The sequence below is a fragment of the Salmonella sp. SAL04196 genome, assembly GCF_046550835.1.
Lineage (GTDB): Bacteria > Pseudomonadota > Gammaproteobacteria > Enterobacterales > Enterobacteriaceae > Salmonella > Salmonella enterica.
Genome location: NZ_JBGDXE010000005.1, coordinates 115343 through 173013, shown reverse-complemented (window position 1 = coordinate 173013; position 57671 = coordinate 115343). Strand labels below are relative to the sequence as shown.

General features: G+C 55.3%; 55 protein-coding genes (2 of these 55 running past the window's edge). 14 read left to right on the top strand and 41 right to left on the bottom strand.

Annotated elements, in window-relative coordinates:
- The 7 genes from cysT to ACLJPE_RS17640 all read right to left on the bottom strand — a co-directional run.
- On the bottom strand, positions 1-486 hold the 5' portion of the coding sequence (gene cysT, locus ACLJPE_RS17670) for a sulfate/thiosulfate ABC transporter permease CysT (protein WP_000881745.1). Its footprint begins 348 nt before the window's first position; 486 of the gene's 834 nt are visible here — the first part of the coding sequence; its start codon is at positions 484-486; its stop codon lies off the left edge, out of view.
- Entirely contained in the window at positions 486-1502 is a 1017-nt protein-coding gene (gene cysP, locus ACLJPE_RS17665) for a thiosulfate/sulfate ABC transporter substrate-binding protein CysP (RefSeq protein WP_031602311.1), read from the bottom strand. The genes cysT and cysP overlap by 1 nt, the downstream gene beginning before the upstream one ends.
- Positions 1503-1659: 157 nt before the next feature.
- Positions 1660-2451: an SDR family oxidoreductase UcpA gene (ucpA, locus tag ACLJPE_RS17660; RefSeq protein ID WP_039514306.1), complete on the bottom strand. Its 792-nt coding sequence runs from the start codon at positions 2449-2451 to the stop codon at positions 1660-1662.
- Positions 2452-2688: 237 nt separating this feature from the next.
- On the bottom strand, positions 2689-3588 hold the full coding sequence (yfeX, locus tag ACLJPE_RS17655; protein WP_000084583.1) for a porphyrinogen peroxidase: 900 nt from the start codon (positions 3586-3588) through the stop codon (positions 2689-2691).
- A 94-nt stretch (positions 3589-3682) separates the two neighbouring features.
- Positions 3683-4258 (bottom strand): RpoE-regulated lipoprotein, encoded by a 576-nt coding sequence (locus ACLJPE_RS17650; RefSeq protein WP_000838971.1) that lies wholly within the window; start codon positions 4256-4258, stop codon positions 3683-3685.
- Between the two features lie 61 nt (positions 4259-4319).
- Positions 4320-4769, bottom strand: coding sequence for a DUF2919 domain-containing protein (locus tag ACLJPE_RS17645; RefSeq protein ID WP_000842940.1), 450 nt, complete (start codon positions 4767-4769; stop codon positions 4320-4322).
- Entirely contained in the window at positions 4756-5181 is a 426-nt protein-coding gene (locus tag ACLJPE_RS17640) for a GNAT family acetyltransferase (RefSeq protein ID WP_000406007.1), read from the bottom strand. The genes ACLJPE_RS17645 and ACLJPE_RS17640 overlap by 14 nt, the downstream gene beginning before the upstream one ends.
- Before the next feature lie 212 nt (positions 5182-5393).
- Between ACLJPE_RS17640 and amiA the strand changes: the two genes are divergently transcribed.
- Complete coding sequence (amiA, locus tag ACLJPE_RS17635) at positions 5394-6263, top strand: N-acetylmuramoyl-L-alanine amidase AmiA (protein WP_000102880.1); 870 nt, start codon at positions 5394-5396, stop codon at positions 6261-6263.
- A gap of 2 nt (positions 6264-6265) precedes the next feature.
- Positions 6266-7165 (top strand): oxygen-dependent coproporphyrinogen oxidase, encoded by a 900-nt coding sequence (gene hemF / locus ACLJPE_RS17630; protein WP_000801324.1) that lies wholly within the window; start codon positions 6266-6268, stop codon positions 7163-7165.
- Between the two features lie 99 nt (positions 7166-7264).
- Here the strand turns inward: hemF and eutR are convergent, their stop codons facing one another.
- The 18 genes from eutR to maeB form a co-directional block, all read right to left on the bottom strand.
- Positions 7265-8317: an HTH-type transcriptional regulator EutR gene (eutR, locus tag ACLJPE_RS17625; protein ID WP_000753665.1), complete on the bottom strand. Its 1053-nt coding sequence runs from the start codon at positions 8315-8317 to the stop codon at positions 7265-7267.
- A gap of 47 nt (positions 8318-8364) precedes the next feature.
- Positions 8365-8859 (bottom strand): ethanolamine utilization microcompartment protein EutK, encoded by a 495-nt coding sequence (gene eutK, locus ACLJPE_RS17620; RefSeq protein ID WP_000606266.1) that lies wholly within the window; start codon positions 8857-8859, stop codon positions 8365-8367.
- Positions 8860-8871: 12 nt separating this feature from the next.
- Complete coding sequence (eutL, locus tag ACLJPE_RS17615; protein ID WP_001111053.1) at positions 8872-9531, bottom strand: ethanolamine utilization microcompartment protein EutL; 660 nt, start codon at positions 9529-9531, stop codon at positions 8872-8874.
- A gap of 9 nt (positions 9532-9540) precedes the next feature.
- Positions 9541-10437, bottom strand: coding sequence for an ethanolamine ammonia-lyase subunit EutC (gene eutC / locus ACLJPE_RS17610; protein ID WP_000372336.1), 897 nt, complete (start codon positions 10435-10437; stop codon positions 9541-9543).
- A gap of 18 nt (positions 10438-10455) precedes the next feature.
- Entirely contained in the window at positions 10456-11817 is a 1362-nt protein-coding gene (eutB, locus tag ACLJPE_RS17605) for an ethanolamine ammonia-lyase subunit alpha (protein WP_039514308.1), read from the bottom strand.
- Positions 11818-11828: 11 nt separating this feature from the next.
- Entirely contained in the window at positions 11829-13232 is a 1404-nt protein-coding gene (gene eutA, locus ACLJPE_RS17600; RefSeq protein ID WP_023214288.1) for an ethanolamine ammonia-lyase reactivating factor EutA, read from the bottom strand.
- Positions 13229-14455: an ethanolamine utilization protein EutH gene (gene eutH, locus ACLJPE_RS17595; RefSeq protein ID WP_000512360.1), complete on the bottom strand. Its 1227-nt coding sequence runs from the start codon at positions 14453-14455 to the stop codon at positions 13229-13231. The genes eutA and eutH overlap by 4 nt, the downstream gene beginning before the upstream one ends.
- 119 nt (positions 14456-14574) lie before the next feature.
- Entirely contained in the window at positions 14575-15762 is a 1188-nt protein-coding gene (gene eutG, locus ACLJPE_RS17590) for an ethanolamine utilization ethanol dehydrogenase EutG (protein WP_001147505.1), read from the bottom strand.
- Complete coding sequence (gene eutJ / locus ACLJPE_RS17585) at positions 15752-16591, bottom strand: ethanolamine utilization protein EutJ (RefSeq protein ID WP_000929675.1); 840 nt, start codon at positions 16589-16591, stop codon at positions 15752-15754. Before eutJ ends, eutG begins: the two co-directional genes overlap by 11 nt.
- A 10-nt stretch (positions 16592-16601) precedes the next feature.
- Positions 16602-18005: an aldehyde dehydrogenase family protein gene (locus ACLJPE_RS17580; protein WP_001075640.1), complete on the bottom strand. Its 1404-nt coding sequence runs from the start codon at positions 18003-18005 to the stop codon at positions 16602-16604.
- Between the two features lie 11 nt (positions 18006-18016).
- Positions 18017-18304 (bottom strand): ethanolamine utilization microcompartment protein EutN, encoded by a 288-nt coding sequence (gene eutN, locus ACLJPE_RS17575; RefSeq protein ID WP_001522340.1) that lies wholly within the window; start codon positions 18302-18304, stop codon positions 18017-18019.
- A gap of 112 nt (positions 18305-18416) precedes the next feature.
- On the bottom strand, positions 18417-18707 hold the full coding sequence (eutM, locus tag ACLJPE_RS17570; RefSeq protein ID WP_000387716.1) for an ethanolamine utilization microcompartment protein EutM: 291 nt from the start codon (positions 18705-18707) through the stop codon (positions 18417-18419).
- A gap of 40 nt (positions 18708-18747) precedes the next feature.
- Positions 18748-19764: a phosphate acetyltransferase gene (pta, locus tag ACLJPE_RS17565; RefSeq protein WP_023203689.1), complete on the bottom strand. Its 1017-nt coding sequence runs from the start codon at positions 19762-19764 to the stop codon at positions 18748-18750.
- On the bottom strand, positions 19761-20564 hold the full coding sequence (gene eutT, locus ACLJPE_RS17560; RefSeq protein ID WP_000997661.1) for an ethanolamine utilization cob(I)yrinic acid a,c-diamide adenosyltransferase EutT: 804 nt from the start codon (positions 20562-20564) through the stop codon (positions 19761-19763). The genes pta and eutT overlap by 4 nt, the downstream gene beginning before the upstream one ends.
- Complete coding sequence (gene eutQ, locus ACLJPE_RS17555) at positions 20561-21250, bottom strand: ethanolamine utilization acetate kinase EutQ (RefSeq protein WP_000733867.1); 690 nt, start codon at positions 21248-21250, stop codon at positions 20561-20563. Before eutQ ends, eutT begins: the two co-directional genes overlap by 4 nt.
- Positions 21228-21707, bottom strand: coding sequence for an ethanolamine utilization acetate kinase EutP (gene eutP, locus ACLJPE_RS17550; protein WP_000820751.1), 480 nt, complete (start codon positions 21705-21707; stop codon positions 21228-21230). Before eutP ends, eutQ begins: the two co-directional genes overlap by 23 nt.
- 12 nt (positions 21708-21719) lie before the next feature.
- Positions 21720-22055, bottom strand: coding sequence for an ethanolamine utilization microcompartment protein EutS (gene eutS / locus ACLJPE_RS17545; RefSeq protein ID WP_001031445.1), 336 nt, complete (start codon positions 22053-22055; stop codon positions 21720-21722).
- A 416-nt stretch (positions 22056-22471) separates the two neighbouring features.
- Positions 22472-24751, bottom strand: coding sequence for an NADP-dependent oxaloacetate-decarboxylating malate dehydrogenase (gene maeB, locus ACLJPE_RS17540; RefSeq protein ID WP_000344300.1), 2280 nt, complete (start codon positions 24749-24751; stop codon positions 22472-22474).
- 271 nt (positions 24752-25022) lie between these two features.
- Here maeB and tal point away from each other — a divergent pair, with 271 nt between their 5' ends.
- Positions 25023-25973, top strand: a complete 951-nt coding sequence (gene tal, locus ACLJPE_RS17535) for a transaldolase (protein WP_001072443.1) — start codon at positions 25023-25025, stop codon at positions 25971-25973.
- Between the two features lie 19 nt (positions 25974-25992).
- Entirely contained in the window at positions 25993-27993 is a 2001-nt protein-coding gene (gene tkt, locus ACLJPE_RS17530) for a transketolase (protein WP_023203690.1), read from the top strand.
- Positions 27994-28055: 62 nt separating this feature from the next.
- Here tkt and ACLJPE_RS17525 read toward each other — a convergent pair whose 3' ends face one another.
- The 3 genes from ACLJPE_RS17525 to nudK all read right to left on the bottom strand — a co-directional run bounded on the left by ACLJPE_RS17525 (position 28056) and on the right by nudK (position 30158).
- Complete coding sequence (locus tag ACLJPE_RS17525) at positions 28056-28286, bottom strand: hypothetical protein (protein ID WP_000700635.1); 231 nt, start codon at positions 28284-28286, stop codon at positions 28056-28058.
- Positions 28287-28414: 128 nt separating this feature from the next.
- Positions 28415-29458 (bottom strand): DUF1176 domain-containing protein, encoded by a 1044-nt coding sequence (locus tag ACLJPE_RS17520; RefSeq protein ID WP_001270669.1) that lies wholly within the window; start codon positions 29456-29458, stop codon positions 28415-28417.
- 124 nt (positions 29459-29582) lie between these two features.
- Positions 29583-30158 carry a GDP-mannose pyrophosphatase NudK gene (nudK, locus tag ACLJPE_RS17515; protein ID WP_000084037.1) on the bottom strand — a complete coding sequence of 192 codons (576 nt, stop codon included), beginning with the start codon at positions 30156-30158 and terminating at the stop codon, positions 29583-29585.
- Between the two features lie 203 nt (positions 30159-30361).
- Between nudK and pbp4b the strand changes: the two genes are divergently transcribed.
- Positions 30362-31660, top strand: a complete 1299-nt coding sequence (gene pbp4b / locus ACLJPE_RS17510; RefSeq protein ID WP_000673298.1) for a penicillin binding protein PBP4B — start codon at positions 30362-30364, stop codon at positions 31658-31660.
- A gap of 448 nt (positions 31661-32108) precedes the next feature.
- Here the strand turns inward: pbp4b and aegA are convergent, their stop codons facing one another.
- On the bottom strand, positions 32109-34070 hold the full coding sequence (gene aegA, locus ACLJPE_RS17505; RefSeq protein WP_039514312.1) for a formate-dependent uric acid utilization protein AegA: 1962 nt from the start codon (positions 34068-34070) through the stop codon (positions 32109-32111).
- A gap of 185 nt (positions 34071-34255) precedes the next feature.
- Here aegA and narQ point away from each other — a divergent pair, with 185 nt between their 5' ends.
- A complete protein-coding gene (gene narQ, locus ACLJPE_RS17500) occupies positions 34256-35956 on the top strand; it encodes a nitrate/nitrite two-component system sensor histidine kinase NarQ (protein WP_000216809.1) in 1701 nt (566 codons plus the stop codon).
- A gap of 184 nt (positions 35957-36140) precedes the next feature.
- Positions 36141-39254 carry a multidrug efflux RND transporter permease AcrD gene (acrD, locus tag ACLJPE_RS17495; protein WP_001263076.1) on the top strand — a complete coding sequence of 1038 codons (3114 nt, stop codon included), beginning with the start codon at positions 36141-36143 and terminating at the stop codon, positions 39252-39254.
- Positions 39255-39355: 101 nt separating this feature from the next.
- Here the strand turns inward: acrD and ypfM are convergent, their stop codons facing one another.
- Positions 39356-39415, bottom strand: coding sequence for a protein YpfM (ypfM, locus tag ACLJPE_RS17490; protein ID WP_001386977.1), 60 nt, complete (start codon positions 39413-39415; stop codon positions 39356-39358).
- Positions 39416-39827: 412 nt separating this feature from the next.
- On the opposite strand from ypfM, the gene ACLJPE_RS17485 reads away from it, so the two are divergent.
- Genes ACLJPE_RS17485 through ACLJPE_RS17475 form a run of 3 tightly spaced genes read left to right on the top strand, consistent with a single transcriptional unit; the run spans position 39828 to position 41543 of the window.
- Positions 39828-40184: an ArsC family reductase gene (locus ACLJPE_RS17485; RefSeq protein ID WP_000631927.1), complete on the top strand. Its 357-nt coding sequence runs from the start codon at positions 39828-39830 to the stop codon at positions 40182-40184.
- 3 nt (positions 40185-40187) lie between these two features.
- Positions 40188-41315 (top strand): succinyl-diaminopimelate desuccinylase, encoded by a 1128-nt coding sequence (dapE, locus tag ACLJPE_RS17480; RefSeq protein ID WP_001277825.1) that lies wholly within the window; start codon positions 40188-40190, stop codon positions 41313-41315.
- A 27-nt stretch (positions 41316-41342) separates the two neighbouring features.
- Complete coding sequence (locus ACLJPE_RS17475) at positions 41343-41543, top strand: YpfN family protein (RefSeq protein WP_000383842.1); 201 nt, start codon at positions 41343-41345, stop codon at positions 41541-41543.
- Positions 41544-41569: 26 nt separating this feature from the next.
- On the opposite strand, the gene tmcA is transcribed toward ACLJPE_RS17475, so the two are convergent.
- The 5 genes from tmcA to dapA form a co-directional block, all read right to left on the bottom strand.
- Positions 41570-43588 carry a tRNA cytosine(34) acetyltransferase TmcA gene (gene tmcA, locus ACLJPE_RS17470; RefSeq protein ID WP_001279825.1) on the bottom strand — a complete coding sequence of 673 codons (2019 nt, stop codon included), beginning with the start codon at positions 43586-43588 and terminating at the stop codon, positions 41570-41572.
- 15 nt (positions 43589-43603) lie between these two features.
- Positions 43604-44467: a neutral zinc metallopeptidase gene (locus ACLJPE_RS17465; RefSeq protein ID WP_001267519.1), complete on the bottom strand. Its 864-nt coding sequence runs from the start codon at positions 44465-44467 to the stop codon at positions 43604-43606.
- Between the two features lie 130 nt (positions 44468-44597).
- Entirely contained in the window at positions 44598-45311 is a 714-nt protein-coding gene (gene purC, locus ACLJPE_RS17460; protein WP_001171630.1) for a phosphoribosylaminoimidazolesuccinocarboxamide synthase, read from the bottom strand.
- 174 nt (positions 45312-45485) lie between these two features.
- Entirely contained in the window at positions 45486-46520 is a 1035-nt protein-coding gene (bamC, locus tag ACLJPE_RS17455) for an outer membrane protein assembly factor BamC (protein ID WP_000331877.1), read from the bottom strand.
- A 16-nt stretch (positions 46521-46536) separates the two neighbouring features.
- Entirely contained in the window at positions 46537-47415 is an 879-nt protein-coding gene (gene dapA / locus ACLJPE_RS17450; RefSeq protein ID WP_000494015.1) for a 4-hydroxy-tetrahydrodipicolinate synthase, read from the bottom strand.
- A 145-nt stretch (positions 47416-47560) separates the two neighbouring features.
- Between dapA and ACLJPE_RS17445 the strand changes: the two genes are divergently transcribed.
- Together ACLJPE_RS17445 and bcp are read left to right on the top strand one after the other, a co-directional pair.
- Entirely contained in the window at positions 47561-48133 is a 573-nt protein-coding gene (locus ACLJPE_RS17445; protein ID WP_031602052.1) for a glycine cleavage system transcriptional repressor, read from the top strand.
- The gene (gene bcp, locus ACLJPE_RS17440; RefSeq protein ID WP_001068686.1) at positions 48133-48603 is read left to right on the top strand and encodes a thioredoxin-dependent thiol peroxidase; all 471 of its coding nucleotides are present in this window, start codon (positions 48133-48135) and stop codon (positions 48601-48603) included. Before ACLJPE_RS17445 ends, bcp begins: the two co-directional genes overlap by 1 nt.
- Positions 48604-48649: 46 nt before the next feature.
- Here the strand turns inward: bcp and ACLJPE_RS17435 are convergent, their stop codons facing one another.
- The 4 genes from ACLJPE_RS17435 to ACLJPE_RS17420 form a co-directional block, all read right to left on the bottom strand.
- Entirely contained in the window at positions 48650-49789 is a 1140-nt protein-coding gene (locus ACLJPE_RS17435) for a glycerate kinase (RefSeq protein WP_031602051.1), read from the bottom strand.
- Positions 49790-49794: 5 nt separating this feature from the next.
- Positions 49795-51063 (bottom strand): GntP family permease, encoded by a 1269-nt coding sequence (locus ACLJPE_RS17430; protein ID WP_000200859.1) that lies wholly within the window; start codon positions 51061-51063, stop codon positions 49795-49797.
- Positions 51064-51130: 67 nt separating this feature from the next.
- Positions 51131-52318 (bottom strand): sugar diacid recognition domain-containing protein, encoded by a 1188-nt coding sequence (locus ACLJPE_RS17425; RefSeq protein WP_031602049.1) that lies wholly within the window; start codon positions 52316-52318, stop codon positions 51131-51133.
- A 275-nt stretch (positions 52319-52593) separates the two neighbouring features.
- The gene (locus tag ACLJPE_RS17420; protein ID WP_000892056.1) at positions 52594-53661 is read right to left on the bottom strand and encodes an AI-2E family transporter; all 1068 of its coding nucleotides are present in this window, start codon (positions 53659-53661) and stop codon (positions 52594-52596) included.
- Between the two features lie 207 nt (positions 53662-53868).
- On the opposite strand from ACLJPE_RS17420, the gene bepA reads away from it, so the two are divergent.
- Positions 53869-55332, top strand: coding sequence for a beta-barrel assembly-enhancing protease (gene bepA, locus ACLJPE_RS17415; RefSeq protein WP_000489631.1), 1464 nt, complete (start codon positions 53869-53871; stop codon positions 55330-55332).
- A gap of 39 nt (positions 55333-55371) precedes the next feature.
- Complete coding sequence (gene arsC, locus ACLJPE_RS17410) at positions 55372-55731, top strand: arsenate reductase (glutaredoxin) (RefSeq protein WP_000132650.1); 360 nt, start codon at positions 55372-55374, stop codon at positions 55729-55731.
- A gap of 26 nt (positions 55732-55757) precedes the next feature.
- On the opposite strand, the gene ACLJPE_RS17405 is transcribed toward arsC, so the two are convergent.
- Complete coding sequence (locus ACLJPE_RS17405; RefSeq protein WP_061835882.1) at positions 55758-56459, bottom strand: DnaA inactivator Hda; 702 nt, start codon at positions 56457-56459, stop codon at positions 55758-55760.
- 94 nt (positions 56460-56553) lie between these two features.
- Positions 56554-57671 carry the 3' portion of a uracil permease gene (gene uraA, locus ACLJPE_RS17400; RefSeq protein ID WP_000198344.1) on the bottom strand. 172 nt of this gene lie beyond the right edge of the window, so 1118 of the gene's 1290 nt are visible here — the last part of the coding sequence; its start codon lies off the right edge, out of view; its stop codon occupies positions 56554-56556.

The window sequence follows — 57671 nt, the reverse complement described above, 5'->3', positions numbered from 1 at the left end:
TACCGGCTGGACGGTGCGTACCACAAATGGAATGCTGGTAAAGGCCATCGCCACCGCAATACCGAGCCAGGTATAGGTCACTTTGATATCAAACTGCGCTAGAAACTGACCGTAGAAACCGTTCACTGAGAACAGCGAGGCCAGCGTTAACCCCGCCACCGCTGTCGGCAGCGCAAACGGCAGATCCATCAGCGCATCCAGCAACGTGCGCCCTGGAAAACGGTAGCGGGTTAAAATCCACGCCATCAACAGGCCAAACACGCCGTTAAAAATCGACGCTACAAATGCCGCCAGTAGCGTCACTTTATAGGCAGCCACCACCTGAGGGTTGGTCACGACATCCCAGTATTGCGCCCAGCTCATCTGTGAGAGCTGCATCACCAGCGCGCTCAACGGCAACAGCAGGATCAGGCAGACAAACAGCAAACTGGTGCCGAGGCTTAACGTAAAGCCGGGCAGCACGCGTCGGGAAGAAACGGCAAGCATTACTTACGCCCCGCCGCCAACAGTTTGTCCAGCTCGCCGCCGCTGGCAAAGTGCGTTTTCATCACTTCCGGCCAGGAACCAAACTTGTCTTCCACACGGAACAGTTCGGTCTGCGGGAATTTATCTGCTTGCTTGCCCATGATTTCCGGGTTATTCACGCGGTAGTAGTAATGGGTGATGATGGTCTGCGCCTGCGGGCTATACAGCCAGTTCAGGTAAGCTTTGGCGGCTTTTTCTGTGCCGTTGGCCTGCACGTTTTTATCCACCCAGGCGACCGGGAATTCAGCAAGAATGTTCGTTTTCGGGATCACCACTTCAAATCCCTGGGCTTCATATTGTTTGCGGATGTTGTTCACTTCCGATTCAAAACTAATCAGCACATCGCCCAGGCCACGCTCGGCAAAGGTAGTCGTAGCGCCGCGACCGCCGGTATCAAACACTTCGACATTTTTCAGGAACTGGGTCATAAACTGTTCGGTTTTGGCTTTATCGCCGCCGTCCGCGTTATCCGCCGCGCCCCATGCCGCCAGATACGTGTAACGGGCGTTGCCGGAGGTTTTCGGGTTAGGGAAAATCAGCTTCACGTCGGAACGTACAAGATCGCTCCAGTCGTGAATATTTTTCGGGTTCCCCTTGCGCACCAGGAAGCCCATCGTGGAATAGAATGGCGAACTGTTGTTCGGCAGACGGCTTTGCCAGTCGGCAGGGATCAGTTTGCCTTTATCATGGAGAATCTGTACGTCGGTCACCTGATTATAGGTCACGACGTCTGCCTTCAGTCCCTGCAAAATCGCCAGCGCCTGTTTTGATGACCCGGCATGAGACTGCTTAATCGTCAGCTTATCGCCGCCGTTCTCCTTCGCCCATTGTTGCTCAAACGGCGGGTTAAGGGCGGCAAACAGCTCGCGGGAGACATCGTATGAGCTGTTCAGCAGCTCCGTTGCCTGCGCCTGCCCTGCCAGTAACAGCATTGCTGCCAGCGTCAGGGGTCTCTTTTTCAGTAAGTTAACGGCCATTGCGCACCCTTATAAATTTAATGACTTTCTTATAGTCATCATATTTATAACCAGCGCTAAAGGAGTAACGGTTTTATATACCGTTTGATGATTTGAAAGTTGAAAAGGGAATAAGAGAATCCCTCCCCACGCGGCGCGGGGAGGAGACCGGCATCAATCAGACACCTACGCTTACGCTTTCAGGCAGGGTACTGCCGCCATCAATGACGTTTTGCGTTCCGGTAAGATAGCTGGACTCATCGGAAGCCAGAAATGCCGCCAGTTCCCCTACTTCCAGCGGATCGGCAAGACGGCGTAGCGGAATAGCTTTTGCCATTTCCGTTAATACCGATTCCGGATCGTCAGGGTTAGACTGACGGGCAATGCTTTCCGCCATCGGCGTTCTTACATAACCGGGGCAAATGGCATTCACACGAATACCGGACTGCGCATACTCTACCGCCAGCGATTTGGTTAAACCGACAATGGCGGCTTTTGACAGCGCATAGGCCGTTTCACCCGGGTCCGCCACCATATCTCCCGTGACGGAAGACATCATCACAATGCGGCCATCTTTACGTTTAATCATCTCCGGCAGGACGGCTTTGGTGACGTTCCAGACACCTTTAATATTAATATCAATGTGGAAATCGCGATCTTCTTCACTCATATCGAGGAAGTTGCCCAGACGGCACACGCCAGCGTTATTCACCAAAATATCAATTCTACCTTCAGTCTCTTTGGCGCGCGAAACCGCCGCCTGCACCGAAGCAAAATCTCTGACGTCAGCCTTAACGGCAGTACAGCGATGTCCGCGCCCGCCCAGCTCATCCGCCAGTTTTTCAATCTCATCGGAGATATCCAGCAAGATTAAGTTCGCGCCGTGGCGTGCGAATACGCGAGCGATCCCTTCGCCAATGCCCTGCGATGCGCCCGTAATCAATGCTGTCTTGCCCGTGAGTTTACCCATTTTCAATGTCTCCTTTTGAATATGGAGTCTTACACTCCATTAACACTGAAAATACAGTAATAACAAATAAGTGCTGAGGAATAGCTCACTAATTCAGGTAAATATTAGGTAAAAAAATCCCCGCGGAGGCGGGGATGGGCATTTTTATGCTGTTCTGCCTGATGGCGCTGCGCTTATCAGGCCTACCAATCGTAGGTCGAATAAAGCGTTTGCGCTGCCATCCGACAGGGTTTTACCTTATAGCGCTAACAGGCGATCCAGCGACGGCGCAAAATAGTAGCCGCCAGTTACCGGCTTGGTGAAGCGCAGCATCGCGTCGCGTTTACCGTCGGTATCGCCGAACATACTCAGAAGCTGCTGTTCGATATTGTGCAGGCGTGCGCAGTAAGCGCAGAAATAGAGACCATGAGTACCGCTGGCGGTGCCGTATGGCAGGCTCTGGCGCACAATCTTCAGCCCTTTGCCATCTTCTTTGAGATCGACGCGGCTCAGGTGAGACGTTGCCGGACGCGCATCGCCGTCAATCTCTTCATTGGCTTCTTTGGTACGCCCGATCATCATCTCCTGATCGTGAATACTCATCCGGTTAAGTTGCTTGAGATTGTGTTCCCAACGCTGCACGAACACATAACTGCCGCCGGCATCCACGCCATCTTTGATCACCGCCACTTCACGACGCGTCTCTTCGCCCGCCGGGTTCTCTGTCCCGTCGACAAAGCCGCTCAGATCGCGTTCTTCCACCCAACGGAAGCCGTGAACTTCTTCTTTCACGTCGATACAGTCGCCGAAGGCTTCCATCGCCGCCTGAGCAACAGAAAAATTCACATCGTGGCGCAGGGAAAGGATATGGATCAGCACGTCATACTGCGTGGCCGGCGCCAGCCCTTTACCATAAGGAATAAAATCTTTCAGTTCTTCCGCCCCGACGCCGCCGCTCAGGGCGCGCCAGGTATTGTTGCCAAACGCCACAACGGCCCCAAGATGGGCGTCCGGAAATTTGACTTCGAAGGTCGCCAGTTTATCGGCAAATGTTCTGCTGGCCGCGCGCAGGGCGTCCAGGTCGCCTTTTACATTGGCTTCAATCCAAATTGCCGCACGGCAATGTTCCGGCAAAATGCCACTTTGAACCTGAGACATGATTCCTCCTGAAAATGAGAATGCCACGCAGTCGTGGCATTAATGGAGGCTATTTTACCTTGTTTTTAAGCGAAGCGGTTTGTTCAGGCGCAAATTAACGACGCCAGATAATTTTGCGCACATCCCAGTTTTTTAAGACGTCATCAGGAGGCATTAAGCCTTCCGGTCCGCTCCACTCGCCGGAGAAAACATAGCTAATATGCTGACTTCCCTCGGCTTTACATTCGACGCTGGTATGGCTATCGCTGGAAACCGGCTCGCAGTGACCAAACGCTTTGCTGTAAAGGTCGCTAAACGGCGTACCGATTTTGCCCCCCGCGGCGGTTGGGATATCGCTGTCCAGCACATCAATACGGCTCACGGTTCCCTGCTCGCCGTTGATCACCATCGCGACGCTGTCGCCCTTCATCGCTTCGAAAAAGCGCACCACGTTACCGTTATCGGTTTTCATACCGCTACGCAGGCGATAATCGCCATCTAATGCCTCTGCAATAGCCGGCTCTTCCAGCGGCGTGGCGGCGGTCAGCGCTCCCACGCCTTGCTCAGTAACTTCTGTCGAGGAACCAAACCAGTTCCATGGATTTGCGGCAGACCAGTTGACCGAGGAGAGCGTTGAGCAGCCGGTCAGCGCCAGCGGCAGTGCGAGTAAAGTCAAACGCAGCGATTTCATCTCACTTCCTTTCTTTTATTAATTAACGTTGGTTGGAGTGCGGGTTCGCCAAAAAGTGCCGTTATTCTTTCTCAAGGGAAAAACAGGCACGCAAACGTTGATTGGTTAACAGCCAGATCAGCGCGACGATGTCCGCCAGCAGCAGCGCCAGCCCGACGCCGTTGACCGGGTCGCCACCCAGCCACATCACCGGCAGCCAGCACAACGACACCAGTTGAGCAAGGATCAGGAGTCCGCGCAGCCAGCGCCACACACCAGGAACCGCTTCACGCCGCCCGCTGAGTAAAAATGCCACTACCGCCGGAACGCCGGGCAACAGCCCCAGCCAAAAATTGTCATGGTCGGGATAAAAAAAGTTTAACAAAGTATTACCCTGTCCACGGGATGAACCGGCAATGACAAAGAGTACCCAGGCGCGCGCCTGAAGTAGCAGTACGCACCAGAACAGAAACGGCAGGCGTAAACGTCCGTGTACATCATAATCGGCTGGATGAAACTCAGTACTCTTCATCTTCAATCAGGCGTTTACCCAAACTTATGGCGTCAGAATGCTCATACCCCAGACGTTCATACATGCCCAGCACAACGTCGTTATCATCACGCACCATAATTTGGATTTTCGGACACCCGCGGGCGATGAGTTTTTTTTCCAGCCGGTTAAGCAACGCATTCGCAATGCCGCGCCCGCGGAACTCCGGGTGAACGCCCAGGTAATACGCCGAGCCGCGATGCCCGTCATAACCGCCCATTACCGTACCGACGACTTCGCCGCTAACTTCCGCAACGAGGAACAAGCTGACATCGTGATTCACCTTGCGTTCAATATCCATTTCAGGATCGTTCCATGGACGCAGCAGGTCGCAACGCTCCCAGAGGGTAATCACCTCTTCGAAATCTTCCTGGCGAAAAACGCGTATTTCCATGGTATTCGTTGCCTTTTCGGGTGGAAAAACCAAGATTATGGCGCAAACATCTGATTCAGCCAATATCTGACGCGATGTAGCGGAAAAAATGGCATAATGGCGATGTGTCACGTATTGAAATGAAAAGTAAAACAATTCTCATCACCAACCGTCGTAACGGATTACGCGATACGATATAACATCTTGAACTTAATTTTCACAACTCAGGCCGTATGAGCACTTTTAAACTCCTAAAAACTCTCACATCGCGCCGCCAGGTACTCAAAACAGGTCTGGCGGCCCTGACGCTGTCAGGTATGTCGCACGCAATAGCCAAAGAAGAAACGCTAAAAACCAGTAATGGTCACAGCAAACCCAAAACCAAAAAAACCGGCAGTAAACGGTTGGTGATGCTCGACCCCGGACACGGCGGCATCGATACCGGCGCGATTGGCCGCAACGGTTCTCAGGAAAAACACGTCGTGCTGGCAATTGCCAAAAACGTGCGCGCTATTTTGCGAAATCACGGAATCGATGCGCGTTTAACCCGGACAGGGGATACCTTTATTCCGCTGTACGATCGAGTGGAAATCGCCCATAAGCACGGCGCGGATCTGTTTATGTCCATTCATGCCGATGGTTTTACCAATCCGAAAGCGGCGGGCGCTTCCGTTTTTGCGCTTTCCAACCGCGGGGCCAGTAGCGCCATGGCGAAGTATCTCTCCGAGCGTGAAAACCGCGCGGACGAAGTGGCGGGTAAAAAAGCCACTGACCGGGATCATCTATTACAACAAGTTTTGTTTGATCTGGTGCAAACCGATACGATTAAAAACAGTCTGACGCTGGGTTCGCATATTCTCAAGAAAATCAAACCTATACATAAATTACACAGCCGCACTACCGAACAAGCGGCTTTCGTGGTGCTAAAATCACCGTCAATTCCGTCGGTACTGGTCGAAACCTCGTTTATTACCAATCCGGAAGAAGAACGCCTGCTGGGCACGACGGCGTTTCGCCAGAAAATCGCTACGGCGATCGCCAACGGCATCATCAGTTATTTTCACTGGTTTGATAATCAGAAAGCACACACGAAGAAACGGTAATCATGAAACCCGATGCACATCACGTAAAACAGTTTCTGCTACGCCTGCAGGATGATATTTGCCAAAAGTTATCCGCTGCGGATGGCGCAAACTTTGTCGAAGATAGCTGGCGACGCGAAGCGGGCGGCGGCGGACGCAGCCGGGTATTACGCAACGGCGGGATTTTCGAACAGGCGGGCGTTAATTTCTCTCACGTTCACGGCGATGCAATGCCCGCGTCCGCCACCGCGCATCGGCCAGAACTGGCCGGGCGTAGTTTTGAAGCGATGGGCGTATCGCTGGTGGTGCATCCGCACAATCCGTATATTCCCACCAGCCATGCTAACGTGCGCTTTTTTATTGCCGAAAAACCGGGCGCCGATCCGGTGTGGTGGTTTGGCGGCGGGTTCGATTTAACGCCCTACTACGGCTTTGAAGAGGATGCCGTTCACTGGCACCGCACCGCCCGCGACCTGTGCCAGCCGTTTGGCGACGATGTGTATCCGCGTTATAAAAAGTGGTGCGACGACTACTTTTTCCTCAAGCATCGTAACGAGCAGCGCGGCGTTGGCGGCCTTTTTTTTGACGATTTGAATACGCCGGATTTCGACCACTGTTTTGCTTTTATGCAGGCGGTCGGTAACGGCTACACCCAGGCGTATTTACCGATTGTCGAACGACGCAAAGCGATGGTCTGGGGCGAGCGGGAGCGTAATTTTCAACTTTATCGCCGCGGGCGCTACGTGGAGTTCAACCTGGTGTGGGACAGAGGCACCCTGTTTGGTCTGCAAACCGGCGGGCGCACTGAATCTATCCTGATGTCGATGCCGCCGCTGGTGCGCTGGGAGTACGACTGGCAGCCAGAAGCGGGTAGCCCGGAAGCGGCGCTGAGCGAGTTTATTCAGGTACGCGACTGGGTGTAATTGCCTGATAGCGCTACGCTTATCAGGCCTACAACCACAACGGCACCGCCCCGTAGGCCGGATAAGACGCAAAGCGTCGCATCCGGCACAAGAATGCCATCAAGCCCATTGCCGCATCCGTTGATGCAGCGTCAACGATGGTTTTTCGGCAAATAATTGCTGATAATCGGTGGCAAATTGCCCCAGATGCCAGAATCCCCACTGCATCGCGGCATCTTTGACCGTGGCGCTCTGCGACCACGGGCTAATCAGTTCCCGGCGTACTGCGTTTAAGCGAATACGTTTCAGCCACGCATTGGGGCCAATGCCCAAAATGGCGTGAAACGCATTTTGCAGCGTGCGACGGCTTACGTGTAGCTGGTTACATAAGTCGAGCACCGTCAGCGGCTCCGACATATTTTCCAGCACATATTCCCGCGCCCGCGACAGTAGCCTACGATATCCCTGATGGCTGATGCTCTCGGCGCTATGAATCGGCTTCGCCTCTTCCAGCATCGTGCCCATCGCCAGCAACAAATTATCACTCAAGACCTTACGCACCGCAGGTTGATGCAGGGTTTCAGGACTCTCGCTGAAGGTGGCCAGCGCCTGCTGCACAAAGCCCCACAGCGCCGCTTTATGCTGCTCTTTTACCTCCAGCGCTAACTGGTTACGCAGCATATGCAGCACCCTTTCCGGGTTATGCAAAAACGTGGCCTGACGGGAAATAACATCTTCCGAGATAACGACGCCCAGAATGGTGTAATCATCCGGCGTGCTCAGTTCAAACTCGGTGCCTCCCGGTCGGGTGGCAATCTCGGCGCTGCCGAGCCCCTGCGCGCCGATAAATCCCTGTTCGCCGCGTGTCGCCGGAATACCAAACCAGAAAGAGTTTGGCCAAACCAGACACGACTGACGCAGCGCCAGGCCGGTGTATTCACGGAACACCTGAATCTCATCAAGCAGGATTTCCGTGAACTCGCCATGAAATTTACCCGGGTGTAACTGATCGTAGATCTGCTGCCAGGCGGTGATAGTCAGAGCATGTTCATAGACATCCGTCGTCCGTCGCTGATGAACATTGTCCACCTCGACTCTGGGCGTAAGTTTAACGTCTTCGGGTAACGCTTCATGATAAAGATGGTGCAAATTCGCTGTACGGGTCTTTTTCATGATCTTCTATGCCGGACGCCCGCCAGGACGCCCGGCCCTCCGACAGATTAATTTTTGATGCGATAGCGACTACTGCGTTTACGCAACGCTCCGTCAGAAAAGAGTTGTTCCAGCACGTTTCTGGCCTGCTCCAGCGGCCAGCCAAAATGCGCGGCAACCTCTCCCGCCGTCATTCCCTGGCGTACTGATGCTAGCAGCGCCAGTAACGCTTCAGCGAACTCAGGCGTTGCGGGTACCTGGGGCGCTTTCTCAGTCGGCGTTGTCGCACGCGCAAACCCGCCAATCAGCCACTGGGTGTCCTCTTCCGGACGACCAATTTCTTTGCGGCTAATCACACGGCCTGTGCGCTGCGCGGCGGCGCTTCCGGCATCCAGCGCCGCACGACACGCCGCCAGATCGCCCTCTACCACCAGCGTGAGCCTGCCAGGGTCGAGCACTTGATGACTGAGCAAACGCACGTTGGCCGCTTTCAGCATGGCATCCGCCGCATCGACGGCGGCGACCATTCCGTCCACTTCCAGTAATCCCAGGGCATTGATCATTGGCAGCCTCCGTTACGCACGCTGGACAGGGTTACGGGCGATATCCAGCACGGCGTCGGTAAAGGCATTGCAGGCGGCTTTACACGCGGCCTGGCTTCCCGTTAAGAACGCGGCCGAATAGTTGGTTTCCGACGGCGGCGGCACGTAAGTCACCAGTTGAACGTCAGCGGATTTCATCGCCGCGTCAATGCCGAATGTCGCTTCCAGCGGCGGCGCCACCAGATAGGCCATTGGATCGCCCAGCGCAATACCTGCGGTAGATGAGAGGTACGAGCCGGTACGCGAAACCACGTGCGCCAGGAACGCGGTATTTTCCGCATCGTTCGCCCACTGGAACGCCGCCCCATTTTCAATATGCGCCACCATCGCATCCAGACCGGCGCGCACTTCCGCCGGGTTCGGTCCGCCCAGCATAATCAACACCTCACCGGCGGTCGGCGACGGCCCGTGAGCCGCCCCGGCATAGAGGGAGCGGCCATAGACTACTTCCACCATCGCCTGTTTTGTCGCTTCGTCAGCGGCAATATAGGTCACATCATCAGAATCTGCCGTGATGAGTCCGAGGCTACGGATATGTGGCGGTAATTTAAGTTCCCGCGCAAAGCCGTCATTCACGGAGGCAATCACGCGCATGGCAGTCACTGAAGGTCGAATCAAATCTAATGCAGGCATGATGTCTCCTTAACGGGTCATGTTGATGCCGGACGCTTTCTGCTCCAGCATCCGTTTGGCCAAATCCACAATCACGGCGGCGGCTTCTACTGGCGGCGTCCCCCCCTGATGAATGTTTGAAATACAGGTTCTGTCGGCCTCGACGGTGGTCGCCACGCGCGGGGAATAGACGGCGTAGCAGGAAAGGCTTTCCGACTGCCCCAGCCCCGGACGTTCGCCCACCAGCAGGATGACGACCTTCGCGCCGAGAATTTCGCCAATCTGATCTTCAATCTTCACGCGGCCATAGCGCACAAAGAACGGCGTGCCGACGTTCAGCCCGGCCTGCTTCAGACCGGCAAGCAGCGGCGGCAGGATCTCTTCATAGTTGGCGGTGATCGCATCCGTAGAGAGGCCATCGGAGACCACTACCTGCACATCCGGGTTCATCACGCACTGTGACTTCAGCGCGTCAATGGCTTCCGGGCTCAGGCGACGCCCCATATCCGGGCGCGTCAGGTACAGGTTTTTGTCGCTGATTTCCGAACGCACCTCCAGCAGCCCTTGCGCTTTTACCCACTCTTCCGGCACTTCTTTGAGCACGGTGTCTTTCGAACGGGAGTGATCCGCCAGGAAGCGCAACAGCGCCTGGGTACGTGGACGCGGCCCGGCACGACCCGTACAGACACGTGCCGCAGTACTGCGACGCAGTTCGGTCAGCACGTCCGCACGATGCGGGTTCTCGACGCCAATCCAGGCTTTTGCCTCCGCAGAACCTAAATCCAGCGCGCAGCTTTCGGCCACCGTCGGCACGGCGCACTGCGGCTTTGCGCCTTCCTGCGTTGACGGCGCGGCGGGTTGCGGTACGTCCTGTCCCATTGACGCCATCACGCTACGTACAATTTCTTCAATCTGTTTTTGATCCATGGTGTTATCCCCGCGTCATCAGAAGAACAGTGACGGATCGCCCGCCCGTTTGGTCAGACGACCGTTTGCCATAATGCCCATCGTTTCCAGCCAGCGTTCAAACTCCGGCGACGGCCGTAAATTCAGCAACTGACGGACGGTGGCGGTATCGTGGAAAGCGGTGGTCTGGTAGTTGAGCATGATGTCGTCGCCGAGCGGCATCCCCATGATGTAGTTACAGCCGGCAGTGGCGAGCAGAATCATCAGGTTTTCGTTAAGGTTCTGGTCGGCGTCGGCATGGTTGGTATAGCAGCAGTCGCAGCCCATCGAGATGCCGCTCAGCTTGCCCATAAAGTGATCTTCGAGACCGGCGCGGATAATCTGCCTGTCGTTGTAGAGATACTCCGGCCCGATAAAGCCCACGACGGTGTTCACCAGGAACGGATCGTAGTGGCGCGCCAGCCCGTAGTTACGCGCTTCCATCGTCACCTGGTCGGCACCAAAGTTCGCGCCAGCAGAGAGCGCAGACCCTTGCCCGGTTTCAAAGTACAGGCAGTTTTCCCCGGCGATGCGGTTGAACTCCGCCCCCACAGCCCGCGCTTCGTCGAGCATCGCCAGCTCGACGCCGAACTCTTTTAATCCCTTCTCGCTGCCGCAAATGCTCTGGAAAATCAGTCCGCCCGGCGCGCCGCGACGAATCGCTTCAATCTGGGTGGTGACGTGCGCTAGCACGCAGCCCTGGGTCGGAATATTGAATTTATCGATAACGCCGTAAACGGTGTCGAGCACGCGGGTCAGGTTCTCCACGTCATCGGTCACCGGGTTAACGCCGATCACCGCATCGCCCGCGCCGAAAGAAAGCCCTTCGTAGATTTGCGCGGCGATACTCTGCACATCGTCACGGGTATCGTTCGGCTGCAAACGGCAGCTAAAGGTGCCCGGAATACCGATGGTGGTATTGGCTTTTTTGATCACCGGCATTTTCTTGCCGCCGTAGATCAGGTCAGCGTTGGAGCAGATTTTCGCCACTGCCGCCACCACTTCGGAGGTGAGGCCTTTGCGGGTAAACGCGATGTCGTCCACGGAGGTTTCATCGCTCAGCACGTATTCGCGCAGCTCGCTGATGCTCCAGTTTTTAATCCGGTTATAGGCCGTTTCGTTGACGTCGTCCTGAATCAGGCGCGTCACGCAGTCCTCTTCATAGGCAATCACCGGATTGTTGCGGATATCCGCCACCGTCATTTCCGACAGTACCTGTTTTGCCGCTACGCGCTCCTGCGAACTTGCCGCGGCAACCCCGGCCAGCACATCCCCCGAACGCAGTTCGTTGGCTTTAGCCAGTACCTCTTTTACATCCTTAAACTGATAAACATTGCCGAACAATATGGTCTTTAGTTTCATAAGTCGTTCCCTCAGGAAGGAAATGCGAGTGATTTCACCGTCACCGGCACAACCGATCCGCCAAAAAGAGGCGTACCAATGTCGATATAGTCTCCCGCCCGCACGACCACCTCATCGATGACCGCCAGCGGAAGTTGCGGTAACTGTGGGCGCAATAACATGCCCAGCGCTTTACCAAAATCCTGCTCGGCCACCACCAGCAGGGGATGTGGATTGGGATAACGCGCGACAAAAGCCGTCAGCGCGTTGATGACCGTGAGTAATGCGGCGTAACGCACCGGGAGCGTGGCGGGAAGCGCCAGCACGTAAGCGTCGGTTTGCGGGTCGAGATCAAGCTGGAGAAGTGCCTGCCGCCAGGCGTTCACCAGATCGGCGTCATCCTGCGGGATCGCCACCGGCAGGTTGCGCAGCGGCAGTTGGACGTCTTCCAGCCAGATAGTACTGCCGGAAAGCGAGAGCGTATGGGCCCCCGCGCCAATCACCGTGGCGCGCACGGTTTGCGCCGGAAACTGCACGTTCATCTCGCGCAGACGCGGGTGCTCATGCAGCGCGGTCGCCAGCAGCGGCCCGATATCAGAAAAGCAGAACGGATCGGCAGGTTGGTTGCGGTAGCATTCACCTACCCCACCGGAAAGGGTGATCACCTCTGGCGTAATATCGGCGGGCAGTAGCCCGGTTTGCATCAGCGATTGCGCCAGCGGCGAGAGCGCGCCAGTGATAACCTCGACGATGAGATCCGCCATCCGCCGCGCCACCTGCCCCAACTGTGCGGCAGCTAAGGCGCGAGCATCAGTACCCGAACCGAACACCTCATCGATAATCATCTGCCCCGGCTGGTGGGCATAAACCACGCGCCCCTGAGCGTCGGTTTCCAGCAGGCGACCACCGACGTTAAGGCAGGCGGTGCCGCTGACTTTTCCCGCGTCAAACAGCGCGTAGTTAGACGTGCCGCCGCCGATATCAATATTCAGCACCCGGCACATCCGCTGCTCAGACAAGCTTTGCGCTCCGGCGCCGTGACCGGCAATGACTGATTCCAGATGCGGCCCGGCGCTGGCGACCACAAAGTCGCCCAGCGACTGCGAGAGCGCCATGACCGCCGGACGGGCGTTGCAGGTTTTGGCGCTTTCGCCGGTGATAATGATAGCCCCGGAGTCCACCGATTCAGGCGCGATGCCTGCGGCCTGATACTGGGCCAGAATCAGCGCTTTAAGTTCGGCCTCTTTCAGACCGCCCTGCTTATCCACGGGCGTAAAGAAGACCGGGCTTTGCCAGCTAATGTCGCGTTTGATGAATTCGTAGCGCGGCACCTGCGACACCGCCGCACGGTTAACCAACTCCAGGCGCGAGAAGATCACCTGCGTGGTGGTGGTGCCGATATCGATACCGACGCTCAGTAGCTGGCGAGTGTTCACGATTGCGCCTCCACTTCGGTTTTCACCTGGGCGGCGTCATCTTTCGGCACCAGCATCATCGCCACGCCAATCGCCGTCACGCCGCCGATCAGCTTGCCAACGATCATCGGGAAGATCATGGCGTTCATGTTGGCGGCGGCGAAGCCTAAATGGTCGCCCAGCGCGAACGCCGCAGAGACGGCAAATGCGCAGTTAATCACTTTGCCGCGGGTATCCATCTGCTTCATCATGCCGAACATGGGGATATTATTCGCCAGGGTCGCCACCATGCCTGCCGCCGCAATATTATTTACGTTCAGCAGCTTACCGACATTCATCAACGGTTTTTCAAACCAGCGGGTCAGTAACAGCACCATCGGATACGCGCCGAGCAGCACGCAGGAGATAGAGCCGATCACTTCAATGGCGCGCATCACTTCGCCGGGTTTGTCGCCTGGCGCCATAAAGATCGGGTCGAGTCCCGGAATCAACTCCCAACCCAACAGGAATTTAACCACCGCAGCTGCCAGGCCGATGGTGATCAGCGCCACCAGAAATTTGGCGAAAATCTGGAAACCGTTGATCATTTTTTCCGGGATGAACTTCAGCCCCAGCGCTACCAGCACCGCGACGATCAATACCGGGATCATGTTCATCAGGATCAGCGCGAAGGTAAACTCCACTGGCTGACCATTGATCTGCACGCCTGAGTACATGGCGATCAATCCCCCCGCAATGCAGCCAATGGGAATGGTGACGATACCCGCCAGTACACCAAGTGCCAGGTAGCGGCGGTCAGACGGTTCGATAATGCCGAGCGCCACCGGAATGGAGAACACAATGGTCGGCCCCATCATCGACCCAAGGATTAACCCTGAGTATAGCCACGCCGCGACATCACCGCCGGCCAGCTCTTTGGCGAGGAAGAATCCGCCCATATCACAGGCCAGCAGCGTACCCGCGAACATGGATGGGTTCGCGCCCAGCATTTCGTATACCGGGATAATAACCGGCCCCAGTACATGCGCCAGCACCGGCGCCAGCGCGGTCATACCGACCATCGCCAGCCCCAGCGCGCCCATCGCCATAAAGCCCTCTTCAAACTGGCCGCCAGACCCCTCAATACTCTTACCGAATTTACCGAGGAAGCGCGCCGACCCGCCGAACTGCGACAGGATTCTGTCCACGGCGGCAATCAGCATAAAGAACATCATGATGTACATGATGATTTCGTTAATTCCCATAGCCCTTACTCCCTGCCATTTATGATTTGTAGGCCGGATAAGACGTTTACGTCGCCTCCGGCATTAACGCCGTGTTATTGCCGGATGGCGGTGCGAGCACCTTATCCGGCCTACAGGCATTACCCGGCAGCCGCGTACAGGTCGATAATCTGTGCCTGTGTGGCGGTGCGTGGGTTACTGCGCAGACAAATATCCTCCAGCGCGGCTTGCGCCCATGCGCTGTAGTGTTCGGGTTTGGCGCCAGCGTCAGCCAGCCGTTTGCTCTGCCCTACTTCGGCAATCAGCTCGCTCACCGCCGCAATCGCATCGCGATCGTCCGATTTCTTATTGGTTAACGCCCGACCGATTTGACTGAAGCGTTCGCGGCATACCATCCGGTTAAAGCCCATGACCGTTGGCAGCAGCATGGCGTTGGCCTGGCCGTGCGGAATATGCAGCGCCGCCCCTGGCTGGTGCGCCATCGCATGACACAGCCCCAGACCGGCGCTGGAAAAGGCCATTCCCGCCATACAGGAGGCCAGTAACATATTTTCACGCGCCGCCAGATCGTGGCCGTAACCCACGGCTTTCGGCAGCGATTTGCCAATCATCGCTATCGCGCCAATCGCCAGGCTGTCGGTAAACGGCGTGGCGTTGAGCGCGCTGTAGGCCTCAATCGCATGCGTCAACGCATCGATACCGGTCATCGCCGTCACGTTTGGCGGAACGCCTTCGGTCACGGCAGCATCAAGAATCGCCACGTCCGGCATTAGTGACGCGTGCGCCAGCACCTGCTTGCGCCCGCTGACCGCGTCGATAATCACCGTTACGTTGGTGGTTTCAGAACCGGTTCCGGCGGTGGTCGGCACCGCAATCAGCGGCAGACGCGGGCGTAATGTACTGCGCTCGGTCATGGCGCTCAGCGTCTGGTCAGGGTTAGTCACCAGCAGGGCGACCGCTTTCGCCGCGTCCAGCACCGAACCGCCGCCAAAGGCCACTACGCCGTCGCACGCCGCCTCACGCAGTTGCGCCACCGCCGCGCAGACATCGGTGATGCACGGCTCGCCAGGCGGACACGGCCAGACCGTCATCGCCACGCCCTTCATCGCCAGGCTGCGTGCCAGCGGCGCGGTCATTCCCGCCTGATGCAGGAAGCTGTCGACCATCACAAACAGATGGCTTACGCCTCGCGCTTGCGCTTCCTGCCCGCAGGCGCCGAGCGCCCCAAGTCCGCACAGCGTGACCGGCGGTACGCTGAACGTTTTCACCCGTTGCAGATTCAGGGTGTCGAATGCCTGAAACAGCGCCGTCTGTAGTTCAGCTTGCATAGAGTCCCTCCGCTTTCGCTCTCCCGCTGTTGGCTATCGCCAGCGGGGTCATAAACAGGCTGTGCTGCGGCAAATGCACCTGTAACTCCGGGAAACGCTGGCGAAATAACGCCTCCACGCCCGGCTGCATACAGGAGCCGCCCGCCAGCCATAAATCAGCAATTCCTTGCCCTTCAATGTGGCGAGCAACGATTTCCGCCATTTTTTCGTACACCGGCTTCACTACCGGCCAAATCTCCTGCGCATTGCTGCGCTTGTACTGTTCCGCCTCTTCCAGGGGAATACGGCGGTTGCCCGCCAGCGTCAGGGAGATATGGTGCCCGCCAGTGGCTTCATCGGCGGAGTAAGTCACCTTGCCCTGTTTGACGATGGCAATGCCGGTAGTGCCGCCGCCAATATCCACCACGCCTGCATTATCAAGCGCCAGCAGATCCGCCACCGCCGTCGGCTCATCCAGTACGTGGCTGACTTCTAACCCGGCAGACTCCAGCACGTTGATCGAAATACGCGGGTCGGTGCCCGGCGGGAACGAGGTCGCCGCGTGGGTAAAGCGGCAGCCGAGCTGCTGTTCAAGGGTGTCGAGATGGCGGCGCACGAGGGTGACGGCGCCGAAGAAATCCCAGACGATGCCGTCACGCACAACGTCGGCCCAGTCAAGGCACACCGCCACCGGCTGGGCGTTGCCGTCGACCACCATCGACACCACGTCGCAAGTGCCCAAATCGACGCCCAGCCACAGCGGTGTGTCGCTGGCGGCGGGCGTCTGGTTACACAGGGCCGCCGCTTTTTGCAGTCTTGGGGTGAGCCAGAGTTGTTCGTCGTGCGCCATGAGTCATCCCTTATACAATGCGAAACGCATCCACCAGCACGCATCGACGCAGCCGCACAAAGGTACGCGCGCTGGTCACGCCTTCGCCGGTTGGCGTGGTGATGGTCATGGTGGTCCAGCCTTCTCCGCCCAATCCAAGCCCGGCAATGCACGGCCCGTTTTTGACGAAAATGCTGGTGTCGATGGCGTTCGCCATCTGGTTCATGTTGTCGATATTGCGCGAGTGCATCGCCGCCGTATGGTGGCAACCGCCTTCAAGTTGTACCGCCAGGGCGATGGCTTCTTCGACGTTGGCGACCCGCACCACCGGCAGTACCGGCATCATCATTTCAGTGACGGCAAACGGATGGTTAGCGGGCGTTTCCACAAACAGCAGGCGCGTTTGATCCGGGACGTTCAGGCCGATGGCTGCGGCGATCTTGCCCGCGTCACGACCGACCCAGTCACGGCTGACGGTGCCTTTACCGCGTTCATCGATATTCTTCAGTAGCACCGGCTGGAGCTGTTCGGCCTGAGCGGCGGTCAGTTTCACCGCGTGCTGACCTTCCATCAGACGCATCAGCTCGTCGGCGACGCTATCCACCACAATCAGCACTTTTTCGTCGGCGCAGATGATGTTGTTATCAAACGACGCGCCTTTGACGATGGATTGTGCAGCGCGCGGCAGGTCGGCGGTCTCATCCACCACCACCGGGGGATTGCCGGCACCAGCGGCAATCAGGCGTTTATTAGTATGTTTGCGCGCCGCGTCCACCACCGCTTCGCCGCCAGTCACCACCAGCAGGCCAATACCGGGATACTTGAACAGCCGCTGGGCGGTTTCGATATCCGGGTTCGCCACGGTGACCAGCAGATTTTCCGGGCCGCCGGCGGCGACCACCGCCTGATTGAGGAGGGTGATTGCCCGCTGAGAGACCTTTTTCGCCGCCGGATGCGGGGCAAACACGACGCTGTTGCCTGCGGCAATCAGGCTGATGGCGTTATTAATCACCGTCGCCGCCGGATTGGTGGACGGCGTGACCGAGGCCACCACGCCCCACGGTGCATTTTCAATCAGCGTCAGGCCGTTATCGCCGGTCAGCACCTGCGGAGATAAACACTCGACGCCCGGCGTGCCGCGCGCCTGCGCCACGTTTTTGGCAAATTTATCGTCAACGCGTCCCATGCCGGTTTCGCTGACGGCAAGTTCCGCTAATTCTCGGGCGTGTTTTTCGCCCGCCTCGCGAATGGCATGAATGGCAAGCTGGCGCATCGCCACGCTCTTCAGCCCCTGCTGGGCACGTTTTGCTGCCGCCACTGCGTCATCCAGGGAGGCAAAAACGCCCATCTCATGAACAGTACTGGCCGGCTGGCTGCTGTCTTTCATTTTCAGCAGTACCGCTTTCACCACCTGTTCAATATCCTGTTGATTCATGATGTTCAGTCCTATTTATGGAAAACCACTTTCCCGCCAGCCACCACTTCATCGACGATGCCAATGACGCACAGATCGACCGGTGATAATTCGCTGCGATGCGCCTGGCGTGCGGAACTGCCGCTGACCAGCAGTACCCACTCTCCGGTTCCCGCCCCGATACTGTCGATAGCGACGGCACACTGCCCGTCGGGGTTGCCCTGGGCATCGATCATTTCCACCATCAGCAATTTGTCATGCGCCAGTCCCTGATGGCGGACGGTACATACGATTTGTCCTGTGACGACTGCCAGTTTCATATCCGCCTCCATGGATTGCCCGTTGGGTCGTAGGCCTTGAATCTGCGCACCATCAGGCAATGGCGCGCATTCATGCCGGATGGCGACGCTGCGCGTCTTATCCGGCCTACCATCAAATGTTGCTGTCGCCTTTGAAGCTGATCGGGAACACTTCTTCCAGATCGCCGTGCGGGCGTGGAATCACGTGTACGGAGACCAGCTCGCCAATGCGCTGCGCCGCAGCGGCGCCAGCATCGGTTGCGGCTTTGCACGCCGCCACGTCGCCACGTACCATGGCCGTACACAGGCCACCGCCAATCTGCTTCACGCCGACCAGCTTCACGCGTGCGGCTTTTACCATCGCATCTGAGGCCTCAATCAGCGCAACCAGGCCCCGGGTTTCAATCATTCCTAATGCTTCCATCGTGTTTTCCTCTCATTAAAGGGGTCCAGAACGGGACCGTTCATTCAACCAGTGTGTGTAAGCTGCGTTCGCGGCTCACGTCAGCCTGGCGCGGCACGGCTGCCACCAACGCCAGTTCGATAATTTCCTGCACGCTACAGCCTCGGGAGAGGTCGTGAAGCGGCGCGGCAAGCCCCTGAATTAGCGGCCCAACAGCGCGATAGCCTCCCAGACGCTGAGCGATTTTGTAGCCAATATTGCCCGCCTCCAGCGACGGGAAAATCATCACGTTGGCGCGGCCTTGCAGCGGGCTGTCAGGCGCTTTTTGCGCGGCGACCTCCGGCACGAAAGCGGCGTCAAACTGCAATTCACCGTCCACAAGCAGTTGCGGCGCACGTTCGCGAACGAGCTCTGTCGCCTGCTGCACGTTGGCAACATTGGGGTGACGGGCGCTGCCTTTGCTTGAAAATGACAGCATTGCCACGCGCGGCTCTTCGCCGGTAATGGCCCGCCAGGTGTCGGCGCTGGCGATAGCGATATCCGCCAGCTGCGCCGCCGTCGGCTGCGGCACTACGCTGCAATCGGCGAACCCTAATGCCGGACCGGCATACTGCGGCAGCATCAGGAAAATAGACGACAATGTTTTGCACCCGGGTTGCAGGCCAATCACCCGCAGCCCTGCGCGCAGCACATTCGCCGTTGACGACAGGTTGCCTGCGATACACACATCAGCCTCACCGGCGCTCACCATGGCGGCAGCGAACATTAGCGGGTCGCTAAGCTTTTCCACTGCGTCCGGCGGCGTTTTTTCTCCGGCACGGGCAAGCCAGCGTTGCGCAAAACGCTGGCGCATACTCAGGTTGCTGTGTGGGTCGATGACCTGAATGCCATCCATCGCCATACGATGACTCAGGGCAAACTGACGCAGCGCAAACGGACTGGCGACCAGAACGGGGCGAGCCAGACCGCACTGTTGCAGGTAATGCGCCGCTTTCAGCACGCGTTCGTCCAGCGCATCGGGAAAGACGACTCTGGCGGGGGCACGTACCGCCAGTTCGCGGGCGCGTTCAATGATCATGGCTTCTCTCCCAACCGTTGTTGAATTTGGGCGACCGTCAGCGGATGTTTCGCCACGCTCAAAATCATCATCACGTAAACCGTGCTGGAGAGACGGTTCAGCGCCTGTAAAATGTCCGGGCGCAAGACCTCAAAACTACGGGTAATAAACACTTGTGCGGCGAGGGTTTCCGTTTCACGGACTTTGGTTCGCAGCAGATTAAGCAGCGCCGCATCGCGACCGTGGCTGGCCTCCGGCACCAGGTGATCGTGGTCGAGATAGCGCAGCGGCTGGTGGGAAAGGCGATGCAGCTCATCCTCGTTCAGCCCGACGATAGACTGCGCCGCCAGCGGTTCATCTATAGCGTCGGCGCGCATAATGTTGCCCAGCCGTGAGCGGATATCGAAAAGCCACGGCTGCCAGGGTTCCGCCAGTTCGATTTGTAGCCACACGGTCAGCGCGATGGCGCTGTCGAGCGCGGCGCGAAAGCCGAGGCGCGGGTCGCTTTTGGCGACCATTTTGTCCGCCGTCAGATGGGTCAGCGTATCGGGCTTTTTCACCACCGGCTGGCGGCACAGTTCACAGCAGGCCTGTGGGTGCGTATCGCTACTGGTTAAGCCATGTACCGGCTGCGGCTGCTGTTCGTCATCATCGACAAACAGCCGGCCTTGCTGATCCAGAAACTTAATGCGCAGGCGACGGCTTTCCAGCAGTTCCCGGGCCGAGGGCGTCAGTCGTGCATCAGCGGGCAGATGGATCTCCGAGCCTTCGCTGAGCGTGTGATTCGCTCTGAGCCACGTTTCGGTGATGAAATCGTTCATACGGATTGCCAGTTCGCAGGCCAGGCGACGTACAGAAAGCGCACGGACGTTGGCGTGCCAAATTCAATGCTGGAGCCTTTAGGGATGAACATGACATCTCCGGCTTTGGCAATCATGGTTTCGCCTTCATGACGTACGTGCAGTTCGCCCTCCAGCACCATGTCGATTTCGTCGTAGTTCAGCGTCCACGGGAAAAAGGCGTTGTCCCACTGCATAAACCCGGCGGCCATGCTGCTGCCGTCCTGCTCTGTAACCAGATCGGTTAAGCCGACGCAGTGCGGTTCGGCGCCGTCGAAGCGGCCAAATTTCACGCTGCTGCCGTCAATGACTTTCACGCCGCCTTTACCCGTGACGGAGGTAAAGCTCGGCTGCATCGTCCCCAGTTCCAACGACTGCTTTTCCTTGAGCACTTTTTCCATCAACTGCGCCACCAGGCTTTCAGTAAACTGCCCTTCCGGGAGCTGCGCGATGATGGCTTCCCGAATGCGCTGGCTTTCGCTTTTACACGCCTGCGCCGATGTGGATGCCGGGACGGACTCGTCGCATTCGGTAATCGTGAAGCCCAGTAGTTCCGCCACTTCGCGAGCCTCCGGGGTAATAATGCTGGCGCGCAGCACTACCGACATCGCCTGTTCGCCGCGGGCGTGGGCCGCACGAATATCGTTAGCTGTGATAAGTTTTTTCACCTGCCTCTTCCTCCTGTTCACTGAGAGCCGCCAGATAATCCACCAACTGCCGCACGCTTTGCGGGTCGTGGCCGTTGAGCTCGAAAATCGGCTCCCGGAATCCAATCTCGCAAAGCAACTGCCGCGTAGCGGCGACGTCGGCATCCGGCATGTCCGTTTTGCTGATAACGGCGATATGTCGTTTACGGGTTCCAACATCCAATAACCCGGCAGGTAAGCGACTTTCTTTATCGTTTGCCGCGTGGACATAAATCAGCGTGTCCACATCCTGCAACGTGGTAATTAAGGCGTGATACCAACGGGGATGGCTAAAATATTCACCCGGCGTATCTATATCGCCATGATCATTAAATTCCACGGCCTGCGTTTTTCTGGCGAGGGAATAATTTCCCCGTAACGCGTTAAAAAGCGTTGTCTTTCCGGCACCGACCGCGCCGACAAAAGCAATACGTTTCATTACCGCCACCAATTAACTTTTTGTTAACTCACACAGGGTAAAGTTTAATAATCGCCCCAGCCCGCTGACTGTCTGTAATAGCGCTTCTTCTACTGCACCGACGGTGCCATAAATCACCAGCGCGCCGCTAAATCTGTCGAGAAAACCGATGTGTACATCCGCAGCCTTCATCGCTAAATCGCCAGCAATCATGGCCGTTTCCCCCGGCGTTAAGGTCATAATGCCAATCGCGCCAGCATCGGGAACGCCGATCTTTTTCGCCAGTTCTTCACCAGGGTGCGCAATGAGATGCGCCAGCGTGACCTGTTTGCCCGGCACAAATTCCTGAATAATGCGTTCTTTATTCATTGCTCACCGTCTCCACTGAAACTGCCGTCATCGTGGCAATTTTTTGTCGGAGTAAATAACAAAATTCGGCAAGGTGATGTAAAAGGTGAGGTAGATCACTAAGAGAAAGAAAATAAAAGGGACTTCTGTCGAAGGTGTTAACGATAAATATCGTGGTGCATCACATTTTCAGGCGTCATTCTGAATTTAAACCTGTTCCGCAATAAATACCCACCGGCTATTCTTTGTATTACTACTATTGATAAAAATAATGCGTATCACTCGATTTGTGCATAGTACAGATTCAGTGAAATAAGTAGGGGTAACACAATAGGTTCCAGAATATCCCCACACGAGCCTTCCATACCATGGCGAAGCCCAGCGGCGCATAAAAAAAGCGCAGGAGAACCTGCGCCAGAAGAGAGTGTAATGCGTTATTAAAGCGGCGTGGTTTGCGCTTCAACTACCGCTAACGCCACCATATTCACGATACGGCGTACAGAGGCGATCGGCGTTAATACATGTACCGGTTTAGACACGCCCATCAGGACCGGGCCGACCGTGACGCCTTCGGAACTGGAGACGCGGAGTAAGTTGTAACTAATGCGGGCGGCTTCCATATTCGGCATCACCAGAATATTGGCGGCTCCCTTCAGCGGGCTATCCGGCATCCGGTCATTACGAATACTTTCCACCAACGCTGCATCACCGTGCATCTCACCGTCAATCATCAGATCGGGCGCTCGTTCGCGTACCCGCTCAAGGGTTTCGCGCATTTTGCTGGCGGACAGCGAATTTGAGGAACCAAAGTTAGAGTGCGACAACAGCGCGACTTTCGGCTCAATACCAAAGCGGCGAACGGTTTCCGCCGCCATTACGGTGATCTCCGCCAACTGTTCCGGCGTGGGATCTTCGTTAACATAAGTATCGGCGATAAAAGTGTTGCCGCTTGGCAGCAGTAAGGCGTTCATCGCCCCTGCCGTATGCACGCCGTCACGGTAGCCAAAGACGGCTTTCACGACGCTGAAATGCTCATGGTAGTCGCCGATGGTGCCGCAGATCATCGCATCCGCTTCCCCACGCTGCACCATGATCGCGCCAATGGCCGTATGGTTGCCGATCATCGCACGCTGCGCCTGTTCCTGAGTTACCCCGCGACGCTTCATGATCTGGTAATACTCGCTCCAGTACTCTTTGAAGCGCGGATCGGATTCATTATTCACGATCTCGAAATCAACGCCCGCTTTGATCTGTAGCCCCAGTTTCTGGATACGCATTTCGATCACGCTCGGACGCCCGATCAGGATGGGCTTCGCCAGCCCCAGGGTGATCAACTCCTGGGTTGCGTGCAGCACGCGCGCCTCTTCCCCTTCCGGCAGCACTACGCGCTTCGGATCTTTGCGTGCCTGCGAGAAGATCGGCTTCATGAACAGGTTGGTTTTGTAGACAAACTCGGTCAGTTTATCGATATAGGCATCAAAGTCAGCAATCGGGCGCGTCGCCACGCCGGAATCCATTGCCGCTTTCGCGACCGCCGGAGCGATTTTGACAATCAGACGCGGATCGAACGGTTTCGGAATAATGTATTCCGGCCCAAAGCTCAGGTCCTGATCGCCATAGGCCGAGGCCACCACTTCGCTCTGTTCGGCGTGCGCCAGCTCGGCAATCGCACGGACCGCCGCCAGTTTCATCTCTTCGTTGATCGCCGTCGCGCCGACGTCCAGTGCGCCGCGGAAGATAAACGGGAAGCACAATACGTTGTTCACCTGGTTCGGATAGTCGGAACGACCGGTACAGATAATGGCGTCCGGGCGCACTTCTTTCGCCAGCGGCGGCAGAATTTCCGGTTCCGGGTTAGCCAGCGCCAGAATCATTGGCGCGCGGGCCATTTTCTTCACCATCTCCTGAGTCAGCACTTTCGGGCCTGAACAGCCGAGGAAAATATCCGCGCCGTCAATGACCTCATCCAGCGTGCGCTTGCCGCTGTCGTCTACCGCATAGGCCGCTTTGGTCTCCGCCATATTCGGCTCACGGCCTTTGTAAATAACGCCCTTAGAGTCGCACACCACGATGTTGTGCTTTTGCATCCCCAACGCGACCAGCAGGTTCATACAAGCGATTGCCGCCGCCCCTGCGCCGGAGACGACCATCCGCACGTCGGAAATATTTTTCTCTACGACTCGCAGGCCATTAAGAATGGCGGCAGTACTGATGATCGCCGTTCCGTGCTGATCGTCATGGAAAACCGGGATGTTCATGCGCTCGCGCAGTTTCTGTTCAATATAGAAACATTCCGGCGCTTTAATGTCTTCGAGGTTAATGCCGCCAAAGGTCGGCTCCAGCGCCGCGACCACGTTGATAAATTTGTCCGGGTCAAGCTCATCGACTTCAATGTCAAACACATCAATGCCGGCGAATTTTTTAAACAGAACGCCTTTGCCTTCCATGACCGGCTTGCCGGCCAGCGCGCCAATGTTGCCTAACCCCAGCACCGCTGTACCGTTGGAAATGACCGCGACAAGGTTGCCGCGCGCGGTGTATTTGTAGGCTGCCAGCGGATCTTTTTCGATTTCCAGGCAGGGCGCCGCCACGCCTGGCGAGTAAGCCAACGCCAGATCGCGTTGGGTGGCAAGGGGCTTAGTCGGAGAAACCTGAATTTTACCGGGTACCGGAAATTCGTGGAAATCAAGGGCGCTTTGTTTTAACTGCTCATCCATCTTGTTGTTCCTTTCACGTATCGTTCAAAAAGTGACGCGGCCTGGTGCGCCGCACATTATCACCGTACTGCGCAACACAAACTTTGAAGGTCTGCAAACTATCACGACGCGGCGCAAGAGTTTGTTATCAACTTATAACGGTCATGTTACCTGCTTATACCAGCAATACCATGCCTGTCTGCTATGCTTTTTGGTTATGTAGTGTATCAATCTTTCAGAAGTGTGAATCAACACACTCATCTAACACTTTACTTTTCAAGGAGTATTTCCTATGAACCAGCTAGACGGCATCAAACAATTCACTACCGTCGTCGCCGACAGCGGCGACATCGAGTCCATCCGCCACTACCAGCCGCAGGATGCCACGACAAATCCCTCTTTACTGTTGAAAGCCGCCGGGCTTGAGCAGTATGGTCATTTGATTGAGGATGCGATTGCCTGGGGAAAAAAACACGGCGGTACGCAGGAACAGCAAGTTGCAGCAGCCAGCGATAAACTGGCGGTCAATTTTGGCGCGGAAATACTGAAAAGTATTCCCGGTCGCGTCTCCACTGAAGTCGACGCGCGGTTATCATTCGATAAAGAAAAAAGTATCGAGAAAGCGCGCCATCTGGTGGATCTCTACCAGCAGCAGGGTATTGATAAATCGCGCATTCTGATCAAGCTCGCCGCAACCTGGGAAGGTATCCGCGCCGCCGGGCAGCTCGAAAAAGAGGGCATTAATTGCAACCTGACGTTGTTGTTCTCTTTTGCCCAGGCGCGCGCCTGCGCCGAAGCGGGCGTCTATTTGATCTCTCCGTTCGTGGGCCGAATTTACGACTGGTATCAGGCGCGTAGTCCGCTGGAGCCGTATGTCGTGGAGGAAGATCCCGGCGTGAAATCGGTACGCAATATCTACGATTACTTTAAACAGCATCGCTATGAAACCATCGTGATGGGGGCAAGTTTCCGCCGTACTGAGCAAATCCTCGCGCTAACCGGCTGCGATCGACTGACTATCTCCCCTAACCTGCTTAAAGAGCTGAAAGAAAAAGAAGAACCGGTGATCCGTAAACTGGTGCCTTCCTCGCAGATGTTCCACCGTCCTACGCCAATGACGGAAGCGGAGTTCCGCTGGGAACATAATCAGGACGCGATGGCCGTAGAGAAGCTGTCGGAAGGTATCCGTCTTTTTGCCGTTGACCAGCGCAAACTGGAAGACCTGCTTGCCGCCAAACTATAAACCTTGCATGGAGTGATTTATGTCCCGTAAAGACCTTGCCAATGCGATTCGTGCGCTGAGCATGGATGCCGTTCAAAAAGCCAATTCCGGGCACCCCGGCGCGCCGATGGGGATGGCGGATATCGCTGAAGTGCTATGGAACGATTTTCTTAAACATAACCCCACCGATCCAACTTGGTATGACCGTGACCGTTTTATCCTTTCCAACGGTCACGCCTCCATGCTGCTCTATAGTCTGCTGCATTTAACCGGTTATGACCTGCCGCTGGAGGAGTTAAAAAACTTCCGTCAACTGCACTCTAAAACGCCCGGTCACCCGGAGATTGGCTATACGCCCGGCGTTGAAACCACCACCGGGCCGCTGGGCCAGGGGCTGGCGAATGCCGTCGGGCTGGCGATTGCCGAGCGTACGTTAGGCGCACAGTTCAACCGGCCGGACCATGAGATTGTCGACCACTACACCTATGTCTTTATGGGCGACGGCTGTCTGATGGAGGGGATCTCGCATGAGGTGTGTTCGCTGGCTGGTACGCTGGGGCTGGGCAAACTGATCGGCTTTTACGATCACAACGGCATCTCCATTGATGGCGAAACCGAAGGCTGGTTTACCGACGATACCGCCAAACGTTTTGAAGCCTACCACTGGCATGTCGTGCATGACATTGACGGGCACGATCCGGAGGCGGTGAAAAAAGCCATTCTGGAAGCCCAGAGCGTAAAAGACAAACCTTCGCTAATTATCTGTCGGACGGTGATAGGTTTTGGCTCGCCGAATAAAGCCGGGAAGGAGGAGTCGCACGGCGCGGCGCTGGGCGAAGAAGAGGTGGCTCTGACCCGCCAGAAGCTGGGATGGCATCATCCGGCGTTTGAGATCCCAAAAGAAATTTACCGCGCGTGGGATGGCCGTGAAAAAGGCGAGAAAGCGCAGCAGCAGTGGCAGGAAAAGTTTGCTGCTTATAAGAAGGCTTATCCTGAGCTGGCCGCAGAGTTTACCCGCCGGATGAGCGGCGGATTGCCGGAGGCATGGGAATCCGCCACGCAAAAATTTATTAACGACTTGCAGGCTAATCCGGCCAAAATCGCCACCCGTAAAGCATCGCAAAATACGCTCAATGCCTACGGTCCCCTGTTGCCGGAACTGTTGGGCGGATCGGCGGATCTGGCGCCGAGCAACCTGACTATCTGGAAAGGTTCGACCTCGTTGAAAGAGGATCCGGCAGGTAATTACATCCACTATGGCGTGCGCGAATTCGGCATGACCGCCATTGCCAACGGCATCGCCCACCACGGCGGCTTTGTACCGTATACCGCCACGTTTCTGATGTTTGTCGAATATGCGCGTAACGCGGCGCGTATGGCGGCCTTAATGAAAGCCCGGCAGATTATGGTCTATACCCACGACTCCATCGGTTTGGGCGAAGATGGCCCGACGCACCAGGCCGTGGAACAACTGGCGAGCCTGCGCTTAACGCCAAACTTCAGCACCTGGCGTCCCTGCGATCAGGTTGAGGCGGCGGTCGGCTGGAAGCTGGCCATTGAACGTCAGCACGGGCCGACGGCGTTGATTCTCTCGCGGCAGAATCTGGCGCAGGTGGAACGCACGCCGGAACAGGTGAAAGCAATTGCTCGCGGCGGTTATATTCTGAAGGATAGCGGCGGCAAGCCGGATATCATTCTGATCGCTACCGGATCGGAAATGGAAATTACCCTCCAGGCGGCGGAAAAATTGACTGGCGAGGGGCATAACGTTCGCGTGGTGTCGTTGCCTTCAACGGATATTTTCGATGCGCAGGACGAGGCATATCGCGAATCAGTGCTACCGGCGCACGTGACCGCCCGCGTCGCGGTGGAAGCCGGTATAGCCGACTACTGGTATAAATATGTTGGCCTAAAAGGCGCAATTATCGGCATGACGGGATACGGTGAATCCGCCCCGGCTGACAAACTGTTCCCGTATTTTGGCTTTACCGTGGAAAATATTGTAGAAAAAGCCCGCCGGGTGCTGAACATCAAAGGCTAAGGCGAGCGTTAGCAACACAGACTTTGCGCAGTCTGCAGACCTGTTCTGTAGGCTGTGCAAAATTACTTCGTAGACTCAGGCGCATCTGACTGCCCGATGACGACCTCATCAATGGATTTATGGCACATCAGGCAAAAGGCCTTTTTTTTATGCGCCTGTAATGTTGAATCCCATGCCGCTGATCCGCCTTCTTTATTCACTTTCTCTCTTATCGCCGCCAGCCGATCTATTTCATAATAAGCGCTCAGGCAGCCACAATGGGGGCATAATACGGGGCCATTATTTATTTTCATACTATTTCCTGCTGTGGTGAGGCTATCGGGTAAAGTAACAATCCTACCGTAACGTAGCAATCTCTATACCATAAATGAAACCTCAATAGGTGTATCCCTATTCTGAAAAGGGGGATAACAACCAGGATTCAACGCGTGATCCACAGCGTAGGCCAGGCATCCGGCCCGTGCCAGCTATCGCAGCTCGGTTCTTCGGCATAACGCACCAGACGAAAACGATCGCCATCATAACGCCAGCGCGTCTGGATACCGCAGTCGGTTAACCCCCGCCCTTTCGCCAACGTCACCAGCTCGCGCGTTTTCTCGTCAAAGAAGGCGTTCATCAACTCCATGTCATTACTTTCGACGCCGCGATTAAACGGCAGCCGCAAACGTACGGCGCGCGAGGCGAGCGTTTTTTTGCGTGAAACTACCCAGGCGAGATCAATGGTGTTATAGGCGCCGGCTTCGCAGTTAACAATCAATAACGCTTTATCATCCGTCAACGCGCTGACCTGCGTCTCGCGACGCAGCGGGTCAAGCGAACAGCGAATGCCGTTTACCCGCCATGCTGCGTAGTCCAGCAGATCGTCGCGTTCTTCCTCACTCAGCGGTACGGGCGTTGGATTAATCACGGCGATCCCCTTTAATGCCGGTGCCGGGGGCACGCTGAGCGGCGGTTCGTTTCCTTTTTCAATCCAGGCGGTTTCGCTGCCCACACGTTTTTGTTGCGCGTCGATAAACAGTAATGCCGCTTTTAATCCCGCCAGCGAAAGCGTCTGAACGCCGTTTTTTAAGGTGATGGCCTGCGCATCCTGAATCGTCTGTAAAAATGCGGTGATGGTGGCAGGATCGCCGGTCATGAGATGCCAGGGCGACACGCGCCAGTGTGGACTGTTGAACGAAAGCGGTTTGCCATCCAGCAATAAGCGAGGCGCAATTGCGGCTTCTTTAGCGTCGGGCGGCGCCAAACCGCCGCGGTCGATACGCAGTACCGCATCGGTACGCGCCCCGGCGCTGCGGCTTAATGTCATCACCAGCCCATGATGTTCGCCAGTATTGCGCGCTACGCAAAAATTTTGGTTATTACAGGTGACCTGCCAGTCGGAAAAAGTCCGTTGCGCTGGCGCAGCCCACAGTAGCTGGACCGGCAACAGGCCAAACAGACAAAAAAGAATAACGCGGTAGCGCATGAACGGAACAACCCCAGATTCAGAACAACACAGCTAAGGCGGTATCTTCCTTGCGCGCCTCAGGGTTCTCAATCAGATTTATCGGATTGGTCTTTTTTGTGTAAAGAAATATATTTCTTTTTTTTCAGTCCATTAGATGAGACGTCTGTAAATAGTTAAGCAATAACACGGTCTTACCGTCCCGAATCTCACCTGAGCGCACCATTTCCAGCGCCCGGGAAAACGGCAGTTCAAGCACCTCAATCTCTTCGTCCTCCACGCCGCCGCCGATGCTGGCACGCTCGCTATCATGATATTCGGCAATGAAGAAATGAATCAGCTCCGTGACGCCGCCTGGCGACATATAAAGCTCAAATATCTTGCGTACCTCACCAACGTCATACCCTGTCTCTTCAATGGCCTCTTTACGGATACAGACCTCCGGCTCGTCGTTATCAAGCAGGCCAGCGCAGGTTTCAATTAACATACCGTCTTGATTACCGTTGACCCATGTCGCCACGCGAAACTGACGAACCAGAACCACGGTTTTTTTAGTTGAGTTGTAAAGCAGAATGGTTGCGCCATTCCCGCGATCGTAAACCTCACGCTTGTGACGGATAACCTCGCCATTACGACGGGTCAGGTCATAGGTAATGTTGCGCAGAGTAAAATAATTATCAGAAAGAATTTTATCCTTAATAAGCGTAATGGTTTGCGACATGCTGGCTCCAGGGTGTAAAAAGAGCATTAATATTACGCCGTGAGGTCGGTTTTGTCTGCTGAAGGGTTAATCCTTAACGCCGACTGAACAGATGTACAGCCATATTTTTCTGTCACTGCCATGACCATATTCTGCTTCTCCGGGCCGCAAAGTCCATGCTCGCGATATGATTTGACGGCCGGAGTGAGACTGAGGGAATCATCATGAAATTTACTCTCGTTGCGACGGTTCTACTGACGTTTTCCCTTTCAGCTTTTGCCGTTGAGTATCCGGTATTGACCACCGCGAGCCCTGATCAGGTGGGATTTGATAGCCAAAAACTTCACCGACTTGATGGCTGGATTCAAAATCAAATTGATGCCGGATATCCCAGTATTAATCTTCTGGTGATAAAAGATAATCATATTGTTCTACAAAAAGCCTGGGGCTATGCCAAAAAATATGACGGTTCCACGCTGTTAGCCCATCCCATTCGGGCGACCACTAACACGATGTATGACCTGGCTTCAAACACAAAAATGTATGCCACTAACTTTGCATTGCAAAAACTGGTGTATGAAGGGAAAATAGATGTCAATGATTTGGTATCAAAATACATCCCCGGCTTTAAGGATATGCCTGGGGATAAAATAAAAGGCAAAGATAAACTCCGCATTATTGATATTCTTCATCACGTCGCGGGCTTTCCTGCCGACCCACAATATCCCAATAAAAACGTCGCCGGTAAATTATTTTCACAGAGTAAAAGCACTACTCTGGAGATGATTAAAAAGACGCCGCTGGAATATCAACCTGGATCAAAGCATATCTACAGCGACGTGGATTATATGATTCTTGGTTTTATCGTTGAATCGATAACGGCAATGCCATTAGATCGCTACGTCGAAACCACCATTTATAAACCGCTCGGATTAAAACATACCGTCTTTAACCCGCTGATGAAAGGCTTCACGCCGCCGCAAATCGCCGCAACGGAACTACACGGCAATACGCGTGACGGCGTGATTCATTTCCCCAATATTCGCACCAATACACTATGGGGCCAGGTGCATGATGAAAAAGCCTGGTACTCAATGGGCGGCGTTTCAGGACACGCCGGACTGTTTTCTGACACCCATGATATGGCTGTGTTAATGCAAGTCATGCTCAATGGGGGCGGCTACGGTAACGTGAAGCTATTCGACGACAAAACGGTTGCTCAGTTTACTCGCCGCTCGCCAGAAGACGCTACCTTTGGTCTGGGGTGGCGCGTTAACGGCAACGCCTCAATGACCCCCACGTTCGGGGTATTAGCCAGTCCACAAACGTATGGACATACCGGATGGACCGGAACGCTGACGTCTATCGATCCGGTTAATCATATGGCGATTGTGATTTTAGGTAACAGGCCGCACTCGCCGGTAGCAAATCCTAAAGTAAATCCGAATGTTTTTGTCAGTGGATTATTACCTGCGGCGACGTATGGCTGGATTGTTGACCGGATATATGGTTCCTTAAAATAAAAATTAAGAGCCTATCCCACCAGGCGTTATTGGCGCAGCCAGTTTGGACACGGACAGCGCGCAAAAACCGGAGCGTACACGTAGTACGTGAGGTTTGACTCGCTACGCTCGCCCTTCGGGCCGCCGCTAGCGGCGTTCAAAACGCTAACGCGTTTTGGCGAGCACTGCCCAGGACCAAAATGACAAGTAAAATAGTCGTAATGGGATAGGCTCTAAGAAGGGATTCTGATAGCGTCCCTTCCTTCAATTTACACTCTATTTTCAATACTAAGATTGGCCTCATCAGGCCTGTTAAACGTCGCCCCGACGGGAAAATGTTTATCGCAGGGCGTCCAGCCCTGCGAGCGTCAACATTTCTGCAAACGGAGTAAGGTTAGCCAATAAGTTTAAGATTTTTTATCACTCAATCATTTAACCGTTCCAGGCCTTAACCGGCCTACAAATACGCTTATTTAGCTAACCAGTCGAGTATCCCCTGCGCGGCATGTCGGCCTTCTGCCATCGCCGTCACCACCAGATCGGCGCCGCGCACCGCATCGCCGCCGGCGAAAATTTTCGGGTTGGACGTCTGGTAACGAAACTCGCTCTCGACGCTGGCGGCAATACGTCCCCAGTTATCCACCTTCACGCCATGCGATTCCAGCCACGACATACCATGCGGATGAAAACCAAACGCCATAATGACCGCATCCGCCGGCATCACGAACTCGCTGTCCGGTACAGGTACCGGACGGCGTCGCCCCTGACCATCCGGTTCGCCAAGCCGCGTACGCAAAAAGCGAATACCGCTGACGCGCCCGTGCGTATCCAGCACCAACTCAACCGGCTGAACGTTAAATTCAAAGTTCGCGCCCTCTTCCCGCGCGTTTTTCACCTCTTTTTTCGACCCCGGCATATTGGCCTCATCACGGCGATAAGCGCAGGTGACGTTGGCAGCGCCATGACGCAGCGCCGTACGTACGCAGTCCATTGCGGTGTCACCGCCGCCCAGCACAACCACGTTAAGGCCCGCAGTATCAATAAACGGCTCGTCAGGCAACGCCGGAAGCCCCATCACCTGTTTGGTATTGGCGATGAGGAATGGCAACGCATCATATACCCCCGGCGCGTCTTCATTCGGTAAATCAGCCTTCATGGAACGGTAGGTTCCTACCCCGACAAAGACGGCGTCATAACTCTCCAGCAGCGTCTCCAGAGAAATATCTTTCCCTACTTCGCAGTTAAGCTCGAAACGAATCCCCATCGCGCTGAAGATTTCCCGACGGCGCGCCAGCAGAGATTTATCCAGTTTGAAAGCCGGAATACCAAAGGTGAGCAAACCGCCGATTTCCGGGTGGCGATCGTAGACGGTGGCGCTTACGCCATGGCGCGCCAGCACGTCAGCGCAGGCAAGACCTGCCGGCCCCGCGCCGATAATCGCCACGCGCTTATCGCTCTTCTGTACGTCCGACAGGTCGGGACGCCAGCCTTTGCTCAGAGCGCGATCGGAGATATAGCGCTCAATGTTGCCGATGGTAACCGCGCCATACTCATCGCGGAGTGTACACGCGCCTTCGCATAGCCGGTCCTGCGGACAGACGCGCCCGGTAATTTCCGGCAGGCAGTTGGTCTGGTGGGAAAGCTCTACCGCCGCATCAATATCGCCGGCTTTCACCAGTTCGATCCACTGGGGAATATGGTTATGCAGAGGACAGGTCCATTCGCAGATACTGTGTTCCCCGCATGTGAGGCAGCGGGACGCTTCACGCTCGGCCTGCGCGGCGCGAAACGGCAGATAAATTTCCTCAAAGGTGGTTTTACGCGCTTCAATCGCCAGTTTATCCGGTTCGCCGCGTGGCGGCGTCGCCTGCATACGCTCGACTTTGCTGCTTGCTGTCCCACTGTGTTGTGTATCCACGGTATGCCAGGGGCGAATCTCCTGCCGGGCGGTACGCAGCCGTCGCGTTTTAGCCAGACGGGTCAACGAGTCTTCGGTGACCAGTTGCAGCGCATCCGCCGGGCAATTTTCCACGCAGGCCGGACCCTGTTCACGTCCCTGACACAGATCGCATTTATGCGCGCTGGCTTTGAACTGGTTTGGCGCGACGGGCGTCAATACCATCTGCATGGTGCCGAATGGGCAGGCGACGACGCAGGATTTACAGCCGATGCACTTCTGCGCATTGACCTGCACGCTGTCGTTAATATGCGCGATCGCGCCGTTCGGACAGCTACGGGCGCAGGGCGCATCTTCGCAATGGTGACATGTGACCGCGCTGCGCTGGTGCTGATGTTTGATGACAGTAATTCGGGGCTGATAGCGCTGTGACGTCAGGACATGTCGCTCATCATTGTGAGCCATTACGCAGGCGACCTCGCAGGCATGGCAGCCCAGACACTGCTGGCTATTGGCCATAATAAAACGATTCATGGCATCCTTCTGTTTTGGTTGTAAAAACCTTATTCTTTATATGAGCATTGTTATTAACTGACGAAGGCGGGGTCGGCAATGTTCATCTGCCCAGGAAGCACAACTATCTGTCCAGAACCTGTGGCAGATCAATTTATTTCAAAGCAAATGCAATTGCGATTCAGCTAAATGCGGGGAGTGCCAGCGTGACGGTTAAACGCCCGGTCTCAGCCAGTCTGGCTAAGGCTTTTTTCTATATTGTGCTGTTGTCTATTCTGTCCACCGGCAGCGCATTACTGACGCTGACCAGCAGTTTACGGGATGCCGAAGCGATCAATATCGCCGGTTCGCTACGAATGCAGAGCTATCGGCTGGGTTACGATCTGCAAAGCCGTAGCCCGCAGATTAATGCGCATCGTCAACTTTTCCAGCACGCGCTCAACTCGCCGGTACTGCAAAATCTCAACGCCTGGTATGTGCCGCAGGCGGTGAAAACTCGCTACGCGCGCCTGCACGCCAACTGGCTGGAGATGAATAGCCGCCTACAGGACGGCGACATTGCCTGGTATCAGATCAATATCAACAATTACGTCGATCAAATTGATCTCTTCGTTCTGGCGTTACAGCATTACGCCGAGCGTAAAGTCATGCTGGTCGTCGCCATATCGCTGGCGGGCGGTATCGGCATATTTACGCTGGTCTTTTTTACCCTACGGCGTATTCGCCAGCAGGTCGTTCGCCCGCTGAATCAACTGGTCACCGCCAGTCAGCGTATTGAACATGGTCAGTTCGCCCCGCTGCCGCTGGATACCAGCTTACCCAATGAGCTGGGATTATTGGCGAAAACGTTTAGTCAGATGTCGAGCGAGCTGCATAAACTTTACCGTTCGCTGGAAGCCTCGGTGGAAGAAAAAACGCACGATCTGCACGAAGCGCATCGCCGCCTGGAGGTGTTATACCAGTGCTCCCAGGCGCTGAATACCAGCCAAATCGATGTCCACTGTTTTCGCCATATTTTGCAAATTGTCCGTGAACATGACGCCGCCTGGTATCTGGAGTTAACCGTGGGCGATAACTGGCGGATTAGCGAAGGCACGCAAAGCCCCGACCTGCCGATGCAAATGCTGCCAGTGACGATGCAGGACACGGTCTATGGCGAACTCCACTGGCAAAGCCCCAACGTTAATGCCTCTACGCCGCTGCTGAACAGCGTCTCCACGATGCTGGGGCGTGGTTTGTACTTTAATCAGGCGCAAAAACACTTTCAGCAACTTTTGTTAATGGAAGAGCGCGCGACAATTGCCCGTGAGCTACACGATTCGCTGGCGCAGGTACTTTCTTATTTACGTATTCAGTTAACGCTTTTGAAGCGCGCCATTCCAGAAGATAACGCCGGCGCGCAAAGCATCATGGCGGATTTTTCCAGAGCGCTGAACGACGCCTACCGTCAGCTTCGCGAGCTACTCACCACGTTCCGTCTGACGTTACAGCAGGCCGATTTACCCTCCGCATTGCATGAGATGCTGGAAGATTTACAGAGTCAGACCCCAGCCAAACTCACGTTGGATTGCCGTTTACCCACGCTGGCACTGGATGCGCAAATGCAGGTGCATTTGTTGCAAATTGTGCGTGAAGCGGTCCTGAACGCCATTAAACACGCCAACGCGAGCGAAATCGCCGTGAGCTGCGTCACCGCGCCTGACGGCGATCATACTGTTTATATTCGCGATAATGGCATTGGTATCGGCGAACCGCATGAGCCTGCCGGACACTATGGTCTGAATATAATGCGTGAGCGCGCGGAGCGCCTTGGCGGCACGCTGAATTTTTCGCAACCCTCCGGCGGCGGCACACTGGTCAGTATCAGTTTTCGCTCCTCCAACAAGGAAGAGAGTCAGTTAACGTAAAGAACGGCAAATCGCCGGAAGGCCAGATGTCAGGCTTTCCGGCGTTGGCACAAAAAGTATGCTGTAAAAGCGCATGATAATTTACATTATCTCCTTTATTTCTCCACGTTTGGCTCGTAGCTTGCCGCTACAGTGAAGCAGTTCAAATCTATAACGATATGTAGAAACACGAGGTTCCCCTTTAATGGCGAATTTTTTTATCGATCGCCCCATTTTTGCCTGGGTGCTGGCTATCCTGTTGTGTCTGACAGGGGCGTTAGCCATTTTTTCTTTACCTGTTGAACAATATCCCGATCTGGCGCCGCCCAACGTACGTATTACCGCGAATTATCCGGGAGCGTCGGCGCAAACGCTGGAAAATACCGTAACCCAGGTTATTGAGCAGAATATGACGGGCCTCGATAATCTGATGTACATGTCATCACAAAGCAGCGGAACCGGACAGGCGACCATCACCCTGAGCTTTATTGCGGGAACCGATCCTGATGAGGCGGTTCAGCAGGTGCAAAACCAGTTACAGTCCGCGATGCGTAAACTGCCGCAGGCGGTACAGGATCAAGGCGTCACGGTACGCAAAACGGGCGATACCAATATTTTGACCATCGCTTTCGTCTCTACCGACGGTTCTATGGACAAGCAGGATATCGCCGACTACGTCGCCAGTAATATTCAGGACCCGCTCAGCCGCGTCAACGGCGTGGGCGATATTGACGCTTATGGTTCACAGTACTCTATGCGTATCTGGCTCGATCCGGCCAAATTGAATAGTTTTCAGATGACCACGAAAGACGTGACCGATGCAATTGAGTCGCAGAATGCGCAAATCGCCGTCGGGCAGCTTGGCGGTACGCCTTCGGTCGACAAGCAGGCGCTGAACGCCACCATTAATGCGCAGTCACTGCTGCAAACGCCGCAACAATTTCGCGATATCACCCTGCGCGTTAATCAGGACGGTTCCGAGGTCAAACTGGGCGATGTCGCCACCGTGGAGCTGGGGGCGGAAAAGTATGACTACCTCAGCCGTTTTAACGGCAATCCGGCTTCCGGTCTTGGGGTTAAGCTGGCTTCCGGCGCGAATGAAATGGCGACCGCGAAGCTGGTGCTGGATCGCCTCAACGAGCTGGCGCAGTACTTCCCTCACGGCCTGGAATACAAGATCGCGTATGAAACCACCTCCTTTGTTAAAGCCTCGATTATCGATGTGGTCAAAACGTTGCTGGAGGCTATCGCGCTGGTTTTCCTGGTGATGTACCTGTTCCTGCAAAACTTTCGCGCCACGCTGATTCCGACGATCGCCGTGCCGGTGGTATTAATGGGCACCTTCTCCGTGCTTTACGCGTTTGGCTACAGTATTAACACATTAACCATGTTCGCGATGGTGCTGGCGATCGGGCTCCTGGTCGACGATGCCATCGTGGTGGTGGAAAACGTCGAACGTATCATGAGCGAAGAAGGGCTCACGCCGCGTGAAGCGACGCGCAAATCCATGGGGCAGATCCAGGGGGCGCTGGTCGGTATTGCGATGGTGCTGTCTGCGGTATTCGTGCCGATGGCGTTCTTTGGCGGTACCACCGGGGCGATTTATCGTCAGTTTTCTATCACCATTGTCTCGGCAATGGTGCTGTCGGTGCTGGTCGCCATGATCCTGACGCCGGCGCTGTGCGCAACGTTATTAAAACCGTTGCACAAAGGCGAACAACACGGGCAACGCGGATTTTTCGGCTGGTTTAACCGTACTTTCAATCGTAATGCCGAACGTTATGAGAAAGGCGTAGCGAAAATTTTGCATCGCAGCCTGCGCTGGATTCTGATTTATGTTCTGTTGCTTGGCGGCATGGTGTTCCTGTTTCTGCGCCTCCCCACCTCCTTTCTGCCGCAAGAAGATCGGGGCATGTTCACTACGTCTATCCAGCTACCGAGCGGCTCTACGCAACAGCAGACCCTGAAAGTCGTTGAAAAGGTTGAAAACTATTACTTCACCCATGAGAAAGACAACATTATGTCGGTCTTCTCGACGGTAGGTTCCGGCCCTGGCGGGAATGGGCAAAACGTCGCGCGCATGTTTGTTCGCTTGAAAGACTGGGACGCGCGCGATCCCACCACCGGCTCCTCGTTCGCCATTATTGAGCGGGCGACAAAAGCGTTTAACCAGATTAAAGAAGCTCGCGTCTTCGCCAGCAGCCCGCCGGCAATTAGCGGTCTGGGCAGCTCCGCCGGTTTTGATATGGAATTACAGGATCACGCCGGAGCAGGCCATGACGCGCTGATGGCCGCACGAGATCAACTCATTGAGCTGGCCGGGAAAAACAGTTCCTTGACCCGCGTGCGCCACAACGGCCTGGACGACAGCCCGCAACTGCAAATTGATATTGACCAACGAAAAGCGCAGGCGCTGGGCGTATCGATTGACGATATCAACGACACCCTGCAAACAGCCTGGGGATCGAGCTACGTCAACGACTTTATGGACCGGGGCCGCGTGAAGAAGGTCTATGTTCAGGCCGCGGCGAAATATCGTATGTTGCCGGATGATATTAATCTTTGGTATGTCCGTAACAAAGACGGCGGCATGGTCCCCTTCTCCGCCTTCGCCACCTCGCGCTGGGAAACCGGATCGCCGCGTCTGGAACGCTATAACGGCTATTCGGCGGTAGAAATTGTCGGAGAGGCCGCGCCGGGGGTCAGTACCGGGACGGCGATGGATGTCATGGAGTCGTTGGTGCATCAGCTACCGGGCGGTTTTGGCCTGGAATGGACAGCCATGTCTTACCAGGAACGGCTCTCCGGCGCGCAGGCGCCTGCGCTGTACGCTATTTCGCTATTAGTCGTCTTCCTGTGTCTGGCGGCATTGTATGAAAGCTGGTCGGTGCCCTTCTCGGTGATGCTGGTTGTGCCGCTCGGCGTCATTGGCGCGCTACTCGCTACCTGGATGCGCGGGCTGGAAAACGATGTTTACTTCCAGGTGGGGCTGTTGACCGTTATCGGCCTCTCGGCGAAAAACGCGATTCTGATTGTGGAATTCGCTAACGAAATGAATCAGAAGGGACACGCGCTGTTAGACGCCACGCTGTACGCCAGCCGCCAGCGCCTGCGACCGATACTGATGACTTCGCTGGCGTTTATCTTTGGCGTATTGCCGATGGCCACCAGCACCGGGGCAGGCTCGGGTAGCCAACATGCTGTCGGAACCGGCGTGATGGGGGGAATGATCTCAGCAACCATTCTGGCTATCTTCTTTGTACCCCTGTTTTTCGTGCTGATACGTCGCCGCTTCCCGCTGAAGCCGCGCCCGGAATAAGCTCCCGGCCAGCCTGATACGAGGTGTCGGGCACAAAAAAGGCGACTTTCGTTGAGTCGCCTTTTCTTATCCCCTATGGGAGCGCGGTGCCTTCCAGGCATTTATTTACGAAGCATGACTTCGATAAAATCTTTCCAGTTCCCCAGTTCACGTTCAATCATAATAGCCTCTCTTATTATTATGGGTATTCTACGTAGTTAGCGGTATAGAGAGAAGTTCATTTAACCGATTGTTGCGATATCCTCTGGTTACGCTGTCTATGATATTACTATGGCGCTGTAGCCGTAAATTTTATGTGACTTACTGCAATATTTAGCAACATTAATACCTTTTCTACTACTTTATCAAATCGGGTTAAAAAACAATCAATTGCATGTGCGCAAAATAGGATTTGTCCCGCGAATTATAAACAAGCCACATTTGGAACGTTTTGGAATCATTATTCACATTCACTCAACAATGTTATATTGATTGCCGATCAGCGCTGGATAAATAACCATTAACAGCCACACTTATTATCCCGCAGACGATACTATTGATTATTTATTCGAATTTCGCGTTAAAGGATTCAATATGATTACCCTCTATGGCATTAAGAATTGCGACACGATCAAAAAAGCGCGCCGTTGGCTGGAGGAGCATGGCATTGATTATCGTTTTCACGATTACCGTGTGGATGGCATAGACCTCCCTCTTCTTAATACCTTTATTGCCGAACTCGGCTGGCAGCCTTTACTGAATACGCGCGGCACAACATGGCGCAAACTGGATGGAGGCGACCGCAGCGGGATTACCGATGCCGACTCCGCCGCTGCTCTCATGGTTGAACAGCCGGCAATCATCAAACGCCCATTGCTCTGCGCGCCCGGGAAGCCTATGCTGCTTGGTTTCAGTGAATCCCGTTATCAGCAGTTTTTTGATGAGGTGTAGTCTATGTCGTGCCCGGTTATTGAGCTGACACAGCAACTTATTCGTCGCCCCTCCCTGAGTCCGGATGACGCAGGCTGTCAGGCATTAATGATTGAACGCCTGCGTAAAATCGGTTTTACCATTGAGCATATGGATTTTGGCGACACGCAAAATTTTTGGGCATGGCGTGGGCGTGGCGAAACGCTGGCGTTCGCCGGGCATACTGACGTCGTACCGGCTGGCGATGTCGATCGCTGGATCAATCCGCCGTTTGAACCTACGATTCGCGACGGAATGTTGTTCGGTCGCGGCGCGGCGGATATGAAAGGTTCACTGGCGGCCATGGTGGTGGCTGCTGAACGTTTTGTTGCGCAGCATCCTCATCACCGGGGCCGTCTCGCATTTTTGATTACCTCTGATGAGGAAGCCAGCGCAAAAAATGGCACCGTAAAGGTGGTTGAAGCGCTGATGGCCCGTAACGAGCGGCTGGATTACTGTCTGGTCGGCGAACCTTCCAGTACTGAAATTGTGGGCGATGTCGTCAAAAACGGGCGTCGCGGTTCTCTCACCTGTAACCTCACTATTCATGGCGTTCAGGGGCACGTCGCCTATCCGCATCTGGCGGATAACCCTGTTCATCGCGCCGCGCCTTTTCTTAATGAACTGGTCGCTATCGAGTGGGATCGGGGCAATGACTTTTTCCCGGCCACCAGTATGCAGGTAGCCAATATCCAAGCAGGCACCGGCAGCAATAATGTCATTCCCGGTGAACTGTTCGTGCAGTTTAACTTCCGTTTCAGCACGGAACTGACCGATGAGATGATCAAAGAGCGGGTACATGCGCTGCTTGAGAAGCATCAGCTACGCTATACCGTAGACTGGTGGCTTTCCGGCCAGCCGTTCCTGACCGCACGCGGCAAGCTGGTGGACGCGGTGGTAAACGCCATTGAGCACTATAATGAAATTAAACCGCAATTACTGACGACGGGCGGTACGTCCGACGGACGTTTTATCGCCCGTATGGGAGCGCAGGTGGTAGAACTGGGGCCGGTGAACGCCACCATTCATAAAATTAATGAATGTGTGAATGCCGCCGATCTCCAGCTACTGGCCCGTATGTATCAACGTATTATGGAACAGCTCGTCGCCTGATGAGCGTTCCTGTAAGAGGAAATAAGCATGGACTGGCTGGCAAAATATTGGTGGATTCTGGTATTGGTGTTTCTGGTAGGCGTACTGCTGAATGTGATCAAAGATCTCAAACGCATCGACCATAAGAAATTCCTTGCCAATAAACCTGAGCTGCCCCCGCATCGCGATTTTAACGATAAGTGGGACGATGAAGAAGACTGGCCGAAGAAAGATCAGCCGAAAAAGTAACCGGATAACATGCCGGACAGGTATCGCTATCCGGCATGGTCCCCACCGCCGGGCATTACGTCGCGCAAACGCTGCGTTCGTCCGGCATCCAGCGCAATCAGCGCCTGCGCCGTCTGCACACGCTGCAACGCCAGCAGAGCTTTACGGCCTGAAATGCGTAGCCGGGCGCACAGTTCGGCATCGCTGGCTTTTTCTTCCAGCCGCCCTCTCAGCGCCGGTAATGGCAATGCGCTGTATTGCAGTAAACGATGCAGGCAACCTAACGATGTCAGTAGCGGGCGGTGCGCGAACGCAAAACCGACCAGCTCACGCCAGTCTTCATCATTAAGCGCCTGTTCATCTAACGCCGCCAGCGGTATCGCCTCGCCGTTCCACTGCGTCAGGATATCCGCATCGCGGCGCAAACGTCGGTGTTCCTGCTGCGCCAGCCGTTTTCCCGCGTCGCTCAGCGGCAATAACGCCATCGCCGTATAGCAACCGCTGCTCGCCTCCCGATGGTTGCCCATCCGTACCAGTACAAAGCCGCAGCGTTGCCAGAAACGCCACAGCTCCGGCGTATAGCCGAAGCTGACGGAAAGATAATCACACTGCGCCGCCTGCATGCACGCGCAGGCAATCAACTGCTGACCGATGCCTTCGCGCTGGCGGGCGGGGTGCACCGCGATACGGCTTACGCGACGCCCGACCAGCGTGGCGGCTAAAGGGTCGCTACCGTGCGCCGCCAGCGACTGCGCCACCAGATTTCCACGCGGACGCCGGAAACCGGCCCATACAGCCTGACTGAGTTCTGCGGATAGCCCGCCCTCTTCGACCAGCCAGAGGGCGCCCGCCACACGGTTATTCGCCGTAGCCTGCAAAAAATGCTGCCCTGGCGCATCCATCATTCGGCGCAGATCCAGCGGCGAAGTACGATAGTGCGCCCCCGACAGTAACTGATACACAGCCCTCGGCAACGCGGGCGTCTCCCCCCAGGCCTGTTGGTAAAACGCCGAGATTGCTATCGCGCCATGTGGCGCCTGCGCAAACGCTTCATCGTCGAATATCAGCGCCTCGCTGACGATATTTTCCAGCGGGCATTCTGGCGCCCAGCGGACAGGCTGACGAAGCGTGAAGCGGTGAAGCTGCGGAAAACGGGCGCAAAACTTAAGTAAAAAACCGCGTCCGGTGCCTTCGTAGCCCTGAACGGTGGTGGTGAGTAGTATGCGGGGAAAGCGCGAAACCAGTTGCAGCAGCAGCGGCGAGGGGATTGCCGCCGCCTCGTCAACTACCAGCCAGTCGGCTCTTGCCCCGCTCGCCAGCAACGCATCCGGCGCCATAAAGCAGAACCGCTCACCGGCAAACGCTGCCAGGATATCCGTTGCCGTTTTCGCCGGTGCGGTCACGATAGCCGTGCCCGCCATCCGGGAGATGAATTGCCCGGCCAGCGCCGATTTGCCGCGCCCACGGGGGGCAATCACCGTCGCCACGCCGGGCGGCATTTCACGTAAACGCGATAAGATAGCCGCCTGCTCCGGCTGCGGCTCGCCGGTGGCGGGTCGCCAGCGTTCACGGGAAGGATAAGATGGCCAGCAAAACGGCTGGCGCTGTCGCCAAAGCAGCGTTTGCGGATCGCGGGAGAGAGTCCGTTTAAGATGCTGTGCAAACTGCGGTGTGGGGATAGGCTGCGCGCAGTCGCTCCAGCGCAGTGAATCGGTATCAGGCCTGCTTTCCCACGTCTCATACGGCGGCATCAGCAGAAGCAGCCAGCTTCCGGCCTGCAAGGTCCCGCTCAGGGCGGCAAACGCTGCGGCGTCAAAGCCCTGCCAGGCATCAAATATCGCATGACGAAATTCACGGCCCAGCAGCGTTTGTAACGCCTGTGGCGTACAGCGCGGCTGCGCGGGCGCGTCAGGCGCAACCCACAGCCAGTCACCGGGCAGCGCAGCGCGTATCGCCTCGGCCCGCTCCCGGCACCACGCCGCATCGCCGCTGATGACCAGTAAACGGCGAATGCCTTCCTGTGTCATTTGCGACGTTAACGCCTGTAGCGCATCGATATCAGACATCCCTGCCCCGGTTTATCAAAAGTTTTTGCCAAACGTATTACATTGCGCCGGGTCACCGCTGTCAAATCCACGCTTAAACCAGCTGTAGCGCTGTTCTGAGGTGCCGTGGGTAAAACTATCCGGCACGACGCGCCCCTGCCCCTGCTGCTGTAAGCGATCGTCGCCGATAGCCTGTGCGGCATTGAGCGCCTCTTCCAGATCGCCCGCCTCCAGTACGCCTTGCTGCTGCATACTGTGTCCCCACACGCCGGCAAAGCAATCCGCCTGTAGCTCCATGCGCACCGAAAGGCGATTCACCTCCGTTTGCGACGCGTTTTGCTGTAACTGGCGTACTTTCGGCTCAATACCTAACAGTTTTTGTACGTGGTGGCCGACTTCGTGGGCGATGACATAACCCTGGGCAAAATCACCGTCCGCGCCCAGCTTATTTTTCATATCATCGTAAAATGAGAGATCGATATAGACGGTGCCGTCCGCCGGGCAGTAAAACGGCCCCATCACGGACTGACCCGCACCACAGCCGGTGCGCGTCATACCACGGTACATCACCAGTTTTGGCTGCTGATAGCCGCGCCCCATTTTTTGAAAGAGTTGCCCCCAGGTATCTTCGGTCGTCGCCAGAATCACCGAGGTAAATTTTGCCGCTTCATCATCATTGGGGCTTATCGAACGCGTCGACTGCTGCTGCGAAATCGGCTGACCGGTCAACAGACCGGTTAAATCCACCCCATAGTACCCCGCGACCAACACCACCACCAACAGAATGATGCCGCCTTTTCCGCGCGGAAGACGAAAGCCAGGGCCACCCAGAGAGGGGCCGCCTGGCCGATTACGTCTGTCCTCTACATTGTTACTTTCACGACGCCCTTGCCAGCGCATAATCACCTCATTCTCTCTTTGTTATACAGATGATCGTAGGCGGTCAGGCGCAGGATTACCACAGGTAAACGCTATCAGAATGAGGAAAGGATGATACCGGAGAGCGGTTGCCCCCCGGTCAGAAGCGGAATTAATCTAATTTCACGCCCAGGCGATGCGCGACGGCTTCATAGGCTTCAATCAGACCGCCCAGACTCTGGCGGAAGCGGTCTTTGTCCATTTTGTCCAGCGTCTCTTTATCCCACAGGCGGCTACCGTCCGGCGAAAACTCATCGCCCAGCACCACTTCGCCTTTATACAGGCCAAACTCCAGTTTGAAATCCACCAGGATAAGGCCCGCGTCATCAAACAGTTTTTTCAGTACGTCGTTGGCTTTGTAGGTTAGCTCTTTCATACGCGCCAGATTTTCCTGACTTACCCAACCGAACGTTTCACAGTAGGAACTATTCACCATCGGGTCGTGCAGCGCGTCGTTTTTCAGGAACAGATCGAATATCGGCGGGTTAAGCTCCATGCCTTCTTCCACGCCCAAACGCTTGACCAGCGACCCAGCCGCACGGTTGCGCACCACACATTCAACCGGCACCATCTCCAGCTTCTTCACCAGACACTCGGTATCAGACAGCAAACGTTCCATCTGGGTCGGGATGCCCGCCTCGGCCAGTTTGGTCATAATGAAATGGTTGAATTTGTTATTTACCATGCCTTTGCGATCAAACTGTTCAATGCGCGCGCCATCCCCTGCTGACGTATCATTGCGGAATTCGAGCACCAACAGGTCCGGGTTTTCCGTGCTGTATACGGTTTTCGCTTTACCACGATACAACTCAGCTTGCTTTTGCATCTTTAACACTCCTGGGTGTGAATTAACGATAAGTATTCATTTCCTGCTACGCCTGCCGGAGACGTCGGCCTGTAATTGTGGTGCGAAATAGCGGTTAAATCGCGTTTTTGTACCAACGCACACGTTTGCGTATCTTATCAGAAAAAAGGGCCGGATTACTCCAGCCCTGTTAAATTACTTGTTGAACGCTGCCTGGAAGACGGCAACCAGCGCGTCGTTCTGGCTTTGCGTCAGAGTATGCCCCTTAGGATCGATAAACTGCAAGCTGCTGCGGTTATCTAAATCGCCGACCTGCAATTTATAGTCTCCGGATGCCAGGCCCGGGTCGCTAGCGCCCAGATCCCGCCAGTCGCTGTCAGACAACGGTTTGTACGTTACCGCCATGCTGCCCTGAGAGCGAGTGCTGTCGGTGACTTTCATGCCCACTTTTTCCAACGCGGCCGGGAGGCGTTGCCACACGAGGTTGAACGGACCGCGAACGACCAGCATAGGTAAACCGGTATCATCAGCGGCGCTCTGCACATCCATCGTTGCGGCGGAACGGTTCTGCGCGGCATTTGCCGCATCCGTAGCGGTCTTATCCAGACCGGCGGAAATGACGTTCATCATTTCCGTGCTATAGCGCTGCAGCGACGCCGCGTCAGCGACCGGCTTGCCAGCCTGTTCCAGATTAACCAGTTTTACCGTTACCGCCTGCTGATAGCCCTGCGGCTTCACCGAGATTTGATAACGTCCGCGATACTGTTCGTCTTCATCCAGGCGGTTCCAGTTCACCCAATCGGTCGTCAGGGTCTGGCTGGCATCGTCACGTTTTTCAATCGGATAATTTTTCGCCTGAATCACGCTGACGACTTGCGGCCACAGCGTGCTGCTACGACCATTTTCCACCAATAGCGTAGCGGTATCGCCAGAGAACTGGGTACGCGCGCCGCTCACTAACGCTAACGGCTGCGCCGGCGGACGGATATCCAACGCCTTACCAACCGCGCCGCTCCCCTTCGTGACCGGAATAACGTAGTCGCCGGTCGTTATCGGCAGGATCATTCCTGCCGGGGCGTGAAGTTCAGCAAGCGGCGCGGCATCCAGATAGGATTCATCGCCGCTTACCTGGCGCTTGTAGCGCGAATCGGAACTACAGGCAGCGAGCAGCAAAACAAGCGAAACACCCGCAACCTTCGCCAGGCGCGACTTTTGTACTGAGTAAGCCATCAAATCTCCCTAAACTTTACAGCAGGCCAGCATGCTGAAGCGCTGCTTTGACGATGTCACGACCATGGTCCGTGATAGGCGTCATTGGCAGGCGCAGCGTGTCGGTCGCCACAAGACCCAATGCCTTACATGCCCATTTCACCGGGATAGGATTGGGTTCGACAAATAGTTTGTTGTGTAACGGCATCAGACGCTGGTTGATAGCGCGCGCCTCGGCAAATTGCCCTTCCGCCGCCAGTCTGCACATGTCAGCCATCTCGCGCGCCGCTACGTTAGCCGTAACGGAAATCACGCCATGACCACCCAGTTGCATAAAGTCCAGCGCAGACGCGTCATCGCCGCTAAGCAGAATAAAATCGTCTGAAACCAGCTCTTTGATCTGGTGAACGCGGGTTAAGTTCCCTGTCGCCTCTTTGATAGCGATAATATTTTTTATTTCCGCCAGACGACCCACGGTTTCCGGCAGCATATCGCAACCGGTACGGGACGGCACATTATACAGAATTTGCGGCAAGTCAGTGTGTTCCGCGATGGCTTTGAAATGCTGGAACAAACCTTCCTGCGTGGGGCGATTGTAGTACGGCGTTACCGTCAGGCAGCCAACAATGCCGCTATCGTTAAAACGCTGCGTCAGGCTAATCGCTTCCGCGGTCGCGTTTGCGCCCGTGCCGGCGATAACCGGAATACGTCCGTCAGCCAGTTCCAGCGTCATCATCACGACATCGCCATGTTCATCATGGCTTAGCGTGGCAGACTCGCCGGTGGTGCCAACCGAAACAATCGCCGAGGTACCGTTGGCGACATGATAATCAATGAGTTTTTTCAGGCAAGGCCTACTGACGTTACCTTTCTCATCCATCGGCGTAACAAGCGCGACAATACTTCCCGTGAACATGGGCCATCCTCTGTGCAAACAAGTCCCTCAATGGTACGTTTGGTATGGCAATAAAAGCAAGCGACCAAAGCCGTTCTGATTGTTGTATGCAGGTTTTTTTTATGGTTTCCTTAAGATTACCTCACCGCTCAAAGGAATAACTGGTTTGACACCGTCATCACAACACTATTTGGTTATCACTGCGCTGGGCGCCGACAGGCCCGGTATTGTGAATACCATTACTCGCCATGTCAGCAGTTGCGGCTGTAATATCGAAGACAGCCGACTGGCGATGCTGGGCGATGAATTCACGTTTATTATGCTGTTGTCCGGCACGTGGAACGCGATTACCTTGATTGAATCGACATTGCCGTTAAAAGGCGCGGAGCTGGATCTGCTGATTGTGATGAAACGGACGTCCGACCGCCACCGCCCGGCAATGCCCGCGACGGTATGGGTTCAGGTTGAGGTCGCCGACTCCCCGCATTTAATTGAGCGATTCACCGCGCTGTTTAATAGTCATGAAATGAATATTGCGGAGCTGGTCTCCCGCACACAGCCGGCTGAAGGTGATAAAGCTGCGCAATTATTTATTCAAATCACCGCACATAGCCCGGCGTCGCAAAATTCCGCAAATATTGAGCAAGCCTTTAAAGCACTATGTACAGAACTCAATGCGCAAGGCAGTATAAACGTCGTCAATTACTCACAACATGATGAACAGGATGGAGTTAAGTAATGAATCCACTGAAAGCCGGTGATATCGCACCGAAATTTAGCTTGCCGGATCAAGACGGGGAACAAGTAAATTTGACCGACTTCCAGGGACAGCGCGTTCTGGTTTATTTCTACCCAAAAGCCATGACACCCGGCTGTACCGTGCAGGCCTGCGGCTTACGCGATAACATGGACGAGCTCAAAAAAGCAGGCGTGGACGTGCTGGGCATCAGCACCGATAAACCTGAAAAACTCTCCCGTTTCGCTGAAAAAGAGCTGCTGAACTTTACCCTTTTGTCCGATGAAAACCATCAGGTGTGTGAACAGTTCGGCGTCTGGGGCGAAAAGTCGTTTATGGGCAAAACGTATGACGGCATTCACCGCATCAGCTTTTTGATTGACGCTGATGGTAAGATTGAACACGTCTTTAATGATTTTAAAACCAGCAATCACCATGATGTGGTGCTGAACTGGCTGAAAGAAAACGCGTAAAAGCCTCAGGCCGCGCTAATGTGCGGCCTGGAAAGGGAATGTGCCGTCAGGCTTGCCGCGCCAGACGCCATATCGCCGCCACATTGCGCGCCGACAGGCTCAGGTTATATTCCGCCTCGTGTAAGGCTTCCGGCAGCGTAACGATATGCGACAAAATCGACAGCGCCGCATCGATACCCTGCTGATACACAACGTGATGATCGTGTTGCAGCCCACCGGCGAGCGCGATAACCGGTTTATGATACCGCTTCGCCACTCTGGCGACGCCAATCGGCGTCTTGCCGCAAATACTTTGGCTGTCCAGCCGCCCTTCTCCGGTAATCACCAGATCGGCATCTTTAACCGCCTGCTCAAGCTGTAGCGTTTCCACAACAATCTCTACGCCGGCGCGTAATTCCGCATTGAGCAATCCTAAAAGCGCGGCGCCCATTCCACCTGCCGCACCCGCGCCGGGAGCGTTAATCACCTCACGTCCCGTAGCCTGATAAATATGTCGGCCCCAGTTTTCCAGCGCCGCGTCCAGGGTGTTCACCATTTCCGCTGTCGCCCCTTTTTGTGGGCCAAAAATGGCCGATGCGCCCTGGGGACCACACAACGGATTGTTGACATCGCACGCCACGGTTATCGATACCTTACGCAGCAATGGGTGACAACCGGACAGATCGATAGAGGCCAGCGCCGCCAGCGCCTCGCCGCCCGGAGAAAGCGAGCGCCCCTGTTTATCGCGCAATATAACGCCAAGCGCCTGCATCATCCCCGCGCCGCCGTCATTCGTCGCGCTGCCGCCAATTCCCAGAATAATACGCTTTACGCCACGCTCCAGCGCCGCGACGATTAACTCGCCGGTGCCGTAGCTGGTGGTATTAAGCGGGTTGCGCAATTCAGGCGAAACGTGATGCAGCCCAGATGCCGCCGCCATTTCAATCACGGCGGTATCGCTATCGCCCAGCATTCCCCAGCGCGCGGTCACCGGTTGCCCAAGCGGGCCTTGTACCCACTGGTCGACATAACGCCCGCCGCTGGCCTCCACCATTGATTGTACGGTTCCTTCCCCGCCATCCGCCATGGGCACTTTAACGTAGTCGGCGTTAGGATAAATTTCGCGGAACCCCTTTTCTATCGCCTCAGCGACCGCCATTGCGGACAAACTTTCTTTAAATGAATCAGGAGCAATAACAATTTTCATAGGGATTATCCTGCAAAACCAAAGAAACCGAACATCAGAGTAGAAATAAAGGTAATGGCTAACCCCACCAGCGTTTCATACGGCATTAGCTTTAAACGTTCATGAATTTGCATATTGACGCTGCCGCCCGTCGCGTGGAAAAAGCTGCCGTGCGGCAGATGGTCCAGCACCGTGGCGCCCGCATGGATCATAGCGGCTCCCGCTAGGGCGGAAACGCCAAGTTCAAGTAACGTGGGAGAGAAAACGCCGGACGCCACCGCCGTTCCCGCCGTGGTTGAGGCCGTCGCCATTGACATCATGGCGCCAGACACGGGCGCCAGCAGCCAGGACGGCAATCCCGAAGCGGTGAGGCCATGAATCAGGACATCTTTAAGTTCGGAATTAGCGATAATGCCGGCCAGCGTACCGGTTCCCAGCAACATAATAGCGACAGGCGCCATACGCATCAGACCAGCGACCATGTACTGGTTACAGTGGCGCGCGCGTCCCATCAACAGCAGACCGACCAATCCCCCTACGGGCAGGGCAATTAACGGGTCAATGGAAATGCCGGCAAACGGACGGAGAGAAAGCAGGAAAATAGCGACCAGCGGCGCGCTAATCGCCACCAGAAAACCGGGTCTGGCGACGGAGTCATCATGGTGAGTCACTTCATGATCGGCGACGCCCGCGCCTTTATTATTCAGCCGTTTCGCTAACAGATAGGCGATAATAAGCCCAACGATGCCCGGAACCACGCCCGCCAGCATAATAGAGGTAAGAGGAACATGAAACGCATCGGAGGCGGCAATAGCGTTCGGGTTAGGTGACATCACGTTACCCGCTTTGCCGCCGCCAACCATCGCCAGCAGAATAGCGCTTTTTGACAGGCCTGCATTACGCGCAATCGACAGCGCAATCGGCGCGACGGTAATCACCGCCACATCAATAAATACGCCGACGGCAGTCAAACATAGTGTGGCAATGGCTAATGCCAATAATGCCCGGGTTTCCCCCACTTTGCGGACAATCGTCTCAGCAATCGTATTCGCCGCCCCGGACTCAATTAATACGCCCGCCAGTACGCCTGCGGCCAGAATACGCAATACGGCATTAACGATGCCCTGCGCGCCTGACACCATCAACGACACGGTTTGCAGAAGATCGGCGCCGCCAATCAAACCGCCGACCAGCGCGCCCGCCATCATGCCGTAGGCTGGCGACACTTTTCTTAAAATTAATACGATGGCCACAACCAATGCGGCAATGGCTCCCAGGGTGGATATCGACGTCATATACTGCGCCTCCTTTAACATGGAGCGCGCAGTATGGAAAAACCCGCCTAAAAATCCGCTGGAGCTTTCAACAAATTTCGATTCGACCAGGCAGCGGTAACTTGTCGGACAGTACAGATTCGGCCTGGAGCTCCATACCGATATAAAGCCAAAGCGTACTTTTTAACTCGTTGATTTTTATGTGTGTAATATCCTCACAGCGCTGTAAGCGATAGCGCAATGTATTCACATGAATATGCAATGCTTTGGCTGTTTGCGTCAGGTCACAATTATGTTCAAACCAGGTCCGCAGCGTCTGTTGCAATACGCCTTTCGCGTCATGTTGCGCCAGTTGCAGCCACAGACGCGATAGCTCCTGCACTTGCCAACTTTCAGACAGCCCGCTTAGCAGCGCGGGAAGCGCATGGTCATGATAAAAAATGTACTGGCTGCGCAGCTTTTGTCTTTTCGCCATCGCCTGCGTGGCTCTCGCAGTGAGCAAAGATCGGTGCAATCCCGTCTCGCCGGCAAAATAACCCCCAACCAAAATACGGCTAAAGCCCGATGATGCAGCCCATGATTTAAAAATCTGCAATTCGCCCATTTCCTGGCGGGTATTCCACTTTCCCTCTTTTAACGTGATAGGCTTAATAATGATTAATTCATTAAATTCGGTAAACGTCACCAAATGGTTGCGCGCGTGATTCTCGAAATAATCCATTACATTGCGCAGCGCTTCGCGATCCGGCTGGGAAAGTTCAATAATCAGCACCACTCTGGGAACCGCCAGATCAATGCCCAGATAGGCCGCCATGGAGCGCAACGACTCTGTTGAATTTTCTCGCAAAATCAATTGGTTGATCAGCTCTTCGCGATAGCGTTTATCCCACTGTCGCTGTTCGATCAGCACCATATGCTCGATCACCAGCTCCGCCGCCATTTTAACCAGCTCGGCATACGCGCGAACCTCCTCCGGCTCGCCGGTAATGCCGACCACGCCGATAAGCTGTTCATGAAAAGAGATGGGAAGATTAATGCCGGATCGCACGCCTTTTAGCTGATTGGCGGTAGCGGAATCAATTTCTACAATACGGTTTTCCTTCAGCGCCAGAATGGCCCCTTCGTGACGCTGGCGAAGCCGCGAAGGTTCGCCAGACGCGATAATGACGCCATGTTCATCCATGACGTTTACCGAGTAAGGAATAATTTTCATGGCTCGCTGTACAATTTGCCGCGCGGTATACCCTTTCAAGTAATGTTTTCTCAACACACTCATTCCCTGTTTCGTTATCGCTTTACATTAAAAAAGCAATCTCGCATCAATGATGTCACTTATTAACGAATTTCTCAGAAGAATGCTTAGGTTAAGTCACCAAATTTTGGCGGCTTTACAGCGAGAATTTTGTAGGTTCCGACAATAAAAATGCCGCAACACGGCGCGGCATTAAAAAAAGAGCGGCTTTCTAAGCGCTTGTCCCTCATCAGGCGTGCGCAAAATGGCGGCAGGGCACTATGATGTCGTTCACGCTTTACAACTTTTGTACAGACCGCTCAGGATGAGGCATCTGTCACCTGACCATCCGGCCAGGCATGGACAACGGCTTTAATCAGCGTCGCCAATGGAATGGCGAAAAACACTCCCCAGAAACCCCACAGACCGCCGAAAATCACCACTGACAGAATAATCACCAGCGGATGCAAATTCACCGCTTCGGAGAAAAGTACCGGTACCAGCAGATTGCCATCCAGCGCCTGAATAATGAGATAAACGGCAAAACAGCTCCAGAATTCCGTCCCCAGACCAAACTGAAACAGCGCGACGCCCACCACCGGAATTGTCACCACAAAGGCGCCGATATAGGGGATCAGGACCGAAAAGCCCACCAGTACCGCCAACAGTAGCGAATAATTGAGGCCAAACAGCAAAAAGCCCAGCCAGGTCGCCACGCCCACCACCACCATCTCCAGCACTTTTCCGCGGATATAGTTGGTGATCTGCTGATTCATCTCATTCCACACCTGCCCCGCCAGCCCGCGATTACGCGGCAGCACGCGGCGCACGGCATTCAGCATCTGCTCTTTATCTTTTACCAGGAAAAAGACCATCAGCGGCACCAGAACCAGATATACCGCCAGCGTCAGTAGCCCGACTAACGAAGCCAGCGAATACTTCACCACCGAATCGCCCATGTTAAGCATCCGGGTACGCATGTTTTCCGCCATCGCATCAATAATGCCCGCATCCATCAGCGCCGGATAGCGTCGCGGCAAGGTCGCGGCAAAATCGGACAGTTTATTCAGCATACCGGGCATATCACGAATCAGGTAAATACCCTGCTGCCAGGCAATCGGCATCACCACAAACGCCATTAATAACAGAATGCCGACAAAGAGGATAAGGACAATGGAGGCTGCCCAGCGCCGGGAACAGCCAATCGCCTGCAGGCGCGCCGTCGGCCACTCCAGCAGGTAGGCCAGTACGATTGCGACCAGCAGCGGCGCTAACAGGCCGCTAAAGAAAAAGAGGATGCTAAAACCAGCCACCAGAATGACCAGCAAGGCAATCGCCTCCGGGTCGCTGAAGCGACGGCGATACCATTGCATTAACATTTCGAGCATAAAACCCTTCCCAGAACTCAACTGCGGGATTGTGATGCCGAATTGTATCGAAATGTCACAAAAAAGACTTCGCTTTTTATCGTTGATTCAGGAAACTAAAATAGTGAGTCTGTGCTCATCACAGTTACACTTATGAAGTGTCGGAGCGTGGAACGATATTTCACGACGTTGGTCAAAGGGCTATCTCAAAACAACAGGATAGAGGTTATGTTCAGGCAGTTGAAAAAAAACCTGGTGGCAACCCTCATTGCAGCATTGGCTCTCGGTCAGGTCGCGCCCGCATTTGCCGACCCTGCCGACACGCTGCCCGATATGGGAACCTCGGCAGGAAGCACGCTTTCTATCGGACAAGAGATGCAAATGGGCGACTTTTATGTGCGCCAGCTACGCGGCAGCGCGCCGTTAATCAACGATCCGCTGCTGGTGCAATACATTAACGCGCTGGGTATGCGTCTGGTCTCGCACGCCGACTCCGTCAAAACGCCCTTCCATTTTTTCTTGATCAATAATGACGAAATCAACGCGTTCGCGTTCTTTGGCGGCAATGTGGTGCTGCACTCGGCGCTTTTTCGCTACGCGGATAACGAAAGCCAGCTAGCTTCAGTCATGGCGCATGAAATCTCCCACGTGACGCAGCGCCATCTGGCGCGCGCGATGGAAGATCAAAAGCGCAGCGCGCCGCTTACCTGGGTGGGCGCGCTGGGTTCCATTTTGCTGGCCATGGCTAGCCCACAGGCCGGTATGGCTGCGCTAACCGGTACTCTGGCGGGAACGCGCCAGGGAATGATAAGTTTCACCCAGCAAAATGAGCAAGAAGCCGACCGTATTGGTATTCAGGTACTGCAACGCGCCGGATTTGACCCACAGGCGATGCCCTCTTTCCTCGAAAAACTGCTCGACCAGGCGCGTTACTCCACGCGTCCGCCTGAAATTTTGCTCACTCACCCCTTACCGGAAAGCCGCCTTGCGGATGCCCGCAACCGTGCCAACCAGATGCGCCCGGTCGTGGTGCAATCTTCCGCCGACTTTTATCTCGCCAAAGCGCGCGCCCTGGGAATGTACAATTCCGGACGTAACCAGCTTACCAGCGACCTGCTGGATCAGTGGTCTAAAGGCAACGTGCGTCAGCAACATGCGGCGCAATATGGCCGGGCGTTGCAGGCGATGGAAGCGAGCAAGTACGATGAAGCGCGCAAAACGTTGCAGCCGTTGTTAAGCGCGGAACCGAACAATGCCTGGTATCTTGACCTCGCCACCGATATTGACCTGGGGCAGAAAAGAGCCAACGACGCGATTAATCGCCTGAAAAATGCCCGCGATCTGCGCGTTAATCCTGTGCTGCAGTTAAACCTCGCCAATGCGTACCTCCAGGGAGGCCAGCCAAAAGCGGCGGAAACCATTCTGAATCGCTACACCTTTAGCCATAAAGATGACGGTAACGGCTGGGATCTGCTTGCTCAGGCCGAAGCCGCGCTGAACAACCGCGATCAGGAGCTGGCGGCGCGCGCTGAAAGTTATGCGCTGGCGGGACGACTGGATCAGGCAATTTCACTGCTCAGTAGCGCCAGCGCCCAGGCAAAACTGGGTAGCCAGCAACAGGCGCGTTACGATGCGCGTATCGACCAGTTGCGCCAGTTACAGGAACGCTTCAAGCCATACACGAAAATGTAATCGCCGTTTATTAGCCGGATGGCGTCACAAGGAGAACTCATGACCGACACGATTAAAATCTACCATAACCCGCGCTGTTCGAAGAGCCGCGACACGCTGAACCTGCTGAAATCTAACGGCGTGGAACCGGAAGTGGTGCTTTATCTGGATACGCCCGCTGACGCCGCCACCGTGCGAGAACTGCTGCGTATGTTGGGCATGTCCAGCGCGCGCGAACTGATGCGCCAAAAAGAAGATCTCTATAAAACGCTTCATCTGGCGGATAGCCAGCTGAGTGAAGAGGCGTTAATCCAGGCGCTGGTTGAACACCCTAAACTGATGGAGCGCCCCATTGTGGTGGCAAATGGTCAGGCGCGCATTGGCCGACCGCCTGAGCAGGTGCTGGACATCCTCGGTTAACCGTTGAACGCCGCCGTCGCGGCGTATTACAGTTTCAGGATCTCTTTGACAAACGGGATCGTCAGTTTTCGCTGGGCAGTGATCGACGCATGATCGAGCTGATCCAGCGTCATAAACAGCGTGCGCATTTCGCGATCAAGACGTTTGAGTAAAAACCGCCCGACATCTTCCGGCAGTTCAAACCCCCGTAACCGGGCGCGCAACTGTAGCGCCTGAAGTTTGTCTTCATCGGAAAGAGGCTGGAGTTTATAGATTTGCCCCCAGTCCAGACGGGAAGCGAGATCGGGCAAGCCCAGATTTAACTGTCTTGGCGGACGATCGCCGGTGATCAATAACCGCGTCTTACCGGACTCCAGAATGCGGTTATAGAGATCAAAGATCGCCATCTCCCACAGTTCATCGCCAGCGACACATTCAATGTTATCAATACACACCAGCGAGAGGTGTTCCATACCGTCGAGCACTTCCGGCACGAACCAGGTACGTTTATCGAGCGGGACGTAGCCTACCGCATCTCCACGCTGCGACAGTTCAGCGCAGGCGGCGTGCAGCAAATGGCTGCGGCCCGCGCCTTCACGCGCCCAAAGGTAGATATATCCACTATGTTCCTGGCGCAACACGTTTTGTAACGCGGCCAGTAGAGAGGCGTTATCCCCCGGCCAGAAACTTGCGAAAGTTTCGTCGTCAGGAAGATAAAGTGGCAAAGAGAGCTGTGCCGGTGTGTTCAGAGATACCTCAACCCAGGATGACATAAAATCGCGCTGAGTTTACCACATAATTCCCTTGAGATAGAACCGGGCAGCATCGCTGCCCGGCAACCCGTTACTGATGCGGAGACTCCGCATCATTTGCCTCCAGTACCACTTCTTCCGGACGCAACAGGCTAATCAGTTTAAAAATCAGGCTCAGGCAAATCCCGACGATGGTCGCCAGCGCCATCCCTTTCAATTCTGCCGCGCCGATATGCACTTTCGCGCCGCTCACGCCGATGATCAAAATCACCGAGGTGAGGATCAGGTTTTGCGCTTTGTTGTAATCGACTTTCGATTCGATCAAGACGCGAATCCCCGACGCGCCGATAACGCCGTACAACAGCAGTGAGACGCCGCCCATCACGGGTAACGGGATAATCTGAATCGCCGCCGCCAGTTTGCCGACGCAGGAAAGCAGAATGGCGAAAATCGCCGCGCCGCCGATAACCCAGGTACTGTAAACGCGGGTGATCGCCATGACGCCAATATTTTCCCCATAGGTGGTATTCGGCGTGGAGCCGAAGAAACCGGAGACGATCGTCGACAGTCCGTTAGCGAACATCGAGCGGTGCAAACCGGGATCGCGCACCAGATCTTTTTTGACGATATTCGCCGTCACCACCAGATGACCGACATGCTCGGCGATCACGACCAACGCCGCGGGCAGAATCGTCAGGATCGCGAACCATTCAAAACGCGGCGTATAGAAGGTCGGCAGCGCAAACCAGTGTGCCTGGGCAATGGGCGTGGTATCGACCACTCCCAGCGCGAATGACAGCGCATAGCCTGCCAGCACGCCGATCAAAATCGGAATGATCGCCAGGAAACCGCGAAACAGTACGGAGCCGAACACCGTCACCGCCAGCGTGACCATGGAGATGATAATTGTTTTCGTGTCCGGCGACTGCCCTTGCGCAGGCAGCAATCCGGCCATCCCCGCCGCGACGCCAGCCAGCTCCAGACCGATGACGGCAACGATTGCGCCCATTGCCGCAGGCGGGAACATCACATCCAGCCAGCCGGTGCCCGCTTTTTTAACGATGAAAGAAACCAGACAGAACAACACGCCGCACATAATAAAACCGCCCAGCGCCACTTCATAACCCAGCGGCAACAGCAGTAGTACCGGGGAAATAAAGGCAAAGCTCGATCCGAGGTAGGCCGGAATTTTACCTTTGCAGATAAAGA

Coding starts and splice junctions, on each gene's coding strand:
- dapE (WP_001277825.1), top strand. CDS start 40,188: ATGTCGTGCCCGGTTATTGAGCTGACACAGCAACTTATTCGTCGCCCC.
- eutM (WP_000387716.1), bottom strand. CDS start 18,707: ATGGAAGCATTAGGAATGATTGAAACCCGGGGCCTGGTTGCGCTGATT.
- ACLJPE_RS17475 (WP_000383842.1), top strand. CDS start 41,343: ATGGACTGGCTGGCAAAATATTGGTGGATTCTGGTATTGGTGTTTCTG.
- bamC (WP_000331877.1), bottom strand. CDS start 46,520: ATGGCTTACTCAGTACAAAAGTCGCGCCTGGCGAAGGTTGCGGGTGTT.
- ACLJPE_RS17525 (WP_000700635.1), bottom strand. CDS start 28,286: ATGAAAATAAATAATGGCCCCGTATTATGCCCCCATTGTGGCTGCCTG.
- ACLJPE_RS17520 (WP_001270669.1), bottom strand. CDS start 29,458: ATGCGCTACCGCGTTATTCTTTTTTGTCTGTTTGGCCTGTTGCCGGTC.
- eutS (WP_001031445.1), bottom strand. CDS start 22,055: ATGAATAAAGAACGCATTATTCAGGAATTTGTGCCGGGCAAACAGGTC.
- eutH (WP_000512360.1), bottom strand. CDS start 14,455: ATGGGAATTAACGAAATCATCATGTACATCATGATGTTCTTTATGCTG.
- tmcA (WP_001279825.1), bottom strand. CDS start 43,588: ATGTCTGATATCGATGCGCTACAGGCGTTAACGTCGCAAATGACACAG.
- eutJ (WP_000929675.1), bottom strand. CDS start 16,591: ATGGCGCACGACGAACAACTCTGGCTCACCCCAAGACTGCAAAAAGCG.
- arsC (WP_000132650.1), top strand. CDS start 55,372: ATGACCGACACGATTAAAATCTACCATAACCCGCGCTGTTCGAAGAGC.
- eutP (WP_000820751.1), bottom strand. CDS start 21,707: ATGAAACGTATTGCTTTTGTCGGCGCGGTCGGTGCCGGAAAGACAACG.
- ACLJPE_RS17650 (WP_000838971.1), bottom strand. CDS start 4,258: ATGAAATCGCTGCGTTTGACTTTACTCGCACTGCCGCTGGCGCTGACC.
- dapA (WP_000494015.1), bottom strand. CDS start 47,415: ATGTTCACGGGAAGTATTGTCGCGCTTGTTACGCCGATGGATGAGAAA.
- pta (WP_023203689.1), bottom strand. CDS start 19,764: ATGATCATTGAACGCGCCCGCGAACTGGCGGTACGTGCCCCCGCCAGA.
- ucpA (WP_039514306.1), bottom strand. CDS start 2,451: ATGGGTAAACTCACGGGCAAGACAGCATTGATTACGGGCGCATCGCAG.
- yfeX (WP_000084583.1), bottom strand. CDS start 3,588: ATGTCTCAGGTTCAAAGTGGCATTTTGCCGGAACATTGCCGTGCGGCA.
- eutN (WP_001522340.1), bottom strand. CDS start 18,304: ATGAAACTGGCAGTCGTCACAGGACAAATCGTATGTACCGTCCGCCAT.
- ACLJPE_RS17465 (WP_001267519.1), bottom strand. CDS start 44,467: ATGCGCTGGCAAGGGCGTCGTGAAAGTAACAATGTAGAGGACAGACGT.
- ACLJPE_RS17645 (WP_000842940.1), bottom strand. CDS start 4,769: ATGAAGAGTACTGAGTTTCATCCAGCCGATTATGATGTACACGGACGT.
- eutB (WP_039514308.1), bottom strand. CDS start 11,817: ATGAAACTAAAGACCATATTGTTCGGCAATGTTTATCAGTTTAAGGAT.
- ACLJPE_RS17485 (WP_000631927.1), top strand. CDS start 39,828: ATGATTACCCTCTATGGCATTAAGAATTGCGACACGATCAAAAAAGCG.
- pbp4b (WP_000673298.1), top strand. CDS start 30,362: ATGAAATTTACTCTCGTTGCGACGGTTCTACTGACGTTTTCCCTTTCA.
- amiA (WP_000102880.1), top strand. CDS start 5,394: ATGAGCACTTTTAAACTCCTAAAAACTCTCACATCGCGCCGCCAGGTA.
- ACLJPE_RS17435 (WP_031602051.1), bottom strand. CDS start 49,789: ATGAAAATTGTTATTGCTCCTGATTCATTTAAAGAAAGTTTGTCCGCA.
- eutG (WP_001147505.1), bottom strand. CDS start 15,762: ATGCAAGCTGAACTACAGACGGCGCTGTTTCAGGCATTCGACACCCTG.
- cysP (WP_031602311.1), bottom strand. CDS start 1,502: ATGGCCGTTAACTTACTGAAAAAGAGACCCCTGACGCTGGCAGCAATG.
- ACLJPE_RS17425 (WP_031602049.1), bottom strand. CDS start 52,318: ATGAGTGTGTTGAGAAAACATTACTTGAAAGGGTATACCGCGCGGCAA.
- eutK (WP_000606266.1), bottom strand. CDS start 8,859: ATGATCAATGCCCTGGGATTACTGGAAGTGGACGGAATGGTCGCCGCC.
- ACLJPE_RS17420 (WP_000892056.1), bottom strand. CDS start 53,661: ATGCTCGAAATGTTAATGCAATGGTATCGCCGTCGCTTCAGCGACCCG.
- purC (WP_001171630.1), bottom strand. CDS start 45,311: ATGCAAAAGCAAGCTGAGTTGTATCGTGGTAAAGCGAAAACCGTATAC.
- maeB (WP_000344300.1), bottom strand. CDS start 24,751: ATGGATGAGCAGTTAAAACAAAGCGCCCTTGATTTCCACGAATTTCCG.
- acrD (WP_001263076.1), top strand. CDS start 36,141: ATGGCGAATTTTTTTATCGATCGCCCCATTTTTGCCTGGGTGCTGGCT.
- bcp (WP_001068686.1), top strand. CDS start 48,133: ATGAATCCACTGAAAGCCGGTGATATCGCACCGAAATTTAGCTTGCCG.
- eutC (WP_000372336.1), bottom strand. CDS start 10,437: ATGGATCAAAAACAGATTGAAGAAATTGTACGTAGCGTGATGGCGTCA.
- tal (WP_001072443.1), top strand. CDS start 25,023: ATGAACCAGCTAGACGGCATCAAACAATTCACTACCGTCGTCGCCGAC.
- ACLJPE_RS17430 (WP_000200859.1), bottom strand. CDS start 51,063: ATGACGTCGATATCCACCCTGGGAGCCATTGCCGCATTGGTTGTGGCC.
- ACLJPE_RS17580 (WP_001075640.1), bottom strand. CDS start 18,005: ATGAATCAACAGGATATTGAACAGGTGGTGAAAGCGGTACTGCTGAAA.
- tkt (WP_023203690.1), top strand. CDS start 25,993: ATGTCCCGTAAAGACCTTGCCAATGCGATTCGTGCGCTGAGCATGGAT.
- ACLJPE_RS17640 (WP_000406007.1), bottom strand. CDS start 5,181: ATGGAAATACGCGTTTTTCGCCAGGAAGATTTCGAAGAGGTGATTACC.
- eutL (WP_001111053.1), bottom strand. CDS start 9,531: ATGCCTGCATTAGATTTGATTCGACCTTCAGTGACTGCCATGCGCGTG.
- hemF (WP_000801324.1), top strand. CDS start 6,266: ATGAAACCCGATGCACATCACGTAAAACAGTTTCTGCTACGCCTGCAG.
- nudK (WP_000084037.1), bottom strand. CDS start 30,158: ATGTCGCAAACCATTACGCTTATTAAGGATAAAATTCTTTCTGATAAT.
- bepA (WP_000489631.1), top strand. CDS start 53,869: ATGTTCAGGCAGTTGAAAAAAAACCTGGTGGCAACCCTCATTGCAGCA.
- eutT (WP_000997661.1), bottom strand. CDS start 20,564: ATGAACGATTTCATCACCGAAACGTGGCTCAGAGCGAATCACACGCTC.
- eutR (WP_000753665.1), bottom strand. CDS start 8,317: ATGAAAAAGACCCGTACAGCGAATTTGCACCATCTTTATCATGAAGCG.
- aegA (WP_039514312.1), bottom strand. CDS start 34,070: ATGAATCGTTTTATTATGGCCAATAGCCAGCAGTGTCTGGGCTGCCAT.